Origin of the sequence: Petrotoga sp. Shatin.DS.tank11.9.2.9.3, from assembly GCF_003665005.1 — a bacterium.
GTDB classification, from domain to species: Bacteria; Thermotogota; Thermotogae; order Petrotogales; family Petrotogaceae; genus Petrotoga; species Petrotoga mobilis.
In genome coordinates this window covers 199,521-257,191 of sequence record NZ_JGVT01000005.1, presented here as the reverse complement: position 1 = coordinate 257,191, position 57,671 = coordinate 199,521, and the positions used below count along the sequence as shown (strand labels likewise).

The following is a 57,671-nucleotide window of genomic DNA, read 5'->3' as shown; positions in this document are numbered from 1 at the left end:
CTTGAAATATGGGTTAAACTCTTCATCTACCCTTCCATCTTCTTCGTTTATTGCTTTCGATAACTGATTGTACATCCTCAACAGAAGGTTTTTAAAGTTTTTTCCATCGTAAAAATAAGCCTCATCAGGTAGTAGGTTTATAACCTTTTCTATCTCATACTTTTCATACGAGGGATCTGGTTGTTCCATCGGTTTGGAAGGTTCTTCCTTTTTATCTGTAAAGATAGAATCAGAAGTTTTTTCTGTCTCTTTAGCGATTTCTATCAAATCTTTCTTTTTCATGCCGTGCATTTCGAATATCAAAAAAGGATCTTTGTCTATCTCATCGGCTATAATATAGTAAACGGCTGCCAAATGTTTACAAGGATTTGCCCAATCGGGACATGTACAATGTGCGTTTATCTCATTCCAACTTTTTGGGAACAACTTTATTCCCATATTTTTGGTGATATCTAAAAGTTCTTCTGGAAGGTTTCCACCAATTAACATCGCAGAAAGGTCCAACCTTTCACTTAGAATTTTTTTGATTTTTTCTTTCTCTTCTTCCGTAAATGAAGGTAAAGCGATTTTTTCTCTGTACGGATTTGGTCTCGTACCTTGAACCCTTGCTGATATTACAGAGTTTTTTTGAATTTTAATCTCCAAAACCGCCCCTTTTTTTGCGTAACTTCTACCGCGGGGCAACCTGTTAGTGTCCCTGTCAATATTTTCTAAGGCCTCTACCCATTTTTTGCCCCACCAACTTTTTCCAAAAATGTATTTTCCTCCCATTTTTCTTTTTTCTGCCTTCCTTCGTAATTACTTTTTAAGAAGGGATTTTGGAGAGCAATCTCCAAAATCCCTTAGTTTAGATTATGATAAATAATATTTAGGATTAGTTGGGATAAAATTAAACTTCTCAGGTGCATTTTTATGCACCAAAAGTCTGATTGGCTTTCCATGGAAATCGCATTCTACCAAATTATGAGAAGAATCGTAGATATGACTTTCTACAGCCTGAACTTCGAATCCTTCGTCTTTAATGGTTATTTCTTCTGGTCTAAAGCATAACTTGTAACTACCATCCTCTTTATCCACTTTTAATTTATTTAATACGTTTCCACCTTTGATTTCAACGTCTATTGTGTTCAATCCTAATCTGGAAGTAAGTTCCATAACTTTTAAGTTTGATGGGTTCTTGTAAATATCGAAGGTTTCCCCAAATTGCAAAAGTTCTCCATCATCCAGTATAGCAAGATAATCACTAACCGACAAAGCATCTTCAGGATCACTGAAAACCGCAATCGTTGTTTTACCTAATTCTTTTATAAACCTTTTGAGCAAAGCTCTCATTTCTACGTGAAGCTTTCTATCCAACTGACTTAGTGGTTCATCAAGGAGCAACAATCTACAATCGTGTAATTTCTCTCTCCCAAAGGCGATTAACTGCTTCATACCTTCAGGCAATTCATCGGGCTTTATTTCTAAATAATTCGGCAAACCATCTAACTCTTCTGCCGCTTTTATCGCTATCTCATACACTTCTTTTTTCTTTTTCCCACCAATGTACAAAGGAAAACCCAAATTCAATTTCGTATCTAAATGAGGAAAAATAGCGTAGTTTTGAAAGACAAAACCGACTTTCCTGTCTCTTGGGGAATACTTCTCTATCCTCTCGTCTCCAAAGATAATTGCTCCAGATTCAGTTCTATTCAAACCTGCAAGGGTTCTTAATAGCACCGTCTTACCCGAACCTGAAGGTCCTAAAATAGCTAAAACTTCTCCTATTGGTAATTCAAAAGAGATATTTTTTAGCCTGAATTCACCAACTTGGGAATTTAGATTTTCTACCTTTAAAGAAAGATCATTGGTTACTTCGACCATTTTTTCACCTCCTTTGCCAGATAATAGAGCAAAGATTGAGGTTACTTTTTCACTGAAATTATACCATATTTAATTTAGGATTAATTATAATATTTATGATTTTAGAAATTTTAATTTTAAAAAGGTAAAAGTGCTAAGCCATCTTTTCCGTTCTGGAAGCGAAATGCAATATAACCCAGTTTGACAAATTGCCGTTTATAACTTGACTTTTGCATCAGACTACAATACAATATCAATAATGAGTGTGATTTTTCAAATATAGTTTTTTGGAGGAAAACATGGAAAACGACAGTTTTAAAAGTGGCTTTGTTGCCTTGGCAGGAAAACCTAACGTTGGAAAATCAACATTGATAAACGCTTTTTTGGGTCAAAAAGTGGTTATCGTTTCTGACAAACCGCAAACCACAAGAAATAGAGTAAACTGCATATTAACGGAAGACCATTATCAAATAGTCTTTGTCGACACCCCGGGTATTCACAAACCGATAAGAAAAATTGGGGAATACATGGTCAATATTGCTATAAACGCATTGAAAGGTGTTGACCTGATACTTTTTATAATCGATGCAAAGGATGGTTTAAGAAATTCCGATTTAAGAGTTGCTGAAATAGTTGATAAATCAAAAATTCCTACCATTCTTCTTGTCAACAAAGTTGACCTAGTAAAAGACAAAGAAAAGATTAACCTGATGACTGAAAAAATACAAAGTTTGTGTTCGAATATACTTAAAACCATTGAAATTTCGGCCTTAACCGGTAAAAATCTTTTTGAATTAAAACAAAGTATTATAGATTTATTACCCGAAGGCCCTCAATACTACCCAGAAGATATGATCACTGATAAACCGTCAAGGTTCATAATTTCTGAATTAATTCGGGAAAAAATCTTTCATTTAACAAAGGAAGAAATCCCTCATTCAAGCGGTGTAGTTATAGAAGAATTGAAAGAAAGAGAAAACGGCGTTTTGTACGTAAGAGCAGAAATTTATGTTGAAAAGAAAAGTCAAAAACCTATTATAATAGGTAAAAACGGAAGTATGATTAAAAAGATCGGTCAATTGGCAAGACAAGACATTGAAGAACTTTTTGAAAGAAAAGTTTACCTCGATCTTTACGTAAAAGTCCGTGACAAATGGAGAGACGACAAAAATATTTTAAATAACATTATGGAATACAAAATAGAAGAAATAAAAGATTGAAAATAGACTGCTGTGTGCAACTCAATCAATTCTAAAAGCCTTGTCAGCTTCTATAATCTCCTTCGCTACATCAACTAACTTTTTGTTGGAATTTCTACTCTTTTTTTGCAAAAATTTCATAGATTCTTCTTCGTTCAATCGTAATCTTTCCATTATGATTCCTTTGGCTTTTTCTATTAACTTTCTTGATTCCAAAGTTTCTTTTGTTACTTCTAATTCATTTTTTAAATTTTTGATATCCTCAAATCTAGAAAGAGCGATTTCAATTTCAGCCTTCAAATCTGATTCGTCTATGGGCTTTATTAAGTACCCCAAGACTCCTAGATTTTTTGCTTTATCGATCAATTCTTCATCATCGTAGCCGCTTACAATCAATGTGGGAATAAAAACCTTCTCATTTATCCTTCTTAATGCCTCTAAACCATCCATAACAGGGAGATTGATATCGGCTATAATCATATCCGGCTTTTTTTCTAAAGCCAATTTGACTAACTCTTTACCGTTTGTAGCCTCTCCTACTACTTTACACCCTAGATTTTCTAAGTTACTTTTTAAGCCCATTAAAATTATATATTCATCCTCGGCGACCAATACTTTCAAATCCTTCATAGTTTAACCCCCAACATCTTCAAATTTTCTCCATTTCTTCAACAGAAATATTCTTACTAATCTGTTTTAACGGGATTTCAATTCGTACTTTGGCACCGTTAGCACTTTCCATCTCTATTTCCCCATTTAGTTGTTTGGTAATTATAGAATATACGATCGATAAACCAAGCCCGTGGGTTTTTTTTATATCAAAATTTTGCGGGAATCCTACTCCATTATCTGAAATCACTAGTTTTATTGATTCATTCTCAAATTTTGAAATAATAGTAATCTCACCATTTTCTTTACCAACAAAAGCATACTTTAGACTGTTAGTAACTAACTCGTTCACCACCAAAGCTATAGCGGAGGCCTTGCTATATGAAACAAAAATATCGTCCAATTCAAAGTTAAATTTTATCTCTTCTCTTGTACTGTTCATGAATTTGACTATCTTTATTATCATGTCTTTGAGATTGATAATACTTCTACTCAATTTATCTTTCGACAACAATTCATGCACAGCAGCGATGCTTTTTATCTTTGACATTAAATCATCGAGTATCTCTGTTACATCTTTCCTGGGATCTTTTTTGATGGACATTTTATACAAAGACATCAAACTAATTATGGACTGGAGATTATTCTTGATTCGATGATGACTCTCTTGTAACAATACAGAACTTCCAACTAACCTTGTATCATGAATTGCTAGGGCAGCTTGATGAGCTATAGTTTCTAAATACTTTATCTCTTCTTCTGAATAAATATATATTTCTTTGTAATATATGTGGATTATACCACTCAACCTTGATCTTATGTACAAAGGAACACATATAAAACTACATATATCTTTGTTTATTTTAAAGAATTTTTCGAATCCTCTATCTCTTTTTGAAAAATAATAAACTTTTTCATCACCGATTAAATTTAAGATTTCTGATTCATTCGGCTCAACTTCCACTTCTTTATTTCGTTTGTAGAAAACCTTGTCTATTATTGCGTTTGTGTCCTCATCCATCAGAGATATTCCACACGCATCTGCCTTCATAGCCTTTGCAGCATTTTTCGCAAGTAGATTCATAAGATCATCTAACTCATATTCTGAGGTTAAATATTCTGCTGCTTCAAAGACCGATTCAATTAGTTGACTTTCTTCAGGATTTACATTGTTGTCATCAGAGTTAAATCCCATAATTTTGTTTATCAATTTTTTAGGATTATTTTTTACTTCTTGAGAGTCCAGAATTTCGGTGATCTCACCTTCATTCAATATTGCTATCTTATCAGCGATTCTCAAAGCATCTTCCCATTGTTTAGTTATGTAGATTACACTTTTACCTTCTTTTTTGTGAGTTCTTATCATATTGTGAAGGTTCATCAGAGAACTTAAAGAAATATTCTCCGCTGGTTCGTATAAAATTACAACATCTGGATTAACAGAAAACGCTCTTACAAAAGCCAAATTTTTCTTTTCTTCTAGTGTAAGATCCCCTACTTTTACATATGGTGATAAGTTCAAATTATACTTTTTTAAGATTTCCTCCACTACGCTTTGGATTCTCCTTTTAGAATAAAAAATATATTGTTTCTTATTATAAGAAGTATCTAAAAACAAATTTTCTGAAACAGAGAGATTCCCTAATAATTTAGGTTTTTGATTAATAATTTCTATCTTATTTTTCTTTAGATCATATAGATTGAAAGAGATAAGCTGCCCAATATGAAATAATTTCCCCTCTGCAGGTAACTTACCAATCAAGCCATTGATAATGGCATTCTTACCTGAGCCTTCTTGACCAAGAATAGCTATAACTTCCCCCTTTTGTACTTCTAAGGAGAAATTTTTTAAAAGTTCAACGTCTTGATCTTTTACACGAAAATTCTGAATTTCAAACAGACTTGACATAACAATTACCTCTAAAATCAAAAAAATCTTTATCAATTAATTTTACCAAATTTATATAAATTAAGAAAATCTAAGATTTTTTAACTTAATCAAGAATAAATGACTTAGAACAACTCTAATCGGATTTAATCGCCCCTAATCGATGTTGACATAAAAATGAAAATATGATTAAATTCTTTTAGAATGTCACCCTCAAGGGTGGGGTGATAATAATTAAATAAAAAATTTAATAATATGAGGTCATGAATGCCTTAGTATATTGAGAGATATACTAAGGCATTTTTTAGTTTGATAGGTACCTATAGTCACTTTGTAACAACAAAATTTACAGGAGGTGTTTTTATGAAACGTTTTTTGGTAGTTTTGGTATTGTTAGTTAGTTTATTTGCATTCTCTGAAACCTTTTTACTCTCACCAAAGTCTATGAACAACCCTTATTGGTTCGCAGTAGAAAACGGTATGAAAGATGCAGCAAAATCCTTAGGAGTTGAAGCAATATTTGATGCTCCTATAGAAGCTGATGCAGCGGAACAAGCCCAAAAGATACAAACTTATATTATTCGTGGTGTGGACGGCATTGGGATATCTCCCAATGATCCAGAAGCTGTTAAATTTGTTATTCAACAAGCTTTGAACAGAGATATTCCAGTAGTAACTTTTGATTCTGATTCACCAGATAGTGGTAGATATGTATATTTGGGAACTAACAATTACAATGCAGGATACCCTGCTGGAGAACTTATGGGACAACTAATCGACCAATACAAACCTGATAAAACTACTTTGAATTTTGCTATTTTAACAGGTGGGTTGGCAGCAGTCAATTTGAACGAAAGAATTGCTGGATTTAAAGATGCCATGGAAGAATACTCACAAAAAACAGGAAAAGAAATAGTTTATGTTTCAGATCCTTTCCCTTGTAATGACGATACTGCTGTAGCTGTTCAAGTTTTAACAGATGTAACCAGACGTTATCCAAATTTAGATGGTTGGTTCTCTTCTGGAGGATGGCATTTGTTTGCTCCTGTGGACACAGTTGTTAAAGCCTTAGGAGGAATTGAAAAGGCAGAATCGCTATTAACAGTTGGTTTTGACACTTTACCACCAGAACTGGAACTCGTAAAAGCAGGTGCCTGGAAAGGATTAGTTGGGCAAAGACCGTATGACATGGGTTATTTGTCTCTAACTGTTTTATACAATATGTCAAAAATAGGTGTAGATAAAACACTACAATTACTACCAAAAGTTATAAATGAAGATGGTTCAGTTGATTACATTATAGATACGGGAGTTGATATTGTAACCTCAGAAAATGTCGATGAATTCTTTGAATTTGCCAACAAAGTTTACACCAAAAGATAAAATAAACTTTCTTCAGCGATGGGAATCCTTTCTTCCCATCGCTTTTAATTAATAAAAATTTTAGAAATACCAATACACTTACAAAAGGGAGGAAAAGGAATTGGAGACATTGAAAAAAATTTTTGCTATAAGAGAATTCACTATATTTTTGGTTTTAATAGCTCTGATGCTTTTCTTGGGAATAACTGCACCGGGGTTTTTATCGGTTGATAACCTCTTCAGTATCATTTTAAATGTGACATTTATTGGGGTTATGGCTTGTGGAATGACAATGGTTATTATCACTGGAGGAATAGATCTTTCAGTTGGATCTATTTTAGGTTTATCTGGCGTTGTGATGGGGTTACTCATGCATGATTTAGGTTTAAATCCTGTCCTGAGTATTTTGGTAGGCTTATTAGTTGGAATGGCTGCCGGATTAACAAACGGACTTCTCATCACCAAAGTTAAAATTCCACCATTTATAAGTACTCTTGGTATGCTCAGTATAGCAAGGGGTTTAGCATATGTGTTAAGTAAAGGCTGGCCAATATCTCCCTTTCCAAAGTCATTTACTTCTCAAGGTCAAGGAATGGTTGGACCTGTTCCTGTTCCTGTATTATACTTCGCTGGAGTTGCCATTATCGCATATATATTTCTACGATACACTATCGTTGGTAGAAGAATCTACGCAACTGGTGGTAATTTAGAAGCATCAAAATTGGTTGGAATTAAAACTGATAGAATATTGATAATGGTTTATGTAATTAATGGATTGTTGGCTGCATTTGCTGGATTTTTAATGACAGCATGGTTGGGAGTAGCTCAAGCAAATGCTGGTCAAAGTTATGAATTAGATGTTATTGCAGCAACTGTTATAGGAGGCACAAGTCTGCAAGGTGGAGAGGGAACTATCTTAGGAACCGTGATTGGTGCTATCATCATGGGTGTACTGAGAAACGGGTTAATACTTTTAGGTGTGTCCTCTTTCTGGCAACAAGTTGTCATCGGTGCAGTAATCATTATCGCCGTAGCCTTCGATCAACTTAGAGGGGGGAAAGAAGGATGAACCCTGTCTTAAAAGTAGTTGATATTTCTAAAGAATTCCCTGGAGTAAAAGCTTTAGATCAAGTAAGTATTGACTTTTATCCTGGGGAAGTTCATGCCATTGTGGGAGAAAACGGTGCAGGAAAGTCCACATTGATGAAAATTATAGCAGGAGTTTATAAACAAAACGGAGGCAAAATTATTTTTAAGGAGATAGAAAGATATTGGAAACATCCTTCAGAAGCTATCAAAGAAGGAATTGTTACCATCTTTCAAGAATTATCAGTCATGGATAATTTATCCGTTTCAGAAAATTTGTTTTTAGGATCTGAACCAAAAAGAGGACCTTTTCTTAACTTTGGTAAACTATACAAATCTGCAAAGGAGTTCCTAAAGGAATTTGATTTGAACATAAATCCTAATGATAAATTAAAAAAATTCACGATTGGTGTTCAACAAATGATTGAGATTGCAAGGGCTACTTACAAAGAATCTAAAGTTATTATAATGGATGAACCTACCTCTTCCCTTACACAAAATGAGGTTGCAAAACTGTTTGAAGTTATAAGAAATTTGAAACAAAAGGGCGTGTCAATTATATTCGTCTCCCACAGGTTAGAAGAAATATTCGAAACAGCTGATAAAGTTTCCGTTTTAAGGGATGGAAAATTAGTTGGAACAAATAATATATCCGATCTTAACCGAGATAAAATCGTTGAAATGATGGTTGGAAGAAAAATAGAAAACTTTTATATAAAAAAAGAACATCAAATTGGTAAACCGATCATGAAAGTTGAAAATCTCAGTGGCGAAGGATTCGAAAATGTTTCATTTGAGGTTCATGAAGGAGAAGTTTTAGGCTTTTCTGGCTTGATAGGTGCAGGGAGATCGGAAATAATGGAAACCATAATCGGTTTAAGGAAAAAGAAATCGGGAAATATCTATGTTGATAACAAAGAAGTGACAATAAATAATCCACTTGATGCTGTAAAATTGGGCATAGGTATGGTACCAGAAGATAGAAAAAGAAAAGGATTAATTTTGATTCATTCTGTCAAAGATAACATATCTCTTCCTAGTTTAGATAAATTGAAGAGATTTCGAATATTTGTGAATGAAAAAGCGGAAAAAGAATTGAGTAAATGGGCAATAGATTCCTTTAACATAAAAACTCCTTCTCCTACAAGAAGAGTAAAATACTTATCAGGGGGAAATCAACAGAAGGTTGTAGTAGCAAAATGGATAGCCTTAAAACCCAAAATTCTAATACTAGATGAACCAACTCGAGGAATAGATGTCGGAGCTAAAGCCGAAATATATGAATTGATATCAGATCTAGCACAACAAGGAATGGCTATTATTATGATCTCTTCAGAATTACCAGAGGTATTACAAATAAGCGATAGAATAGCTGTTATGGCTTACGGACATCTTACCGGGGTTCTTAACGCCAAAGAAGCTTCACAAGAAAAAGTTATGAAGTTAGCTACTCAAAAAGAAAAAGTATACGCATAATGGGAGCTGAAACAAATGAAAATTAGTACAAGAATAATATCTGGCTACATTATAGTCATTGCTGCTTTAATCTTAATATTAGGTGTTGTAAAATTTACCATTTCCAATTTAGAAAAACAAGGTAATGAAACTGTCATTTCAGCTGAGAATATGATCTCCAATCTGGAATCTTTCCAAGATTTTTTTCAAGGTTTTTATAATACTACCCAGGCAAATATAGCACTCATATCGTCAGGATATTTATCTGACATAAATCAAGTTAAAAGTGCTCAAGAAGACTTCAATGTCTTTCTGAGTGAAGGGAAAAAACTACTTTTACAAGAAGAAGACTTTTCTCAAGATTTTTTAGTAAAAAGTTCTACTTTATTCCAAAATATTGAAGATTTGAATCAACAAGCTTCTTCTAAAATTACAATCCTAATTCAAAAAAACCAAGAAATTAGCGATCTTAGTGAGAAACTTTCTAGCAATGAAACAAATATCCAGCAAATTGAAAATCAAATGAATGACTTGCTAACTTACAATGAAAGCAAATTAGAGGATGAAATTAATAAGATGAAATCCCTTCAGGAAAAAATACCCAATTGGGACGACTTCGAAGGTAATGAGAAAATTAAACAAGAGACAGAAAGCTCTTTAAATTTAGATGGTATAGGTATCTGGGGTTTGGAAAAATTTTGGAATAAGGATCTATTACCTCACTTTTCACAGACTGAAGAAAACATTAACTTATTAAAATTAACGGCAAGAGAGATCCTCATACAAAATACAATATCCCAAGAGCTTACACTCTCCCTAAATAACGCTGTTGAAGAGATACAGAAAGTTCTAAACTTCGTATTTGATGGTGGTTATTTTGTCATGAATCCTGTTGAGGCTGTTGTTATTGGTAAAACTGTTGATGCATACCAAAAAAACGTTAATAATTATGCGCAACTTAGGTCAGAAAGAGATGATCTAAGAAAGGAATACACTTCATTGACAAATCAACTATCAGAAAGTCAAAAAGAAATCCAAAAGATGAATGGGGAACTAAGTAAGTTATTTAGTATCGAACTTATTCCTTTGATAGAAACTTTTTCTAATTTAGTTGAAAGCGAAATGACTGAAATTCAAAAATCAGCTAATTCAAACGCACAAATAATTTCTGCTAACGCTCAGAAAGTTCTTAAAAACGTAAACTCTGTTTTCAATACGACTTTAATTACTACCCTCATTGTAATAGGTATAATTATTTTCATCACTTATCTTCTTAATCATTCAATATCTGGAACTCTAAAAATCACCAACAAATTGGCTAACAGTATTTTGAATAAAGATTTAGCACAAATTCCATCTTTTTCAAAAAAGAAAGACGAAATTGCTCAAGTTCATAACGCTTTTATTAATGTAGCTGATTCTTTAAAAAATATGCTAAACCAGCTTAAATCTTCTTCCAATATTCTAAAACAAAATGCTGAAAATACTTCTTCTGTAGTTGAAGAATATTCAGCAGTTAGTGAAGAAATTTCAGGGGAAGTAAATACCTATAGCGAAAGTTTAATTGAATCAGTAAATAAATTAAGAAACATTACTTCTTCCTTGAATGAAGTTAAAGATAACTCTGAAAAACTAGGGTATCAAGCAGAAAATTCTGTAGCAGAAGCAGAGAAATTTAAATTAGAAATAAACGAAGACATAAAAAATATTCTTCAAATTGCCGAAGAAAACAAAAATATTACTAACGATGTGGAAAATAATATTAATGATATGCAAAAGCTTTTGAATGTAACAAAAGAAGTTAGTTCTTTCGCTGAAAACATCAAAACGATAGCAGAACAAACCAATCTTTTATCTTTAAATGCAGCAATAGAAGCAGCTAGAGCGGGAGAAGCTGGAAAGGGATTTGCGGTAGTTGCGGAGGAAGTAAGAAAACTCGCTGAAAGCTCTGAAAAAATGGCTTCAGATGTACAAAACGCTATCTTAAAAATGGAAAAAACTGTAAGCTCAGTAGCTGAATCAACTTCCAACACAGGGAAAAAGGTTGAAGATAACGCAGATAAAATTGAAGAATTAAGTTTAAGAATAAAAAAGATACAAGAAAATATCGACAAGACTGTAAATACTATTGTAGCATTAAAAGATTTCATTGAAAGTGAAAACAAATTGGTGATTGAAGTTAGCAACAATACAACCGAAATCTCTGAGCAATTTGAAGAGACTTCTAAAGGCATTTTAACATTCAAAGAAAATTTAGGAGAAGTTGCAAAGGCTATGGAAAATCTCACAGAAGAATCACAAAAACTTTTGGACCTTTCAGAATCTATAAATTCGTTAGTTAAAGAATACCGACTTTAATTTATGATTTTTTACCTCTGATTGAAGAAAGTTCTAATCAAGAGTTCTTTATTTTTCCTGTTTTTCTTAAAGTCTTGTTATAACGAGTTCTAGTAAGCACATTCAGAGTACAAAGTTACACAACTATAATATTCCATATGATAGTGAAGATGCAACTGATATATTTACGGATCCAAACTTTAAAAGAATTTGAAAAGAGGTAATAGAATGGGCATAAAAGAGTTGAGACTCTCACGAATTTTGAATCCAGAAAGCGGAAAATCTGTTATCATTCCCATAGACCACGGGCTCGTTATGGGAAATGTTTCGGGATTACAAAATCCTGTTCAAACTTTGGAAAAGCTAATAAACATAGGAATAGATGGAACATTGATAAGCCCAGGTATAGCAAAGATAACAACGGATCTTTTTACTTCAAAAGATGCTCCTGGTAGAATTTTAACTATGGATGTACCCTTACCTTCGACGATTCCTGGAGGTAGTGGCGGTACGATTGGCCATAAACTAATAGTTGACATTCAATTTGCCATAAGATATGCTTTTGATGTAGTTAAAGTCTTACTGCCTTGGGGAGAAAAAGAAAATATCCAGATGGAGAGTATAGAAGTTGTGGAAAAGGTAGCCAATGAGTGCGACAAATGGAATATACCTCTCATGGTTGAACCTGTCTTATGGGGAAACAGCATACCGAAAGAGAAGAAAAATGATCCGGAGCTTATAGAACATGCCTCACGAATGGCACTAGAATTTGGAGCAGATATATTAAAGATTCCATATACTGGCGATGAAACTGAATTTAAGGAATTAGTTAATATTTTAAAAGTACCAATCTTTGTTCTTGGTGGTCCAAAGATGGATAATATAGAAAACGTTTTAAAGGTGACGAAAGAATCCATCGAGGCAGGTGCAAAAGGGATAGTATTTGGAAGAAATGTTTGGCAAAATCCCAATATGGAATCCCTCATCATGGGCTTAAAAGAAATAGTCCATAAAAACTCTAATATTGAAGAAGTAATCAAAAAATACAACTTAGCATAGTCACATGAAAAGATCCCTCTTTAACAAGAAAAAGGAGAACTCCAAATATGGAAAGAAAAGGAATCACAATTGGTGGAATAATAGTATTTGACTATATAAAAATTGTTGATACTTATCCAAAAGTAGGACGTTTAGCAAACATCTTGAACATCGAGCATTCTGTAGGAGGAGCTGTTCCCAATACTTTAATAGACTTAGCAAAAATGGATAACAGTATACCCCTTCAAGCAATTGGTGTAGTCGGAAATGATGAGTTGGGAGATTATGTTTTAAAAGTACTAAAAGAAAATAGCATAAATACAGAAATGATTTTTCAACAAAATGAGGTAAGAACTTCTTTCACCGACGATATGATCGTTGAATCAACAGGGGAAAGAACATTCTTTCACTATCGAGGTGCGAACTCTCTACTTGATATTACTCATTTTGACTTCGATAGAATCAACTCTAAAATATTACACGTTGGATATCCTTTATTACTAGATAAACTCGACTCAGCAGATCCTGAATATGGAACTGTTTTGGCAAAAACTTTAGCTATGGCTCAACAAAAAGAAATAAAAACATCGTTGGATTTGGTAAGTGAAAACTCTGATAGGTTCTCTAAAATCATACCACCTTCTTTAAAGTACACAGATTATTGTACAATCAACGAAATAGAAGCCTCTTTAACAACCAACATACCAATAAGAGACACAGAAGATAAATTGATCGTTGCTAACTTCAAACCCATATGTTTCAAATTAAAAGAAATGGGAGTTAAGCAATGGGTAATAATTCACTCTCCTGAAGGTGCTTTTGCACTAGATGAAACAAACAATTTTTATATGCAACCTTCTTTTGATCTACCGAAAGGTTATATAAAAGGAACAGTAGGAGCAGGGGATGCATTCTGTGCAGGAGTTTTATACTCTATCAATAAAGGATGGGATATATCAAAAGCTTTAAAAGTTGGAACAGCCACTGCTACAGCTTGCCTTTCAAAAAGTGGAACAACGGATGGCGTAAAGGATATAGAAAGCATGATGAAATTGTACGGAAAGAGGAAGGTAAAGTTAATCTTTTAGAAGATGCATAAACAATTTTGAACTATAAAATCAACTTCATACCCTGATTAGAGAAAAATTCTAACCAGGGTATTATTTTTTTACATTTTTTTCAAAAATTGAGAATTAAGTTGTTAATCCATTTTAATCCCTCTTAAACAGACGAGATCTACTGTAATTGCTAATAATCGGATTTTGTTTTCAAGAGATATAGGTATATAATTGGTATGTACATATTTAAAATTTACTAAGAATAATATATACATGTTGTAATATTTTGTATCATACAAGTTTACTCTAAAAATCTTATTTGTAGCAGTTTTGAAACATAAACTTTTATAACAAAAAGGAGAATCAAGAATGTACGAAGATTTGAAAAAAGAACTATACAAAGCCCACATGAATCTTGAAAAATACGGATTAGTTGCCTACACCAGTGGAAATGTCAGTGTAAAAGTGAACAATCACGTAATAATCAAACCCTCTGGAATACCATATGACGAATTAAAAACCGAAGATATGGTAGTTCTGGATATGGAAGGAAACGTGGTAGAAGGTAAACTAAAACCGTCTGTTGATTCTGCCACCCACCTTTACCTTTACAAAAACTTACCTGATGTGGGGAGTATTATTCATACTCATTCACCTTATGCTTCTGCTTTTGCATTGCTATCACAGCCAATACCTGTTTACAGTACCGCACATGCTGATGTTTTTGGTGTACAAGTACCTGTTTCAAACTATGCACCTGTAGGCTCTGAGGCAATTGGTAAAGCTGTGATTGAGGTAGTTAATCAAGCAAAAGCAGTTCTTTTAAGTAAACATGGGGTAATAGTCATGGGGAAAGATATCAAAGAAGCTATAAGAAAAGCAATCTTTTTGGAAGAAATCGCACAAACAGCATATTTTGCTAGAACTATTGGAAATCTAGAACCTTTGGATGAAAAAGAAGCAAAACGACTATATGAATTTCATCATAGTAACTACGGCCAAAAATGACAAAATTAATGGTTTAAGGGGGACAACGTATGTATTTAATAGGTACGGATATAGGAACTACTGGAACAAAAACTGTTATTTTAGATGAAAAAGGAAATCTAATTTCAAAAGCAAGCAAGACTTATAAAGTAAACACACCAAAGGCTTCTTGGGCTGAACAAAATGCAGATGTATGGGTAGAAGCTTTCATTCAAACCTTAAAAGAAAGTGTAGAAAAGGCTAATATAAACCCTGCTGAGATAGCTGGAGTATCTTTAAGTGGATTATACGGTGGTGCTGGCGTCCCTGTAAACAAAGATATGAACCCTCTGTATCCATGTCTTATTTGGATGGATCGAAGGGCATCAAAAGAAACACAGTGGGTTAAAGAGAATGTATCACAAGATAAACTATTTGAAATAACAGGAAATTATGTTGATTCTTATTTTGGTTTCACCAAGATAATGTGGATAAAAAATAACTTACCTGATGTTTGGAAAAACACTTATAAATTCGTTAGCCCTAAAGATTACGTTATATATAAGCTTACTGGAGAACTTTCAACTGATTACAGTTCAGCCGGAAACTTAGGTGGGGTTTTTGATATCAAGACAAAAAATTGGTCTGAAGAAATGGGAAAGATTCTAGAAATTCCTATAGATAAATTACCCGAAAAAATACTAAGATCCAAAGATATTGCAGGTTATTTAAAGAAGGATATGGCAGAACTTACTGGATTAAAAGAAGGCACTCCCATAATCTCAGGTGGAATAGATGCACCAATGGCACAATTAAGTGCAGGAGTATTGAACGAAGGAGAACATGTATTTATGGCTGGAACTTCCACGTGTTGGGGAACTCTGTTGTACGATAAAAAACCCACCACTCCCCAATTAGTAAATTACCCTTACGTTGTCGATGAAGATCATTTACTCTACACATTTGGCGGAAGTGCCACAACAGGTGCGTTAGTAAATTGGTTTATAGATGAATTTGGTCAAATGGAAAAAACTTTTGGTGATCAATCTGGCTACTCTCCTTATGAACTTTTAGAAATGAAAGCAAAAAAAGTACCTTTGGGGAGTGAAGGCCTCTTAGCATTACCATATTTCATGGGAGAACGCTCCCCTATATGGGACCCTGATGCAAGAGGAGTTATTTTTGGAATCACATTATATCACAAAAAACCACATATTTATAGGGCTCTCATGGAATCCGCTGCTTTCTCGCTAAGACATAACATGCAAACCGCAAAAGAATCAGGTATAAAACTAAATCCTGACTGTTGGATAGTAGGAGGAGTAGCCAATTCTGACCTTTGGACTAAGATCTTTGCGGATGTTACGGGCTACAACATGATTAAATTATCCGACAACATTGAAGCCCCATTGGGAGATGCTTTTCTCGTTGGACTTGGCACCGGAATATTCAAAAAACCTGAGGAAATTAAAAATTGGATAAAGATAGAAACAACCGTAAACACAAATAAAGACAGTTTCGATAAATACGATGAGTATTACAAATTGTTTTTAGAACTATATAACAATACTAGGGAAATAATGCATAAAATTGCCAAATTATAACTTACTAAACAAAATAATCTTTGGAGGTGCAAGATGGTAGATAAGAAAAAACCCACAATTGGAGTCTTAGGAATTATGCAGGAACTGTATGACAAAACTTATCCTAAAATAGTTGAAACTCAATCTAACTACGTTAAAGAAGTTATTAAAGAATTAGGAGATATAGCAGAATTCAAATTTATTAAGCCTGCTAGAAATAGAAAAGACATTGAAGAAATAGTTGAAACTTATAACAACGATAAAGAAATAGATGGAATTATGATTATGATGTTGACTTACAGTCCAGGTCAAAGAATTGTTCCCGCGTTAAAAAAGAATAATTTGCCAATAATGCTCGCAAATATTCAACCTTTATCTTCTGTAACAAAAGACTGGGATATGGAACTTTTAACTTACAACCAAGGAATACACGGGGCACAAGATAACATGAATGCAATAGTTAGATTAGGTATCAATTGTCCCGTGGTTACAGGAAATTGGAAAGAAGAAGAATTCAAAAACTTTCTGAAAGATTGGAGTCTGGCAGCTCAAGCGGCAAAAGCTTGTAAAAATTTAAGAATCGCAGTTGTTGGAAAAATGCCTGGGATGGGGGATATTACCTTTGATTCAGCAGCATTATTAAAAAAACTTGGAGTTGAAATAGTAGACGAAAGCATGGGGAAGGTATATTCTTACTTTGAAAAAGTAACGAAGAAAGAGATCGAAGATGTTAAAGCAGAAAACGCAAAGAACTTTGAAATTGATCCTAATCTAAAAGAAGACCAACACGACTTTGCAGCAAAATTTCAGGTTGCCATTGAAAAGTTCCTTGAAGATAACAAATACGACGGATATAGCATCTACTTCGATTCCGTAAAGGATGACGGAAGGTTCGAACAGTTACCGTTAATGGCAGCCTCTAACTTGATGGCAAAAGGATATGGATATGGAGCAGAAGGGGATGCCCTTGCAGCAACTGTTGTAAAAATAGGACATATCTTAGGCACTAACGGACATTTCACAGAGATGTATGCTATGGATTTTGAAAGAGACTCCGTTTTTATGAGCCATATGGGAGAAGGTAATTGGAAAGTAGCAAGAAAAGACAAACCAATAAAACTCATAGACAGATTTTTAGGTATAGGAGATTTAAACAATCCACCAACAGTTGTATTCAACGTGCAGCCAGGTGAAGGAACCATAACTTCCTTAGCCCCCTTAAGCGAAGGAAATTTCAGGCTAGTTGTTTCAAAAGGCGAAGTTATAGACAGTCAGAATTATCCAAATGTTGAAATGCCGTATTTTCATTTCAAACCGGATACAGGAGTAAGGAATGCAATAACAAACTGGCTCACAAACGGAGGAACTCATCACCAATGCTTTAACATCGGAGATATTACAAGGAGGTGGGAACTGTTTGCAAAAATGGTCGGTATTGAGTATGTAAGGGTATGAAGAAATTTCAAAAGCTTGATGGAGGTGGAGAAATGAAAAGAAGATTTTTTCTAATTTTAAGTTTGATCGTTTTGATAGGAATTTTTTCCTTTGCTCAAGATGAAAAGTATTATCCGGAATACACAGGTAAACCTGTAACTCTGACCATGTGGGCATGGACAAGTAACGAAAATTATTCCATTGAAGAATTTGAAAAACTTTATCCAAATATAAAGATTCAATGGGAAAATTTCGGAGTTCACTACACAAAGGCACAAACAGCGTTGTCGGCAGGTACTGGGTTGCCAGATGTTCTAATGGTTGAATATAGCTTTGCACCTCAATTCATGGATTTAGGAGCTTTTCAACCCATTAACAAATGGCTTGATGAAGAGACTTTCATAGAATTATATGGAGAAATGCCTTTGAAATGGTGCTCTATGGATGGAAATATTTACGGCACTCCTCAAGATAGTGGAGCATTAGCATTTTATTATAGGAAAGATATATTTGATAAATATGGTTTAGAGGTCCCCACAACTTGGGAAGAATTTGCTGAACAAGCAAGGAAATTACATGAACTAAACCCAGAAATAAATTTCACATCAATTCCTATAGGTGTTATTTGGTGGAAAGATCTCGTATGGCAAGCGGGAGGAAAATTGTGGGATTATAAAGACGGTAATTGGTATATAGATATGACAAATCCCACTTCAGAAAAAGTGTTTGAATTTTGGGGTGAATTAATTGATGAGGGTATAGTAAAGCTAGAGATGTGGTGGTCACCAGATTGGTATAATGCTTTAAACACAGGAAAAGATGCCTCTATATTGTTGGCTGCATGGTTTTCAGAATGGTTAAGATACAATGCTCCCGATTCTTCAGGACTTTGGAGAGTTGCACTTCCACCACAATGGGATCCTGATAATCCAACCAATGGGAATCATGGAGGTTCAGGCTTTTATGTAACAGCTCATTCTAAAAACCCTGAAGCAGCAGCAATATTTGTAAATTGGTTAAATTCACATCCTACATCTCTAAAATGCCTACATGAGTACAGTAACCTCCCTGTTATGGTTTCTAAAAGGTATGAAGAGGTTGTAGAGGATTTAGCTGGACCAGACGAATATTTTGGGGGTCAGAATAGTCTTGAAATTTTTTGGGAAGCTCATCAAATGATTGACACTTCATTTACAGACTTACCCATAATAACTAACCTTGCAGATAGTCTTGGCACATTGATGCAAGATTATGTTGATGGTAAAATAGAACACTTTAAAGATATACTTCCCCTATGGGAAGAAGAAGCTATAAGAATTATGGAAGAGTTTGGATATAGAAATGTGATCGTAGGACGATTGCCCGAGTAAACAGATTGTTTGAACGAGGAAGGAGAGGGAAGGAGAGGAGGCACCCTTTCTCTCCTTCTTCATATAAACTTCTTCACTCATATAAAAGATGGAGGTGTTTTTACTCTTGAAAAAACGAAGTTTAGATACAGTTAAAGCTTACTCTTTTTTACTTCCTTTTTTGTTTTTCTTTGCTTTTTTGGTTTTATACCCTATAATTAGAGGATTTAACCTTTCTTTAAAAGGTCAAAGGGGAGCAAGAATGTGGTTTATTGGTTTTGAGAATTATGCAAAAATTTTAACTGATCCTAAATTTTGGGAATCTTTTAAAATCCCAATTTACTTATTATTAGTTCAAGTCCCTTTAATGATATTTTTTGCCATTCTTGTTGCTTTATTGCTTGAAAAAGTCGAAGGTCGTAAAGGAGCTCCTTTTTTTAGATTTGTTTTCTATCTTCCTTCAACTGTTCCAGCAATTGTAGCATCGATAGTGTGGGGTTACATGTTTTCTGACAGCATGTCACCTTTTCTTCCAATCTTAAATTTAGTAGGATTCTCAGGGAAACTTCTTACAAGGGAAGCAGTTCCTTTCATTATGCTGGTTATTATACTTTGGCAACTTACAGGTTATACAGCAATTTTAATATATTCTTCTCTACTTTCGATACCCAAAGAATTTTCAGAAGCTGCCAAATTAGATGGAGCCACTGATTGGCAAGTAGCGTTTAAAATAAAAGTCCCTTTAATAAAAGATATTTTAATTACGCTATTTATATTCAATGCAATAGGTGCTTTACAAGTATTTAACGAACCTTGGATATTAGGCGGATTAGTAGTCTTGCCAACTAATTATACTCCTGCACTGTATATTTATAACACTGCTTTTGCTCATGGACGATTTACATATGCAGCAGCAATGGGTTTAATTTTAGCTGGTATAACTTTTCTTATTTCATTCTATTTTTTAAGGAATGCAACGAAGCAAATGTTCTCTGAAGAAATCTGAATTTGGGAGGTAACAACTAAATGAAAAAGAATAATATAAAAACTATTATAATTTTATCCATATTGGCTGCATTATTTATTTTTCCCTTTTATTGGTTAGTAATCGGCACAACCAAAAATGTAAGTCAGTTGTTTCAAAAATCCTTGCTTCCAGGAGTTCCCAACCATTTCATTGAAAATACATTGAATGTTTTTTCATATGAAGATGGGGTCTTTTTCCATTGGTTTTTAAATTCTTTATTATACGCAGGTGTGGGGGCATTTGTTGGGGTATTCTTGTCTTCTTTAGCAGGATATTCATTTCGCCGTTATTCATTTGCAGGGAAAAAAATTCTATTTATAATAATTTTAGGGTTTTCAATGGTCCCTGGGTATGCTACAACATTACCTCTCTTTATGATTTTTAGCGATTTTAATCTAATTGATACACGGTGGGCTGTTTTACTACCTTCATTTGTTAATATTTTTGGTACATATTTGATGATAGCTTATTGGAATCAAGTTCCCAGAGAACTATTTGATTCTGCTGCAATCGATGGTGCAAATGATTTCACAACTTTTTTTAGAATAGGATTACCCAATGTTTTACCGGGATTCATAACGCTCTTTATACTTGCTTTTATAGGTATTTGGAATAATTTTTTCCTCCCTTTAGTGATGCTGAACTCAAGGGCAAAAATGCCACTTGTACTAGGAATAACAACAATAACAGATCCTCAAGGATTTCCGGTTTACAATCTCACTTTAACTGCTAGCTTGTATTCCATTATCCCTTTGTTTATTCTTTTCTTTTCACTGCAAAGGTTCTTTAAACCCCAATTAGGCGGAGTAACAAGATAAGAAAAAATCGAAAATTAATAAATATTCAAGAGATAATTTGCTACTTAAATATAACTTAGATAATTAATGATAATTCAAAAAATCATCGAAAACGGAGGTATTTAAAATGAAAAAAACAAAAATGTATATAGACAAAAACTTTATGATTGATAAGGTAGATGACAGACTTTTTGGCTCTTTTATAGAACATTTGGGGAGAGCTGTTTATACAGGTATCTATGAACCTGATCATCCTAAAGCAGATGAAAAAGGATTCAGAAAAGATGTAATAGATTTGGTTAAAGAACTAAACGTTTCTATTGTTAGGTATCCTGGTGGAAACTTCGTTTCAGGGTACAACTGGGAGGATGGTGTAGGGCCAAAAGAAAAAAGGCCTAAAAAGCTTGAATTAGCCTGGCGTTCCTTAGAACCCAACGAATTTGGTACTAACGAGTTTATAGAATGGTGTAAGTTAGTTAATACAGAACCCATGGCGTCCATTAATTTAGGTACAAGAGGAATAGACGAAGCTAGAAATTTTGTTGAGTATTGCAACTTCCCTGGAGGAAGTCATTTCAGTGATTTAAGAAAACAACATGGTTACAATGATCCACACAACATAAAAGTATGGTGCTTGGGAAATGAAATGGATGGCCCATGGCAAATTGGACACAAAACCGCATTAGAGTATGCCAGACTGGCTGAAGAAACCGCTAAAGTGATGAAATTGGTTGATCCAAATCTAAGCTTGGTTGCTTCTGGAAGCTCAGGATGGCACATCCCAACTTTTGGTGAATGGGAAGCGACCATACTTGAGCATACCTACGATTATGTTGATTTTATTTCTTTGCATGCTTACTACGACAACTATGAAAATAACATAGAAAACTTCTTAGCAAAGTCTATTGATATGGATTCATATATAAAATCAGCTGTAGCTGCATGTGATTATGTAAAAGGTCGCAAGAAAACTAACAAAACCATTTATATATCATTTGATGAATGGAACGTTTGGTTTCATTCAAGAAAAGAAGATGAGAAAGTTGAACCCTGGCAAATTGCCCCTCCATTACTAGAAGATGTATACACATTTGAAGATGCTTTACTAGTAGGTTTAATGCTAATTACGCTCCTAAAACATGCTGATAGAGTTAAAATAGCTTGTTTAGCCCAGTTGGTGAATGTGATTGCACCTATTATGACAAGAAAAGGTGGAGGCGCATGGAGACAAACAATATTCTATCCATTCATGCATGCTTCTAACTTTGGAAGAGGCACAGTTTTACAACCAGTTATATCATCCGAAACATATGATACTAAAGATTTTAAAAGTGTTCCATTTGTTGATGCTGTTCCCGTTTTTAACGAAGAGAAAAACGAATTAACGATATTTGCAGTAAATAGAGCACAAGATAAGATGGAGTTTGATTGTGAATTAAAAGGTTTTGAAGATTATTCTGTGATAGAGCACATAATTTTGGAAAACAATGATCTTAAAGCTGTAAATACAGAAGATAATCCAGACAACGTTAAACCTCACAACAATGGAAATGCCAGAAATGAAGGAGGAAAAGTAAAAGCTGAATTATCACCACTTTCTTGGAACGTTATTAGATTAAAGAAGTAAATGAATAAAAAACCTCCTTGTACAATGGTAAAAAATTTTGAACCAAAAAATTTTCACGCAGGGAGGTTCATGTTTTTTAATTGTAAGGATAAAAAACAAAAAACAGTTTTTAATTAATTAAGATTGTCTCTGGAATAAACTGAAGAGGTGTGATATATGTGGAAAAAAATAATGGTTTTTTTATTGATAGGGATTTTTTTAATCACAACTGGATTAAGTGAAGAGGTGTTGAATATCGAAATGAATCCAAATAAAGATTTAAATAAACAAAATATACAAAGTAAATCTGAAAATACAGATATTAAAGAAGAGGAAATAATCATTGGTAATGATATAAAATTAATACCTGATAATCCCATTGATTATCATTTCCAAAATGTTTCTGTTCATGACCCTTCTATATTAAAAGTTGATGAGACTTTTTATATATTTGGTTCTCATCTAGCAACTGCCAAATCAAAAGATTTAATGAATTGGGAACTAATAGCCTCAGGAGTTCATCCATCTAATCCAATAATACCTGATGCAATGAACGAAATGAAAGAAGCATTTGAATGGGCTAAAACTAATACTTTTTGGGCACCAGATGTAATTCAGTTAAACGATAGAAGATATTATATGTATTATTGTACTTGTGAAGGAAGTTCACCTTTATCAGCTCTGGGTGTTGCAGTTTCAGATAATGTTGAAGGTCCCTATAAGGATATAGGCATAATTTTAAAATCCGGAATGGGCCCCAATATGCCGAGTGAAGATGGGAATGTGTATGATGCTACTGTGCACCCTAATGTTGTAGACCCTTGTGTTTTCTATGATGCAGAAGGTAAACTTTGGATGGTATATGGATCATATTCTGGAGGGATATATGTTTTAGAAATGGATCCGGAAACAGGGCTTCCTCTTCATAGTGGGTATGGAAAGAAAATCTGTGGAGGAAATCATGCACGAATAGAGGGGCCTTATGTACTATATAGCCCTGAAACTGAGTATTACTACTTGTTCTTGTCATTCGGAGGGCTTGATTCAAGGGAAGGATACAATATAAGAGTTGCACGTTCAAAAAATCCTGACGGTCCATATTATGATCCAAGTGGAAATGATATGATTAACTGTAAAGGAGCAGCTGGTACTTTTTTTGATGATGCTTCTATAGAGAAATATGGAGCAAAGTTGATGGGAGGTCACCGCTTTGCTTGGATTGAGGGAGAAATAAATCCGACTCGTTTTGGATATCTATCACCAGGTCATAATTCAGCCTATTACGACGAAGGAACAGGACAATATTTTTTGATTTTTCACACAAGATTTGAGCGTATGGGTGAATACCACGAGGTTCGAGTCCATCAAATGTATATAAACGATGACGGATGGCCTGTTGTTGCTCCTTATCGATACAGAGGTGAAACTTCACAAACTTTCAATAAAGATGATGTAACTGGAATTTATAAATATATAAATCATGGAAAATCTATCAATAAGACAGCTATAGTTTCTGAATTAATTCAATTACACAGTGATAACACAATTAGTGGTGTTGTGGAAGGAAGATGGGAATTGAAAGATGATGGTAGAACAGTCGAATTTAACATTGAAGGTGAGATTTATAAAGGCATTTTTAACGTTCAATGGGATGAATATGGAAAGAAAAATGTTATGACTTTTACAGCTCTTTCTGATAAAGGAATAGCGATATGGGGTAGTGGAATATGGGCTATAGAATAAAAGTATGATCTTTTTATACTTTTTCAAATTTTAATTACTAATATGAATTTGTATTATTATATTTTCAACTATATTTAGAAAAATCAGGTATAGATAATGGGATTCCTAGACGTTTTATGGATCAGGTATTTCCTATTAAATTCAAAGAGTATCTTGTTTTAATGAGGTGAAAATATGGGTGAAATAAAGATAATAAATTTTACAGATTCGTCAAAGAACAAATTAACGCCTTGTTCCATAAGTTCAGTAAAAATAAAGGGGTTCATGAGCGATTATTTGGAAACAATGTTGAAAGTTACTATTCCTTCGCAGTATGAATTATTAGAAAGTACTGGTAGAATAGATAACTTTAGAATAGCGTCAGGTAAAAAAGAAGGTTCTTTTGGAGGATTAGTTTTCAACGATTCAGATGTGTATAAATGGCTTGAAGCTGCTTCTTATGCTTTGCTGTTCACCAACGACGACGATTTAAAAGAAAAGATCGATAAAACAATCAAAGAAGTAAAAGACGCTCAAGAAGATGATGGCTATTTGAATACTTATTTTATGTTTGAAAGGAAAAAAGAGAGGTGGACGGATCTCGCAACAAAACATGAACTTTATTGTGCCGGGCATTTAATTCAAGCTGCAATTGCTCATAAAAGAGTTACAGGTGAGAACACATTATTTGATGTGGCTATAAAATTTGCAGACTTAATTGTAAACACCTTTGGACTAGATAAAAAACGTGGTGCACCAGGACATCCAGAAATCGAAATGGCTCTCGTTGAGTTGTATCGTGAAACAAAGGACCAAAAATATTTAAACCTTGCGAAATATTTTTTGGAAGAAAGAGGAAATGGGTATGCGAGTACTTATCGCTTTTTCAATCCAGAGTACTATATAGATCACAAGCCATTTAAAGAATTAGACGAGATGACAGGCCATGCTGTTAGAATGTTGTACCTTTGTACCTGCGCAACAGATATTTATTTAGAAACAGGAGATGGAGAAATTTTTTCTACCTTAGAAAGACTTTGGGAGAACTTAGTAACAAAAAAGATGTACATTACGGGAGGAGCTGGCTCTCGATATGAAGGTGAATCTTTCGGGGAAGATTATGAATTGCCTAATAGAAGAGCATATACAGAAACATGTGCTGCAATAGCTTCATATATGTGGAATTATAGAATGTTCCTAGCGACGGGTGAAGCCAAATATGTAGATCTAATGGAGTTGGTTCTGTACAATGGCTTACTTTCAGGAATTTCTATAGATGGCAAACATTATTTCTACGTGAATCCTTTAGAAGATAGAGGAGGAAAGAGAAGACAACCTTGGTACGAATGTGCATGTTGTCCTCCAAATATAGCAAGAACATTAACATCTTTCCCTGGTTATATTTATGCAACTTCTGATGAAGGAATATACATAAACTTGTACGAGAACAGTCAAGCAAATACAATTTACAAAGAAAAAGAAGTCAAAATCGCACAAGAAACAGATTATCCATGGGATGGGAAAATAAAGATAATTGTTTCTACAGAAGCTACTGAACCATTTGCTTTATTTTTAAGAATTCCTTCCTGGACAAACGTTTTTGATATAACTCTGGATGGAGAAAAATTAAACAAGCACTTAGAAAAAGGCTTTTTGAAAATATTCAAATCATGGAACAGTACCCATGAAATAATTTTAAATTTACCAATGGATATAAAATTTGTAGAAAGCCACCCATTCGTGAGGGAAAACTTAGACAAGGTAGCTCTGAAAAGAGGGCCTATGGTTTATTGTATTGAAAAAGCAGATAACAGAGAAGGAGATACGTGGAATTATCAAATCGATTTAAATGAAAAAATCGAACCAGAAAATTATGAAATAAGTTCAAAAAGAGTGATACAATTAAAAGCAAAAGGGTACGATGAGGATTTACAAAATTGGAAGGGAAAGTTGTACTCACAAGTTGGAAGAATAAAAGTGGCAAAAAAGAAAATCGATATTAATCTAATTCCATATTTTGCTTGGGCAAATAGAGAAGAAGGACCAATGGCAGTATGGATCAGAAAATGAAAACTTTCCAAAATTATAGCATTTCTTAAATAAAATGTATTATACTAGTTATAGCAAAAAACTACGGAGGAGTTTTGGCAGTGAAAAAAACTAAACAATCTATCATAAAAGATTACATCCTTGATCAATTAAAGAGTGGAGAATTAAAAAAAGGAGATAGAATTCTATCTGAAAATAAATTGGCTGAATTTTTTTCCGTCAGCAGGCAGACAGTTAGAAAAGCTATCTACGATCTGGAAAAAGAAGGGTATTTGGTTACTAGAAGAGGCAGCGGAACTTACGTTAAATCGATGAGAAAAGATAAAGAAAACATAGGCATTTTAACTCAATCTTTGACTGATTATATATTTCCTTTTATAGTCATGGGGGCAGAAGAGGCATTAAAAAATACTAAATGTAAATCTTTTATAGGTAACGCAAAGAACGATCCTGTTGTTGAAAGGGAGACCTTAGAAAGGTGGATAGATTTTGGATTAAAAGGTATGATAGTAGATCCAGTAGTAAGTGCCACCAAACAAGCCAATGTAACTCTTTTAAAAGAAATAAGTGAACAGATCCCAACCGTGATTATAAATAGTGATCTAAATATTCCATACGCTGGAACGTTGGTATTGAATGACTATGAATGTGGATCTTTTGCAGCGAAAAAATTTATCGAGTTAGGACATAAAAGGGTCGCTGTGATATATAAAGCTGTTCATAAAGCAGCAAATGAAAGGGCTAATGGATTTATAGATACAATAAAAGAACATAAGCAAATGATGCTATATGAATTGCCTTTTCATGGTCAAGAAACATCTGATGAAGTTTTCAATTTAATTATGTCGCTTTTGAGTCTACCAAAAAACAATTTACCCACTGCAATTTTTTGTTCAAACGATTTGGTAGCTATGCAAGTGATAATGGCCGCAAAAAAGTTGAATCTTGATATACCAAACGATATTTCATTAATAGGTTTTGACGATGCAGATTTTGCACAGGCCCTCGAAATTTCTACTTTTAGGCATCCAAAACAGCAATTTGGTGAAAAAGCTGCTCAAATGCTGCTTAAAATGATCGAGGAAAACAACAATGGAAAACCAGAAAAAATTGTCGAGAAAGCTGAGTTTATAGAAAGAAATAGCCTTATTCAAAAAAGTGGGGAAAAAAGATGATTGATCTTTTAAATCTTAAAATAGAACAAATGGCTGGTTTGAATTTCAAATGTGAATGTGGAAGAACTCATAAAGTAGATATTGAAAAAATAATTGTGGGAAGTAATATTCTGAACGATAAAAATAGTTTTATAGATATTATTGACTCTGAAAATTTATTTGTTGTGGCTGATAAAAATACCTATAAGAGTTTTGGGAAAGAACTAATTACACTCTTAAAAAGAGAAAATTACCAAATAACTGAGTTTGTTTTTCAAAATGAAGATCATTTGATTCCAAATGAAAAAAGCGTTGGAAGATTATTGATAGAAATCCCTAAGAATACATCGTTAATAATTGGCGTTGGTTCTGGGACTATAAACGATCTTTGTAGATTTTTAAGCTATAAACTCAATATCCCTTATATAATCTTTGCAACCGCTCCTTCAATGGACGGATATGCTTCAATGGTCTCTCCTTTAATTGTAGAAGGTTTTAAAAGAACGTATGAAGCAACTTATGCAAAAGCAATTGTAGCGGATACACAAGTTCTAAAAAATGCACCCTTAGAAATGATTCATGCAGGATTTGGAGACATTCTTGGAAAGTTCACTTCTTTGACCGATTGGAAACTTTCTAAATTAATCAACGATGAATATTATTGTGAAAAAACCGTTGAATTTGTGGAAAAAGCAAGGGATCTTTGCGTAAAAAACGCTGAGAAAATAAGTCAAAGGAGCGAAGAAGTCACTAAACAGATAATGGAAGCTTTAATTATCTCTGGAGTAGCCATTGGATTTGTAGGTTACTCTAGGCCAGCGTCAGGAGCAGAACATCATTTAGCTCATTATTGGGAAATGAATGCTATATCAAAAAATATACCACACCCTTTACATGGAAATTCTGTTGGAGTAGGGACCGTTGTTGTTTCGATGATCTATCAATTAATGAAAGATAAACTTCCAACAGGATTAACTCCACCAGATCCCGAGTACTTAATTTCAATTCACAAAATGGTAGGTTCGATATATAACCCAAAAGAATTAGGTATTCCAAAAGATGTCTTTCAAGATAGTATAATACATGCCCGAGAAATCAGAAATAGATACACCATTCTTCAATTAGCTCACGAGTTTAACCTTTTAGAAAAGATTTCAACGATTCTTACCGAAAAATTTTATGGCTAGTTTTTTAACTATTGCAGTTTGCTCCCCCAAGGTAGACAAATTTAACAATAAAAATCTGTCTTCTTGATAGGGGAGCTTTTTAAAGATACTTTTGGTTGCTGCGATATTTGCTATTCAGCGGAGGCAATTGCCTCAATCTCAATTTTGACATCTTTGGGCAGTCGAGCGACTTCCACAGCACTACGGGCGGGATAAGGTTCAGTAAAGAATTCCTGATAAACTTCGTTTATTGCTGCCATTTCATTCATGTCCTGGATAAAAAGGGTGCATTTAACTATTTTATCCATACTTAAACCCGCTTCTTCCAGGACTTTTTTAATGTTTGTTAAAGACTGCCTGGTTTGATCTTTAATATCACCACTTACTAGTTCGCCTTCAGCCGTAAAAGGAATTTGACCACTTGTTATAACCAGATTTCCGATTTTAATAGCCTGAGAATAGGGGCCAATTGCAGAAGGAGCATTTTTTGTCTTGATCGCTATTTTTTTACTCATTTTTTATCAACCTCCTGATGTTGTAAAATTGCTCTCTTTAGAATCTCTTCAATCATGCCACTTTATTCTACTGGTTTTAACCTGCCAGTGAAATGTCTAAGGATTTCTGGTTCATATGTGAATTCTAATCCTTTGAGTGAGTTAGATATATTTTTTACAGCTAATAATCCTTCAGCAACGTAATCAAGGTGAGTGTAAGTGTAGACTCTTCTTGGAATAGCCAATCTTAAAAATTCAAAAGGAGATTCAAGTTGTTCACCCGTCTGAGGATCACGCCCCATCATTAATGATCCAACTTCTACACCACGAACTCCAGACTCTAAATAAAGTGCGTTTGCCAATGCTTGAGCTGGAAATTGGTAATAAGGTATATGAGGAAGCATTTTTTTAGCATCCACAAAAACAGCATGTCCTCCAGTTGGATATTGAATTGGTACTCCACCCTCTTTTAACCTATCTCCCAAGTATTTTACTTGTTTTATTCTATAATCCAAATAATCAAATTGAATTCCTTCTTTTAAACCTCTTGCCATCACTTCCATATCTCGACCGGCTAAACCACCATATGTAGGAAATCCTTCTAAAGGGACAAGAGCTGCTTTTACTTGATTAAACAGGGCTTCATCTTCTTTAATCCCAATTAATCCACCTATATTTACTATGGCGTCTTTTTTTGCACTCATGGTGAACCCATCGGCATAACTGAACATCTCTTTCACTATTTCTTCTATGGATTTTTCAAAATATTCTTTTTCTCTTTGCTTTATAAAATAAGCATTTTCAGCGTAACGAGCTGCATCTAGAAATACACGAATCCCATATTTATTGGCTATTTCACTAACTTGCCTTATATTTTGCATAGAAACAGGTTGTCCACCCGAACTGTTACAAGTTATAGTTATTATGATAAAAGCAATACTATTACTTCCTTTATCTAATATAAAGGATTCCAATTTTTCCAAGTCAAAATTTCCTTTAAAGGGATGATAGGTATCTGTATCAAGAGCCTCTTCTATAACTAAGTCGACAGGTTTACCTTTAGCTAATTCGACGTGTGCCTTAGTTGTATCAAAATGCATGTTACTCAAAACGTATTGACCAGGTTTTTTAATTAAAAGGGGGAATAAAACCTGTTCTGCTCCTCTTCCTTGATGAGTTGGAACAAAATAGTTATGTCCAAAGATTTCTCTACTTGTTTCCCATAAATGGTAGAAACTTTTACTTCCTGCGTAAGATTCATCTCCCAACATCAATCCTGACCATTGATTATCGCTCATTGCGCCAGTACCGCTGTCAGTCAACAAATCAATGTAGACTTCTTCTGATTTCAAGGCAAATAAATTATAACCACCCCTCTTTAAAGCTTCTTCCCTTTCTTTTCTTGAAATTTTTTTGATAGGTTCCACCATCTTAATTTTAAAAGGTTCTGGGTTTGCTTTTATCTCCATTTTTTCTCCTCCTATTCAGTATTTGAAGCTCTTTTTATTAATTTTCTAAAAAACAACAGAATTTTTCACCCCTTTTTAGAAGTTGATTCATTGTGACACCATTTTTATTATGCCGACTCAATTCAACAAAGTCAAGTTATATTAAAATTTTTAAGGTAATACAAAAGATAAGAAAAAAGATTAAATTTTTCAAAAAAATCCCAAAACCAGAAAGAACATTTTATTTTTTTCTAGGGATATAAAATATTCCAAGGTTTTTTCACAAGAAAAACAAAAAGGTGATATAATAAATAAACGAATGAATATTGCGTCAAAAAAGTTTTTCTTTTTTTCGGCAAGGAGGTTAATCTAAGGGAGGCTCATTTAAGGTTGGAAAAAGAAACAACAGTGAACGAAAAAAATTATTATTCTAGGTTAGACACGTTTATAAGAAAAAATTATCCCGAAATAAAATTGGGAGCTATTTATGGTTTGATAAGAAAAGGTTTTGTTAAAGTCAATGAAAAGAGGGTCAAAAAGAACAATTATATCTTAGAAATAGGAGACAACGTTAAAATTATTCTGGATGAAAATAAATTAGAAGAATTATCCAGACCTACTCAACCTTCTTTAAAGGCAAGACCAGTCTCTTTTGACATTATCTATGAAGATAAAGACCTTCTAGTGATAAACAAACCTGCCAAAGTGTCTGTACATCCGGGTTCTAAAGAAGAAATGGCAACGATAATCGAAGGAGTGATGCATTACTCACGAGGTGAATTTGAGCCTCACTTGGTACATCGTTTAGATAAATTAACATCTGGGGTAATGGTTGTGGCAAAAAACAAGCAAACAGCTCGTGAGTTAACACAGTTAATAAAAAGTAGGGAAACAAAAAAATATTACGTAACTTTATTGGTAGGGAATTTAAACAAAAAAAGTGGAGAATTAGTTTCTACAGTTTATGGTAAAACAGCACAGTTAAAATTTAACCTTAAGAAAAAATTCGATTTATTTGGTGAGCTATATTCTTTGGTAGAGATTGAATTATACACAGGCAGAAAACATCAAATAAGAGTTCAATTCGCTGATTTAGGTTTTCCCATCGCTGGGGATGATAATCACGGGGATAAAAAGCAGAATAAGCTTTTAAGAAAAAATTATGGTTTAAAAAGAATTTTTCTTCATGCGAGTAAGATTTCTTTTGATTATAATAATAAGCATTACGATTTTTATGCACCGCTGAGTGAAGATCTTCAAACTGTATTGGACAAACTGGAGAAAAGCCCAAAGAGGAATTGAGGGATCTAAAATGAACAAAATAAGAAAGCCGATAATTTTTATTACTTTATTTAGCTCTTTGATTTTCTTCTTTTACGCCTTTTATATTGATTATCAAAATTCTAAAAATTATTCTATACTGCCTACAGAAGATCAATTGAATTCTGAACAAAAAAGCGGCTATAATTACTTGGTTTATAACCAATATGCCATATTAAAAGACTTTGAATCTCAAGGCTTCGAAGAAGATCAATCTTTTCTAAGAGAATTAACAAACCAATACAATTGCCTACTAGTTGTCGAGTTTTCTGATTTTGATAAGTATTTTACAGAAATAAAAGATAAAATGAATAAGGACATCCTTAATAATATGAGATATGTACATTACATCAAACCTGGAGAAATAGATAAATTTGATGATCAGATGATAGTTCAAAGATTTCATAGGGCATTGAAAGAGAGAAAGATAAGATACTTTTTGTTCCCCGATCATCCAAGGACCCCAGAGCTAATAAGATTAGTTCAAAAAGATTTAGGAACCCCAGTTACAATCGATTCAATTAAGTACTCTTCTCCCAACGTTATCGTTCCATGGGTAGGTTTTGGACTCATCACAATGAATTTATTAGTATATATACCCCTTTTTGCTATCTTATATATTTTGGCTTTTTTCTTTTTATACAATTGGTCTTTCACTTTGGCCGCAACTTTGTTTTCAGTCATCATCTTTTTTAGAATTTCTAAAAATAACCTCCTAAAAATAATTGGCTATGCTTTATTATTTGGAGTTTTAGTGTATATGAGCGCTTACAACTCTTTATTTATCTTCAAGCTTAACAACGTTAGAGGGATCAAAATTCTACTTTTAGTTTTGCCTTTGTTAGTACTGTTGAAAGCGTTTATGGATTTTACCGGTTTTAGATTTAGCAAATTTAATATCGCGGAATCTTTTAAGAAGGTTAAAGAGTTTAAATTTAACAAGTCGGATATTTTATTACTTATTTTTGTCGCATTTGCTGGGGTTATATACATAGTTAGAAGCTCAAATTGGGGTTTTGTTACAAATTTTGAAAGAAGGGCTAGGGATGCTTTAGAAAGGGCACTTATAGCCAGACCACGAACAAAAGAACTTATTTCGTATTTGTTTTATTACACAACTCCTCTTTCAGGGAGAAGGTTTATATGGGACTTTTTTAAGGCTTTACTACCGGTATCGATACTTGACACTTTTTTACATATACACACACCGTTGAACTTGAGTGTCTTACGAACGCTCAACGGTTTTTTAGTTTCTCTTTTACTTTTGTTAGTTATAATATTAATAGAAAACTTGTATAGAAAGTTTACATATTCAGCTCATGCACCGCAAGAAGAAAATATTAGCCAAGAAAATTCAACCGCCGAGGAGGGGATAGAATGAATAACTTGAAAGTTTTTTTAAGAAGCATAGCAATTATTGGAAGTATCGTGGTAGCGGGACTTTCTGTCTACTTGTTTTATCTTGAAAGTGTCAATCAAAGACTTTTCGAGTATTTTAATTTTTCGGATTTTTTAAACTTTCTTTTTATAGGTTTATTTGTCGGATTGGTAGGAGGTTTAATATTTTTTTATTTTCTGTTTCTATTTAACAAAAAATACGGTATGACATTTTCGATCATACTACTTAGTGTGCTTTCTGCTTTGTCTATTGTTGTATACTCTTCAATGATTTTAAGCGTTATTTTTATTGCCAACCTTATTGGATTATCTTTGGCAATATATTTCACAAGGCAAAAGCCGGAAAACAAAAAGTACGTTAAACCTTCATCGCCCAAAACTGCCAAAGAACAAACTGACAAAAATTCAGAAAATTAATTCAAAGGCGCCGTATATTGAAACGGCGCCTATTGATATCATTTAACTTTTATTTTTCTCTCATTGTAAACGGTCACAGCTTCTTTTAGGATATTACAAGCCTTTCTTAACTCTTCGCTGTTTAATACATAAGCGATCCTTATTTCTTGCTTGCCAGCACCTGGTGTAGCATAAAAGCCTGACAACGGTGAAACCATTACAGTTTCTCCATTCACATCGAAGTCTGTAAGCATCCACTTAATGAACTCCTCAGAATCATCGATCGGTAGTTTAACGGAGAGATAAAATGAACCATGGGGTTTCTTACAAACGGCTCCTTCGATCTTTTTTATCTCTTCGTATGCAGCGTCCCTTCTTTTTTGGTACTCTAATGCAACACCTTGATAATAATCTTTCCCCAAATCCTTTAGTAACCCTAAAACACCAAATTGAGCCAACAAAGGTGGAGATAATCGAGATTGAGCAAATTTCATAACTTGCTCTAAAAGTTTTTTGTTTTTTGTAGCAAAAACTCCAATTCTTGCGCCACAAGCACTGTATCTTTTTGACACACTGTCTATCAAGATGAATCTGTCTTTGTCTTCAAAATCCATGACGGATACATGCTTAGTTCCATCAAAAGTGAATTCTTTATATACCTCATCTGATATTACAAATATGTCTTTTTCTTTTGCAAAGTCAACGATTCTTTTTACTTCTTCGTAACTGTACACAGCTCCTGTCGGGTTTGAAGGATTTGAAAAGATTATTGCCTTAACGTTTTCGTTGTAAGCCTTTTCGAATTCTTCTATACTTGGAACAGCGTAGCCGGTTTCCGGATCCGATTTCACTGGGCAAAGTTTTACATTTAGCATCTCTGCAAAACCTTTATAATTAGCATAAAAAGGCTCTATAACCATTACTTCATCTCCTGGATCTGCAACAGATGCCAAAGCGAAAATTGCTGCCTCGCTTCCACCTGTAGTGACGATCAACTCTTGGGGGTCAAAGTCTATATCCCACAATTTATAATAATCGGAAAAAGCCTCACGTAACTCTAATAGCCCTGCAGAATGACTGTAATAAATTACTTTGGATGAGTACTTTTTTATCCCTTCGAAGAATGCTTTAGGTGTTTCAATATCAGGTTGCCCTATGTTTAAAAGGTAAACTTTTTTACCTTCTTCCTTTGCCCTTTCTGCATATGGAACTAATTTTCTAATAGGAGAAAATTGTGTATTTAAAACTCTTTGAGATATTTTCATATCTTGCCCTCCTCATTCTCATTTTTATTATCTCTTCTGAGACTTGCTCCCCTTTGCCCCGCTCCCCACCCAGTTTCTTTCCCCATTCCGTAGGGATAAAGTATAAATTTATTTTCTAACAGTACTTATTATAATTTAAATAAGCTAAAAAGTCAAAGGACGCCAGAGCTGATTATAAGTGATTATAGCTTTTTACAGGCAATTATTCAAGCAATGAAAAAAATTTCATAGAAAATATTTTCTCATTAACGAAAGATATATTTGAACTGTTGTATTCAAAGAGTGGATGTTGTATAATTAAGTGAAAAATAAGGCTTTTAGTTTATTATTGGATTTCTACTTAGAGGAGGAATTTATATTGAAAACGAAAGATGTTGCAATTTCTGGTATAATGATTGCCTTAGTTTTTGTTTTAACCTTTGCTATAAAAATTCCTGTCCCGTTCACAAGGGGCTACGTACATTTGGGAGACAGCATGATATTCATTTCAGCAATTTTGTTTGGCAGGAGGGTTGGAGCTTTAGCCGGAGGATTAGGTTCGGCTTTGGCAGATTTGGTTGGAGGTTATGCTTATTGGGCTATACCTACTTTAATTATAAAGTCCGTTATGGGGGCTTTAGTCGGTTGGATTTCCGATAGTTATAGAAACAAATATTCGGGCAAAAAAGAACTTACAATTTTTCTCTCAAGTATAGGTATATGGTTGGCTTTTTCCTTAACTCTTTCCTTATTCTTAAAAAACTTGATAGCGAATTTAGCTACTTCTCCTTTCACTAACAATTTAATGAATGAATTGGGATATGAAAATATAGAAGAGTTAGAAAATTTTTTATTAAACGCTAGGGGATTAATCAACATTATTCTTTTAGCAATACCAATAGCCATAATACTAATTTCGTTGTTTCTTAGGGGGAAGGATTCAAAAATCTTCAGATTAGGTAATTTGATGGGAAGTATGATAGCCGGTCTATGGATGGTTATAGGATACTTTTTTACAGGTAGAATCATAGTTGGTAATTGGGTGATGCCTATTTTTGAGGTACCTTGGAATGTTTTACAATTCACCGTAGGAATTATCGTTGCATACATAGTGTTATTTGGGTTACAAAATACAAAGCTTTTTGAAAATTCCCAAAAGTAAAATAAGTAATCTCGGTTGCATAAGCAACCGAGATCTTTTTGTTTTACTATTATTTATTTTAGCAACATTTCATACCTTTTAGTAACTGCTTCCCAATTAACTATGTTCCACCAAGCTTGTATATATTCGGGTCTCTTGTTTTGATATTTTAAATAATAGGCGTGTTCCCAAACATCTAAGCCTAACACAGGTTTTAAACTGTATGTAATAGGATTATCTTGATTTGGTGTGGATAGAATCGAAAGATGCCCGTAGTTATCTAAAACCAACCAAGCCCATCCGCTCCCAAATCTTGTTGCTGCAGCATTTGAAAATTCCTCTTTAAATTTGTCGAAACTTCCGAAAGTCTTATCAATACTTTCAGCTAACTTTCCAGAAGGTTCGCCACCACCGTTGGGTCCCATTATTGTCCAAAATATGGAATGATTGTAATGTCCGCCTCCGTTATTCCTTACTGTTGTTCTAATATCTGCCGGTATATTGTCTAAATCCTTGAGAATGTCTTCTATACTTTTGCTTGCCCATTCAGGATATTTTTCTAAGGCAGCATTTAAATTTTTAACGTAACCTCCATGATGCTTAGTGTGGTGAATCTCCATTGTTGTAGCATCTATGTAAGGTTCTAGAGCATCGTAGGGATAACTCAATTTTGGTAATTCAAAAGCCATAATTACACCTCCATAATTTGATTTAATTTCCGATAATTTTTGTCGTAATTAAATTATACCACACATTTTGTTATTATGCAAGTCGAATTTGAGGTTCATATATTTTTAATAAATCTTATAAAAAGTGGAAAATGTTTGTGTTATAATTACCTTCAGAATTTCGAAAAAATCTGCTGGAGGAAACCAAATGAAGGTTTTTCTGAGTGATTTGCACATCGGTTTAGGTAATGAATCAGATGACTTTATATACGATGACAGACTAATCAAGTTACTACGTGATCTTGATGATGAAAACAATGAGTTATTTATCGTTGGAGATTTTTTCGAGTTATCTAATTTAATCAATGATGGTCTCATGATGGATACAGCTTCTGAATATGCAGAAAAATTTGATCCCTCTTTAATAGATACAATATTTGCTAGCCATGAAAAGATGATCGAAGAGCTCCGAAAATTTTCAAAAAAACATAACATTTATTATATCGCAGGTAACCACGATTATTACATTCTTTTGAATCAAAAAATAAACGAAAAGATCAAAGAAGCATTCGAGAATTGTGAAATTTTACCCTATTATTATGATCCAAACTTAAGATTATTTGTTATACATGGTAATCAGTTCGATATAGTCAACAGATTGAGCAAAGATAAAGATGGAAACCTTATTCCGCCATTTGCAGAGTACATGAACAAATACATGAATTATAATTTTGGAAAAGTCGCCGGGAAAATTCTACCTGCTGAGCTTTTTTCAGATTATCAAAATATTTATCCTCAGTTGGATGTTTTCAAGTGGTTGGATATCGTAAAAGAAAAATATGATCTTAATTACAATTTAAAAAACAAATGGATCGAAACCTTCACACAACTAATTAAAACTCCTCAGGTAAAGAAATGGATGAAAATCAATTTTCCGGGTGTAAATATTCTATCCAATATATTCGTGAATAACTTAGGGGGCATGAAATTAGGTGAAGCTATAGTTAGAGTAGGAATGTTCTTTAGAAGTATGAGAAATTCGAATTCTCTTTTAATGAAGGCAGAAGAACTTTTAAACGATAAATTCTATATACCGAAAGAATATCTTATTGGGTTTTATGATCAGGATATCTCTTTTGCTAAGGGAGAAATACAGGGAATAGTTATGGGCCATAACCATAGAGCGTCCTTTAATATCATAAAAAACGGAGGCTTAAAAGAAGTTTATATTAATACTGGAACATGGAAATTCATGGTAAATAGAAATTTTGGAATAAATAGAAATGAGTTCGTCAAAAAAAAATTAATTTCCTATCTATTGATAGACGACTCGAATAAATCTATGAATTTTAAATTAGTTAGGGAAGAAGCATTTTAAATTATTAAAATTGTATGTTAAATTTTACCCAAATGAGAAATAGAAAAAAAGTAATTAGAATATAATTAAATAAAGTGTGATGATTTAATCACATTGGTTTTTTTGTAATTATAATTTTTTCATAAAAATAGCTAGGAGGGAAACAGATGGGAAAAAAGTACGTATTCGTGTGGAATAAAAACCGAGTAGAAGGTAACTCGAAAATGAAAGACATTCTTGGTGGAAAAGGTGCTAACTTAGCAGAGATGGCATCTTTAGGTTTGCCAGTACCTCCAGGTTTCACTATTTCAACGGAAGTATGTAAATATTATTGGGATAATGGCAGAAAATTCCCAGAAGATCTCCAATCGGTTGTTGAAGAAGCCATGAGGGAGCTTGAAAACGTTACGGGCAAAAAATTCGGTGACAACGCAAATCCTCTTTTGGTTTCAGTCAGGTCAGGTGCTGCTGTTTCTATGCCTGGAATGATGGATACTATATTGAATTTAGGTCTTAACGATGAATCAGTAGAGGGATTAGCCAAGCTAACTAACAACGAAAGATTTGCTTGGGATTCTTATAGAAGATTTATCCAAATGTTTGGTGATGTTGCTTTAGGTATCGCCCATGAAAAATTCGAAGAAGCCCTTAATGAAGTCAAAAAAGAAAAAGGCGTAAAACAAGATTTAGAATTAGATGCGAACGATCTCAAAAAAGTTGTTGAATTATACAAAAAATTGTACAAAGAAGAAGGGAAAGAGTTCCCACAAGATCCTATGAAACAGCTTTGGATTGCTATTGAAGCAGTTTTTGGAAGTTGGAACAATCCAAGGGCTATAAAGTATAGACAAATTAATGAAATGGATAAACAAGGGCTTTTAGGAACCGCTGTGAATGTAGTTGCTATGGTTTTTGGTAACATGGGAGAAGACAGCGGTACAGGTGTTGCTTTCACAAGAGATCCAAATACTGGTGAAAAGAAATATTATGGTGAATTTCTTACCAACGCACAAGGGGAAGATGTCGTTGCTGGTATAAGAACTCCAAAAAGTTTGGATGAGTTAAAGAATATCAATCCTCAAACGTATAACCAATTGCTTGAGGTTATGGATAAATTAGAGAAACATTTTAGGGATATGCAAGACATAGAATTTACAGTTGAAAAAGGACAATTATATATGCTTCAAACAAGAAGCGGAAAAAGAACTGCTGCTGCGGCTGTTAAAATTGCGGTAGATATGGTAAAAGAAGGTCTCATAAGCAAACAAGAAGCAGTTATGAGAGTTAAACCGGCAGATATAGAAAAATTATTACATCCTATTTTCGATTCTAAAGAATTAAAAGATGCCCAATACATTGGAAAAGGATTACCCGCATCTCCTGGTGCTGCTACAGGAAAAATTGTTTTTAGCGCAGACGATGCCGAAAAGCTGGCAAAAGATGGTGAAAAAGTAATTCTCGCTAGACCCGAAACATCCCCCGAAGATGTTGGCGGTATGAACGTTGCAGAAGGAATATTAACATCACGTGGAGGCATGACTTCTCATGCTGCCGTAGTTGCAAGAGGAATGGGTAAGACAGCTGTTGTTGGAGCAGAAGATATAGTAATTGATTTAAAAAACAAAGTTATAAAATCTAATGGAGTAGAATTAAAGGAAGGCGATTGGATTTCCATCGATGGAAATGAAGGAAAAGTTTACGCTGGAAAGATCAAAACAGTTAGACCAGAAGGGTTAGCAGGGGATATTTCAGTATTGCTTGAGTACGCAGATGAGGTTTCAGTTTTAGGGGTCAGAGCAAACGCAGATATCCCAAGAGATGCAAAAGTTGCAAGGGAGTTCGGAGCTCAAGGAATTGGACTTTGTAGGACAGAACACATGTTCTTTGGACCAGAAAGAATAAACAAGATGAGAACTATGATCGTCTCAAAAACAGAAGAACAAAGAAAAGCAGCTTTAGAACAACTGTTACCATTTCAAAGATCAGACTTCAAAGGATTATTTGAAGAGATGGAAGGATTTTCTGTTACAATAAGGCTTTTGGATCCACCTCTTCATGAATTTGTTCCAGAGAGCGATGAACAAATAAAAGAAGTAGCAAAAATGATTGGAATCAGTGAAGAAGAATTAAGAAGTACAGTTAAAGATCTAGAAGAATTTAACCCAATGATGGGTCACAGAGGTGTGAGATTAGCTATCACTTACCCAGAAATAGCAGAAATGCAAACAAAAGCAATAATTTTAGCCGCTATAGATATGATAAAAGAAGGTAAAAAGGTACAACCAGAAATAATGATCCCATTAGTTGGAAACGTAAAAGAACTCACCATCCTTAAAGAATCTGTCAAAAGGATAGCTGACGAATTAATAAAAGAAAACAACGTAGACTTAGAATACAAAATCGGAACAATGATCGAAGTCCCCAGGGCCTGTGTTGTTGCTGATCAAATTGGTGCTGAGGCTGATTTCTTCAGCTTTGGAACCAACGATCTTACACAACTTGGCTTAGGTTTTTCAAGAGATGATTATGGAAAATTCATTGGAGATTACATTGAAAAAGGTATCTACGAAAAAGACCCATTCCAACAAATCGATAGAGAAGGCGTTGGAAGATTAATAAAACTTGCTTTGGACGGTGGAAGATCAACAAACCCAAAATTGAAGGTAGGAATTTGTGGTGAACACGGTGGAGACCCCGATTCTATTGAGTTTGCACACTTGGTAGGGTTGGATTATGTAAGCTGTTCTCCATACAGAGTACCAGTCGCTAGATTAGCAGCTGCACAAGCAGCGGTAAATTATAAAAGAGGCAAAACAGTTAATTATTAATCAACAGGTAAGAAATTCAGAAACAATCAGAGTTTTAAAAATAAGATATTGATCTTATTATAGTTACAGGGTGGAGACCTCTCCACCCTTTTTGTTATTTAGCCCATTAACTGTTGACTATTTTTTGCTAGTATGTTAAAATTGAAAAAATGTTTTATTATATCTTTTCCGGGGTGATCCATAATGAAGATAGTAGATTTGATTAAACAATCAAACAAACCTGTTCTTTCCTTTGAAATTATCCCACCTAATGTTGGAGAAAGTATTGATTCAATATTTAATGTTGTGGATAATTTAATCGAATTTTATCCTAAATTTATCAATGTCACTAAGCATGCCAACGAAATAGAATATGTTGAAGAAAATGGGAAGATCATGAAAATCATCCAAAAGAAGAGGCCTGGGACCGTCGGGGTAAGTGCTTCAATAAAACATAGATATAATATCGAAGTTGTTCCTCACTTAATATGTACAGGCTTTAACAAATATCAACTAGAAGACATTCTAATAGACCTAAACTATCTAAGGATAGAAAACATATTCGTCGTAAGAGGAGATAAGAAAAGGTATACATGGAAAGAAACCGATGAATACGAACATGCAAGTCAATTAGTTGAGCAAATAGCAAATATGAACAGAGGAATATACACGTTCCCAACAAAAGAACATAATTCTACAAATTTCTGCGTGGGCGTTGCAGGATACCCAGAAAAACATTTTGAATCCCCAAACTTTGAAAAAGATTTGGACTATTTGAAATTAAAGGTCGATATGGGGGCAACATTCATAATAACTCAGATGTTTTTTGACATCGAGTATTACAAAAACTTCGTTAATAAAGTTCGAGATCTCGGCATAGAAGTGCCAATAATTGCAGGCATCAAACCGTTGGGAAGCAAAAAAACACTATACAACATCCCTAAAACTTTTCATGTTAATATACCTAAATCCATTGTGGAAGAGTTTGAAGACGCAAAATCATCTCAAGATGAATATATTATAGGAGTAAGGCACGCAATAAAACTAATTGAGCAACTTTTAGAACTGGGAGTTCCAGGAGTACATCTTTTTACGATGGGGAAAGGAAAGATAGTAAAAGACGTTTTAAGTGCATTTAAGGGAATTTTTTAGAATTTCGATGGGTGGGGAGCAAAGGAGAAATAAAAATGGCACGCCCGGAGGGAATCGAACCCCCAACCTGCGGTTTTGGAGACCGCCGCTCTGCCAGTTGAGCTACAGGCGTATTGCTACAATATTATAACATAAAAGTAGAGATCTATCAAGCATTTTTTTCTTTAAATTAGAGTGAATTGATTTGTTAACAATAATGTGATAAGCTTATGAATAGAGAAATACAACGCGTATTTTAAAATAAGTGTTCTTCTATTTATATTATAAAAAATTTAATGTAATAGTAACTTTAAATTATACCTCGTCTTCTACTTTTTTCATACTTTTTACCAAATTTCTTTCTTTTTATAGTATACTAAGGAAGGATTATTTTAAGTCATGGGGTGAGCAAATAATGTTTGAAAACTTACAAAAAAAGCTGACAGGAGTCTTCAAGAACCTATCGGGTAAAGGAAAATTATCCGAAAAAAATATAAAAGATGCTGTTAGAGAAGTGAAACTTTCTCTCTTGGAAGCAGACGTTCACTATAAAGTGGTAAAAGAACTGATTGACAGAGTCAAAGAAGAAGCAATTGGATCTAAGGTTCTCGAAAGTTTAACCCCTGATCAAGAATTTATCAGAATAGTTAGAGACGATTTAATAGAATTGATGGGTGGTAAAGAAAACAATAAAATTACCATTTCTCGTAATCCAGGTTTTATAATGCTTACGGGTTTGCAAGGAAGCGGTAAAACAACAACCGCCGCTAAGTTAGCAAATTTTTATAAGAAAAAAGGAAAAAACCCTTTGTTAGTTGCTGCCGATACTTACAGACCAGCGGCTATCGATCAACTTGTACAGTTGGGTGAGGATATTGGCATTCCCGTTTTTACTGGTGACAGAGTAAACGCTTTGAAAATTGTAGAAGAAAGTAAAAAATATGCAGAAAAGCTTTTGCATGATATTGTTATTGTAGATACCGCAGGGCGTTTACACATCGATGAAAAGATGATGGAAGAGCTAGAAAATATAAAAAAATTAATCAATCCTGATGAAATTTTGATGGTTGTCGATTCAATGGTTGGTCAAGATGCAGTTAATTCAGCAAAAGAATTTAACGATAAATTGGATCTTTCTGGTTTTGTTGTTTCAAAACTCGACGGTGATTCTCGAGGCGGGGTCATCATCTCTATTAGGTACATAACTGGAAAACCCGTCAAATTAGTTGGTGTTGGTGAGAAGATAGATGATTTGGAAGAGTTTTACCCAGATAGATATGTTGGAAGAATTTTGGGAATGGGAGACGTACTTTCTTTCATAGAAAAAGTAGAACAAGATATAGATAAAAAGAAAGCAGAAGAAGATGCCGAAAGGTTTATGGATGGAAAGTTTGATTTAAAAGACTTTCTCGAGCAAATTCGACAAATAAGAAAATTAGGGCCTCTAAGTAGTCTTTTAGAAATGGTTCCCGGTGTCCCAAAGGAGCAAGTAGATGTAACAAAAGGTGAGCAAGAATTAAAAAAATTCGAGGCAATAATAAATTCAATGACCCCTAAGGAACGTAAAAACCCAGGAATACTTACTTATTCAAGAAAACAGCGGATAGCCAAGGGAAGTGGGACAACTCTGCAAGATATTAACAGACTATTGAAATCATACGATCAACTGAAAAAAACTATGAAGCAAATGAAGAAACTAAAGGGCAGAAAACTAATGAACAATCTACCGTTTTGAAATACCAATAATAATTAAAAATATATGGAGGTGTATTAATGGTAAAAATCAGATTGAACAGGATGGGAAGGAGACATCAACCGTTTTACAGAATAGTTATCGTAGACTCAAGAAACAAAAGGAGCGGAAAATATATAGAATCAATAGGATACTATGATCCTCTAAATAACTCAAACCAGTACAAAGTCGATGAAGACAAGGCTTTAGATTGGCTTTTAAAAGGTGCTCAACCCACAGACACAGCAAGAAGAATTCTTAGAAAAATGGGTGTTATGAAAAGATATGATGAAATAAAATTTCAAGCTAGAAAAGAAAAGGGTGTCAAAGAATCTAATGAAATTGTTGAACCAGAAGGAGAAGAAGTTAAAGAATGAAAAATCTGCTTTTAGACATTTTGAATAACATCGTTAAACATCCAGATGAAATAAAGATAGTAGAGTCCAACGAGGAACAAAACGTAATATTTGAAATATATGCAAATTCTGAAGATGTTGGACAAATAATTGGAAAAGACGGTAGAACTATTAAATCCATAAACATTCTTTTAAACGCAGCAAAAAAAGATCCTGATAAGAAATTTATCTTAAAAGTAATTAGGTGAGTGAATTGAACAGTTTATCCAATCTTTTGGACAACAAAATCTCTGTGGCAAAAATTGTTAATAGCCATGGAGTGCACGGAGAAGTAAAAATAGTACCTTTTACCAACGTAAAAGATGTGATAACGAACTTAGAAGAAGTTCTTTTATACAACACCTCAACCAGAAATTTCTTCTTTAGTAAGGTACTACAAGTTAAACCATTAAATAAATTTTTTGTATTGAACTTACGTGGAATAAAGGACATGGACGAAGCTAAAAAAATGATAGGGTATGAAGTTTTTATCGATAAGAAAGATCTTCCTTCTCTTAATAGTGAGGAATATTACTGGTATGAGATTTTAGATTCTGAGGTGTACTATGAAGATGGGGAATACGTTGGAAAAGTAGAAGAAATAATTCAAACAGGTGCAAACGACGTTATTTCTATAAAAAACCTTGAAGATGATAAAGAAGTTCTCATACCAATGACAGATCATTACATTGTTGAGTTAAAAAAAGAGGATAAAAGTATTATAGTAAAAAAGATAGAGTGGTACGAAAATGGAACAAATCAAGCGGATTAAAATTAGTGTTTTGACTATTTTCCCTGGTATGTTTGATATAATCAGAAACTATGGAGTAATCAAAAAAGCTATAGAAAAAAAATTAGTTGAAATAGATATACTCAATTTAAGAGATTACACAACCGATAAACACAAAGTAACTGATAAACCTGGTTACGGTGGAGAAAATGGAATGGTTATGCTGGCAGAACCTTTTTATCGTTTTTACGATGAATACATACTATCTAAGAACCACAAACCTTATGTAGTTTTACCTTCTCCCCAAGGCGAAGTATTTAATAACGATTTAGCTTTTGAGTTAGCAAAAAAAGAGGAATTAGTTTTTTTCTGTGGAAGATACGAAGGAATAGATGAAAGGGTTAGAAAGATCGTTGACAAAGAAGTTTCAATAGGAGATTATGTTTTAACCGGCGGTGAAATCCCTACCATGGTTATTATTGAAACTCTTTTAAGATTTTTGCCCGGAGTAATAGGTTCAAAAACAAGCGTGGAAAACGATTCCTTTTACAATGGGCTTTTAGATTATTCACACTACACCAAACCTCAGAATTTTAGAGGGATGCAAGTGCCAGAAATTCTGTTAAGCGGAGATCATGAACGTATTAGAATCTTTAGAAAAAAAGACAGTTTGTTAAAAACGATATTGAAGAGGCCAGATCTATTTATAAAGAAAGAATTAGATGAAGAAGAAAAAAAGATTTTAGTAGAGATTATTCAAGAAATGTTTAACAAAAACCCTGATAATTTTAAGGAGTCCAAAGATGTTTGATAAACTATATGTGGCCTTAATTCACTATCCTATTCTAAAAAAAGACGGAAGCATTGTTTCAACAGCCGTTACAAATTTTGATGTTCACGATATTTCAAGAACCTGTAAAACTTATAATGTTAAAAACTATTTCTTAGTTACTAACTTGCCTGCTCAAAGAAAGATTGTAGAAAAAGTTTTAGATTACTGGCTCAACGGATATGGAGGAGAATTTAATCCCAACAGAAAAGAAGCGCTTGAAATATTTAAAATAAAAAATTACCTGGAGGACGTTATCGAAGAAATAGAAAAAAATGAAGGAGAACGACCAAAGATAGTTTTCACTTCTGCTAAAGCAAGAAATAATGTAGTTTCTTTCGAGGAACTAAAGAACCAGATAAAAGATTCCGATCATCCATTTTTAATTCTTTTTGGAACCGGTTGGGGAATGCCAGAAGAAATTAGGGAAATTTCTGATTACGATTTAGAACCTATTAGAGCTAAAGGAAAGTTCAACCATCTCTCTGTAAGGGCGGCGGTTGCAATAACATTGGATAGATTAATAGGTGAAATTGTTTGATTTCTAGACTCTTCTGTTGGATAGATTGTGGTTTTGCAGCTTTGTGCAAAATGGTTCTTTATAATGCTTTAGAAACAATTTCCATATTCACATTTGGGCAGCAAATGATGTTACGTGAATTTGGGTTTCTTAAGGGGTTTACCCTAGACACTACGAAAAATAATATTTGGGAGGTTTTAAAAATGGACAAAATCATAAATGCAGTAGAAACAAATTATAAAAAAGAAGATATCCCTGAAATTAGGCCGGGAGATACTGTAAGAGTCAACGTGAAAGTTGTTGAAGGGGAAGGTGAAAAGAAAAGAGAAAGAATCCAACCCTTTGAAGGACTAGTAATAAAAATAAGAGGCGCTGGCCTAGGACGTTCTTTCACTGTTAGGAAAATGGGAGCAGATAGAGTAGGTGTTGAAAGAATCTTTCCATTTCATTCCCCATCAATAAGCAGCATAGAAGTACTGAAAAAAGGTAAAGTTAGAAGGGCTAAACTTTATTACCTGAGGGATGTTAAAGGGAAGATAAGGATCAAAGAGAGGAAGGATTGAGCCTTTTGAAAGAGGCTACTAAGAAGAAAATTAAAGATGAGACCTTAGATTGGATTTACGCCATAATATATGCATTGATATTTGGAACAATTATCAGACTGTACGTATTTGAAACAATGATGGTTCCAACACCTTCTATGGTTCCAACAATTCAAGTATACGACAGGTTGTTTGTAGAAAAAGTTACTTATGAATTTGCCGAACCAAATAGAGGCTCGATAGTGGTCTTTTGGACACCTTTTGTGGACATTAGGGCCCAACAACAGTTACGTACTTTTGATAGGTTTATGGATTTTTTTGCTCCAGCACAATTTGAGGGCCATGTAAAATACGTTAAGAGATTGGTGGGCAAACCGGGGGATACCTTAAAACTGGTACCGGTTGAAGAAACGTTTTGGGAAGATATTAAAAATGGAGAAATTCAAAGTACTCCCGAATGGTTAGATTTTATTATTGATTATTATGAAAGTGTAGATTATATCCCAACCCAGATAAAAAACAAGGTTTCAAAACTAGAAATAAACGGAGAAATACTACCTGAATTTGAAAATATTTATTATTTAAGAGATGCAATATTTGAGGATCCTAAATTTTTTGATTATATAGCCTATCCCGATCAATACCGTTATGAAATTGCTACATCTGATTTATTTTTTATGTATAAGGATAACTTCACGGGTAGGTTGATACCAGCTAAACCCACTATTGAATGGTACAGAGAAATGAGAGATACACTCTTATTTACCGATTTTTATGAAAATGAACTTTCAAAATTGGATTTACCTTCCTTAATATTCAAAGATGAAGAAGGCCTTGTAAATATAAAAATTCCAGAAGGATACTATTTCTTCATGGGTGATAATACATTGGAAAGTCAAGATAGCCGCTTTTTTGGATTTGTTCCTGTTGAGAATGTTATTGGAACAACTTTTTTAAGAATTTACCCGTTTGACAGGTTCGGTAAGATATAGATAAGTATATTAAAAACCGCCAAAAGGCGGTTTTTTAAGTTTAAGAATGGCGGAGACGGTGGGACTCGAACCCACACGGGGTGTAACCCCATCGGTTTTCAAGACCGACGCCTTAGCCAATTAGGCTACGTCTCCAAAACAATATGAACAAAATGTCCAACCCACAGGAATTATAACATATAAGGAGCTCTTTGTCAATGAAAGAATCGGATGAAAAGGTCCAAAAAATTAATAAATACATTGATATGCTGATTAACTATCCAGTAAATTTGACTGCCTATGAAAACGAAAAGGATGCCTTTGAAAACCTAATTTTAGACAGTATAATTCCTATTGAAGCAGAAGACAGCTTTTTAAATTCAAAAAAAATTGTAGATATAGGAACCGGAGGAGGTATACCTGGTTTAGTATGGGCTATATACTTCCCAGAAAAAGAGTTTTATCTAGTAGATAGCGTATCAAAAAAGGTAGAAGCTTTGAAAACTTTTATAAAAGAGTTAAAATTAACTAACGTTTATTTGTTCTGTGAAAGAGCAGAAGATTTTGCAAAAACTCACAGAGAATATTTTGACTTTGCAACGTGTAAAGCGTTAGCCAGAAGTGATATCGCATTAGAATATTTGGCACCACTCGTGAAAGTAAATAGCTATATATCTCTATTCAAAGGCCCATCATACTACACAAATGAAATGAAATATACACAAAATGTGTTGAAAAAGTTGAACATAGCTGAATTTAAAGAAATTGAATACGAAATAGGAGAAGACAAAAAGAAAAGGTATTTTATACTTTTTAAAAAAATTGGAATCACCCCCCAAAACTTTCCAAGGCAAGTAGGAATTCCAAAAAAATTCCCTTTAGGAGAAACCAAATGATAAAAATTATTGTTGATGAGCCTTATGAGGGTTCTATGAATATGGCACTGGATATATCCATAGCCAAACTAAGTGCAATTAGAAAAATTTCAACATTAAGGATCTACCAATGGAAATACCCTACCTTATCCCTTGGGAAACATCAAAAAACAGATAACCTAAACTGGGAGTTTATAAAAAGTAAAAATATCTCTGTTGTAAGAAGACCCTCAGGTGGGAGAGCGGTTTTACATAAGGATGAAATAACCTATTCCTTTTCAACTTTCGTTAACAACGAAAACTTACCAAATAATCTACTTGCCAGCTACATGAAAATCTCCCAAGCGCTAATAAGATCATTAAACGAATTAGGAATAGAAGCAGATCTTGAAAGGTCAAAAAAAGAAGGAGTAACCAAAGACCTTTGCTACGATGCCCCTTCATTTTATGAGGTGAAAGTCAACGGAAAGAAACTAATTGGAAGTGCCCAATACAGAACAGCGAATTTCATTCTACAACATGGTTCAATTCCAATTAAACATGACTATGAAACCTATATTAATTCTTTTAAATATTCTCATACTGATTGGATAAAACATCATTTAACTAGTTCTACCATCGATTTAGAAACAATTTTAAAAAAACCTATTTCAAAGATGGATATAGTCAAAGCTTTTGAAATAGGTTTTAAATCGGTCTTCAAAGAAGAAATATCAGAAGGCTTTTTAGAACAAGACGAAATAATTCTTGCACAAGAAATAAAAAATAATTTCACCGTTCTGGAGGAAAAGATTTAACAATTTGATTTACCAAGGGTTTTAAGCTTTTTTGAGTCAATAGATTAGCATACTCAACATTTATCCATTCTTTAATCCATTTTTCTGCGTTTGATTCGGGAATTAATTTATCCTCTTTAAACAATTCATCATCTTGGGCAGAGTTCAATATCTTTGCAAAGATGTCTGATACAAAAGCTTCTGTTGCGTCTCTTACACTCACTTCATTATAATTTATACCAGTTACATTAAATGCGGGACCAATTATGTTCGCCATCTACATCACCACCAAATCAGCATATAGGTAAGCTTGGGCGCTTTGAATAATTGCAATTATATCTTGAGGAGTTGCTCCAGCTGTTTTCAGAGCTGTAATCAAATTTGAAATCGTTGCAGGTTTCCCACTTATTTTTCCGTTTTCAACACTTACACTGAAGTTACCATAACTAACAGTGAAATCTGCTATTTCAACATCTCCTCCCAAAACTATCGTTCCCGTTTTTTCGTTAATTACTATCTTGGCTTTTACATCGGGAGTTATCTCTATTTCTTCAATTAAAGCTAAAAAAGATATAATATCATCTTCAAAATATTTAGGCACTTCTATCCTAATTGACGATGGATCAAGAGCTTTTGCAATTTTTAATGAAAAAGTTGAGTTTATTGCGTTGGCAACCCTCGCCGATGTTGTTATATCCGGTTGTTTCAAGTTGATAGTCACAGTGTTTTCATTTACAATCTGTGCAGGAATTTCTTTTTCTATAATTGCCCCTTCAGGAATGTACCCGACAACTTTGTATCTTTCTTGCAGGTTAGATGATGAACGAATATTTGCTCCTCCTGTTAAGACATTCCCTTGTGCAACGGCATAAACTTTATTATCAGCACCATAGAGGGGTGTTTGCATTAAAACTCCATTTTCAATCGAGTCAGAATCTCCTATAGCAGCTACGGTGACGTCTAATCTCATACCTTCCTTGTAAAAAGAAGGTATATCAGCAAAGACCATAACAAGTGCTGTATTTTCTGTTTCTACATAAGAGGTAAGATTGATGTTAAAGTTGGCTAGCATATTGTTTATCATTTCAGAGGGTACGTCCCCTGAATCACCACTACCATTTAACCCTGTAACTAAACCTATTCCAAATAATTGATTGTCCCTTGCACCTCTGAAATCAGATATATCTTTTATTCTAACACCGGCAAAGACATATACGTTTATAATTAAAATTAATAAAAAGGTGACAAATAAATTTTTCCTCATTTTGACTCCCTTCTAAAAGAATATATTTGCTATTCCTGAAAGTATAGAGGTTAACCATGACGGTTCATTAGGATCCTGTTGGAAAACTATATCTCCATCGTACCAAATTTTTGCATTAGCTAAACTGGAAGAATAAATAGTTCCATCTCTTGCTATATTTTTTGGAGAAACGTAACCTTCAACAATCATAGTATTTCTGTTGTTACCCACTTTAATTTCCTTTTCTCCTCTAATTTTTAAAAGTCCGTTTTGGTCTTCTTCTTGTATTATTGCGGATACAAATAGCTGAACCTCTGCAGAAGAAGAAGCGCTTTTTTGATCGTTTTGTACACTAACCTGCGCAGGATCTCCAGCCCCAATGGGCAAAAAATTGGATAAATCTACCCCTCCTATATTTGTAACTACTGAGTTAACCGTATCAACGGACGCCTTTTTATAATCAGGCATATTTTCCGATAAAGAGAGGGAAGGATTTTCTGAAACAACGATGGTTACAACATCTCCTACTCCAAAATCCTGGTTATAGTTGTAAATAGAATTACCTTCTTCATCATTTTTATTCCACAATGACTCAGAGAAACCAAAACTAGTTAAAAATAAAAAAATCAAGAAAAAAATAAAAACTTTTGAAAACTTTTTATTAGTCATTCTTACAAACCTCCTAAACTAACAAGAAGTATAGGACCTTCCTTTAGTTTACCAGTTATTATGTTTCCGCTTTCAACATTCCTAACGCTCAAAGTATCTCCAAAATTCGCATTTGTCATAGCCCTTGCCAAAGTAGAAACCTTTATGCCCTCAAATTCTACCAAAACCGTTACAATGTCTCCAGCTTTAACATCAGGTATACGCTTCAAATAAGTTGAATCTACTATTTCACCTTTTTTTACATCTTTTGTTAATTCATAACTTCCAGATCTTAACAATTCTACATCTACAGGTTTATTGTTGATGGTTAGAACGTTTTTAGTAGCTGGTTCTGTTAATTCTTCATTCAACATTGTTCCTCTGGTTAAATCTTTGGAATATACAAGCACTTCTTCATATTTTGATACATTGGCAATAACTGTAAGTACCTTTTGATTGTTTTTATCGTCTTTAATGTTCAAGCTTAAATACAACTTATCGTAGCTTTGAAAGATCTTTATCACTTCTGCTGATAAAACCTTTTCAGGAAGAACCTTTAGATCAATACTATTCACAGTCAAAGAATTGTCGTACTCTTTTATCTTTTGCTGTAAAAAACTTTCTAAATCAATGTAATTAACATCTAGGTCTTTTTGATCGTTTTTGTATACAACCGTAACCGTACTTTCTTCAAAAACTAGTTCAAAATCGCTGTAATAACTACTCATTAAACCGTACAAAATTTTTGAAAGCTCTATTTCAGAATAAATTATCTTATCATTAACTATATAAGAGATAGTCCTATCTGACTTCATTTCTGGGAATATATCTTTGAGAGAAAAAATCCAATCTTCACTGAATATAACTGCCGGAATTGTAAAAACTATGCTCGAAAAAACAATTGATGATGCAAACAACATCACAGAAAAAAATATAATTTTGATTAATCGTGTCAAAGTCATCAACTCCCTGTCATTTAACAACTACCATCAAAAATACTCAAGGGAGATTACGGTTTATCTCTTAACATTTGAAACTGTTCTCAACATTTCATCAGCGGTTGTGATAGTTTTAGAATTAATATCGTAAGCTCTTTGTGCAACTATCATATCTACCATTTCTTTAACGACATCGACGTTAGACTTTTCTAAATAACCTTGTTGTAAAGCTCCAAATCCATCCTGCCCAGGTATCCCTTCCGTTGGATTACCGGAAGCAGGCGTTTCAGAATATAAGTTATTACCTATGGGTTTTAACCCTCCAGGGTTTAAAAATCTAACAGTGGTGAGATTCCCTACATTTTGAATCGTTCCATCTCCCAAAGAAACACTCACTATTCCATCCGGAGAAACGTTTATTCCCACAGAATTTTGAGGAATCACTATATTTGGAATAACCATCAATCCATCACTGGTAGTAAGTCTACCGTTGGCATCCAATTTAAAAGAACCATCTCTAGTATAGGCTATACTTCCATCTTGCATCTGAACCTGAAAAAATCCATCTCCCATGATCGCTATATCGGTAGAATTGTCTGTTGGCTCTATGTTTCCTAATGTGAAGATCCGTGTTGTTGCAGCCAAACGTGTGCCGTGACCTACATAAAGACCTGTTGGTAAGGTTGAACCTTGAGCAGTTGGAGTACCTGCTTCTTTTACAGAGGAATATAACAAATCTTGAAATTCAGCTCTTTGTTTTTTATATCCTGTTGTATCCACATTCGCTAAATTGTTTGAAATGATATCTAACTTTCTTTGTTCCGCATTCATACCAGTTGCAGCATTATACAAAGACACTAACATAATTTACCCCTCCATTTAAAAATCTTTATAATTATCTAAATTAGCTAAAAGTTTGAAGTTATTTCAATGAGCTTTGCGTTGAGTGAATCCCCTGTTGATACTGCTTTTTGTAGTATATCAAACTTCCTATTTGCTTCGATCATCTTAATCATCTCATTTAAAGCATCAACGTTTGAACCCTCTAGAAACCCTTGTCTCATATAGAAGTTATCTGCTTGTCCTATCTCTTCTCCTGTGAAATAATTTTCACCATATTTATTCAAATTCTCTACATTTAGGACGTTTAATCTTGTGTTTGTCCCTGATATATTACCCTCTTCATCCACAAAAAAATTATCCGGATTTACAACTATGGGGTTATTTTCTTCATCTAATACGTAATCACCACTTTTTGTGACAAGGTAATTTTCAGGACTTAGAGAAAATTCGCCATTTCGTGTGTAAAAGTAGTTACCGTTTCTCTCTATTTTAAAAAATCCATCGCCTTCTATTGCAAAATCTAACTTTCCGTTTGTTTCAAGTAAAGATCCTTGTTCGAGATTTGGAATTACATCGTCCAAAACAACCGAACTATAAATGTTTCCTATCGGTTCGCCTTTTCCCTGTGCATTTTGATATGATCTAATCTCTTTTTCGTATACACTTTTAAATAGGTTAAAATCCTTTTTGTAACCTACTGTGTTAAGATTAGCCAAATTGTTGGAAATAGAGTTCAATTCAGCAAAAGAGTTGAGCATACCAGCCGTTGCATTGTATATTCCTCTCATTTTATTTCCCCCTGTGGTGGATGTTTCTAATTTACTTGTACTTTGTTTAATAATTCTATGTCTTCTAACAAAATTCCTGTACCTTTTGCACAAACAAGATGAGGATCTTCCGGAATGTACGTTCTTACGCCAGTTTGCTCTGATATTAATTTATCCAATCCTCTTAGTCTTGCTACTCCTCCTACTACTATAAGTCCATTTTGCATTATATCCGCAGCTAATTCTGGAGGAGTTTTTTCTAAAATATTTTTTATTTTATTAATTATTTCATTCAATATTGGTTTGATTGCATAGAAAATATCGTCCGAAGTTAGTTTTAAATTAGAAGGAAGTCCTGTTTTGATATTCTGACCTTTAACTTCCATTTCAAGATTTTCTTCTTGAGAAAAAGCCTTGCCTATGTCGATTTTTAACCTTTCAGCGGTAGTTTCACCGATCAAGAATTTATATCTTCTTTTAGTATATTTAATTATTTCTTGATCCATGGCTTCACCTGCAACTTTTATCGTTTCACTTATGACACAACCTCCTAAACTCAAAATTGCTAAGTCGGTTGTACCCCCTCCTATATCAATGACCATGTGTCCGTTAGGTTCTGTTATATCTATTCCACTGCCTATAGCGGCGGCTAAAGGTTCGCTTATAAGAAATACTTTAGAAGCTCCAATCCTACTCCCCGCCTCTTTAACCGCCCTTCTTTCAACGTCTGTAGTTAAAGCAGGTATCCCTATGATTAATCGTGGTTTGTACATATTAAAGCCTTTAGATTTGGCTTTTTTGACGAAATATCTCAACACTTCCTCTATGATGCTGGGATCCGTAATAACCCCATCCTGTACAGGCCTAATAATTTGTATTTGACTGGGAGTTTTCCCAACCATATCTTTTGCTTCTTTTCCTATTGCTAACAACTTTTTTTTACTTTTATCAACTGCTACCACTGAAGGTTCTTCAAGGATAATCCCTTGACCACGTTGATATACTACAAAGGTTGCAGTTCCTAAATCTATTCCTAAATCGGATTTTGCCATAATTTACCTCCTGTTTTTTCTTTAAAGGGATTTTAGAAACTCTTTCGTCATTATACATTAAGGGGCTACGCCCCTTAAAAACCCCCGAATTCAAAAATCAAAGCTTATTATAAAACCGTTTTGCACAAATCTGCAAAATGTGCCTGGCGGGAGTCGAACCCGCATCTTTGGATCCGGAGTCCAACGCTTTATCCGTTAGGCTACAGGCACATCAATTCATTACAATTAATATTTACCTGAATTTTTTCTCTGTTTTCTTTATTTGTTATGATTAAATCATAATAATCTTTTAGGTCTGTCATCAAAGTGGTACTTTCGAATCCTTTTTTGTAGTAGTACCAAAATACCCAAGGGTCTTTTGCAAAGATAGAAAAATTTTCAAACTCATTATTAATAGGAACATCCCAGATCAAAATATCTTTGTAACTTGAAAAGTCTTTTTTTAGATTATAAACTTCTTTTTCTACTAAGGCAATTGCGTTTCCTGGACTTTGAATAAAATTGGATAGAATGAGTACACTACTATTTTGGTCTTTGGTCCTTTTTACTTTTTTATAACTAACTTGTCCTCTAACCTCACTGTACAAAGAGGAAGTGGTCAATCTTTCATCTACAAAGTAAATTTTGCAGCCTATCTTTTCTTTTATCTTTATAGCTTCATCTATACTCAAAAAACTCTGTTTTGAATATCTCCCAGACATGGAAATTGGTAAACCAAACACGATTAAATCATCATGGCTTAAATCCAACGAAACCAAATATTCTAATAGTTTTTCAGACTTTATCGTCTCTTTTGGTAAGGGAATATTTATATCTTGTTTTAAAAAAGCTATTCCACAATTACTCGTCCCATAATCGATTCCATATATTTTTAAGTTTTTAAAAGTTCCCATACGATATCTTTCTCCAATTTGACTAAATCATATTTAACTCTATTTTCATCTAATATATAAATGGCTTTTTCCTTATCTTTAGAGGAAAAACAAATAACCGGTGCACAAGCTTGTAAAACGGACTTTGGCGGAGGAAAGATCTTACAAAAAACGCCGTTCTTCGTTAACATCTCTTTTATTTCTAATATTTGATAATTTTCATTTATCAAAACCAAATCTAGATCTAACGTTGTTCTCAAATCTTTACTCATCTTATAAACTACTTGCTCCTTCTTTGGGATTACCTTTCAAGAACTCAATTAATTCTCTTGTATCTAAATTTTCATAGAAATTGATGGAATTTTTCAATATCCAGTTATCTAATATATTTTCTTTGAAATTGGAACTTTCACGTAAATCCTTTAGGTTAAAATTATTCAATATTTCTACTTCTTCTTCATTTACCTTTATCAACCCAGCATCTTCCATCACGTTTAAAACGGTCTCTGATAACGATTTATCACCCTTCAAGAGAGAATCTTGTATCTCCTCTACTTTGTAATGACCGTCGGCTATAAAATCATAGACTAGTTTTAATACTTTAAAAGACGGGTACTTTCTTGAATATTCGTAAAGTAATTTAACTTTGAACCGATTACTGTAAGCCAATATGATAGTTGTTCTTTGAGTTTTTTTCATCCATGTAGAAACCAGGTCTAAAAGCTCTATGTCCGTCTTTGGAACATCAACGATTATCAAAATTGGAGAGAATTGTTTCACTTCAAACGCTATACCGTTGTTAGAAAACGAGGTTATATAAAAATTAGCTTTCTCATTTTTAAATTTTTCTCTAGAAATAAGTTTTTCCCTAAAACTCATTGAGTGGTTGAAAAGTCTTATATCGTTCTCATCAACTTGTAATTTTTCGTCTAACAGTCTCACTAAAGATTTTTGCCTCTCATAATCGTTCAAAACCAATATTTTGCCATTTCTTTCATTTGTATAATCCTTCAAAAGTCCCAGAATATTGTTCCTTTCTCTAACCACTTCAAAACTATTATTATTAGAGAAAGATATAAGGATTTTAAATCCTGCTCTTTTTAATAATTCTTTTAGCTCTTCGCTGTAAATAGAACTAAAAATACTAATTTTAGACTTTTGAAGAGCATATTTTCTAAATTGCTGATATTCAGGAACTTTTCTCACTACCGGATGAAATAATGAATAGAAGGGTTCGTCAATAATAATTTCAGCTTGCATAGAATCAAGTAATTCACGATTTTTAATAAATTTGGGTACTGTAACGAATATCACACTATAATTAGATATAAGTTCTGGTGTAAGGATGTATTGATTGTTAAAATATAATAAATTCTCAGGAAAATAAGTGTTTATTATCTTATATATATGTTCCAATAAACTATTTGTTGCAGAAACAATTATCAACTTTTGATGCTCTTCTAATGATAACTGAACTTTTTTCAGTAAAGAATCGTTTTTGATCTTACTCGGAAGAAACATCGCTACCTTATTTCTAGTTAAATTATCGTTTAATATTTCTATATTCATGATCTTGTTCAGCTCATCATGAAGAACATTAGATGCAAAGTTCAATTTTGCAGTTTCACCTTGTTGTATTTCCTTATTAACCATCAAATCTTGCAAGTAAAATTTAACGTAACTATTTTTTAAATTATAAGAGTTCTCTATTCTAAAGGTACCCACAAGATCTGTAAATAGGTCTCTTTTACTATTCTCTGTTAGCTCGCTTAATCTGTAACCCAAATCGTAACCTAAAATATCTATG

Annotated in this window: 53 protein-coding genes and 3 tRNA genes (2 of these 56 cut by a window edge); 35 read left to right on the top strand and 21 right to left on the bottom strand. The window is 33.7% G+C overall.

What is annotated here, in order from left to right; translation table 11 throughout:
- Nucleotides 1-771, bottom strand: the 5' portion of a protein-coding gene (locus BZ25_RS06180; protein ID WP_121514474.1) for a DEAD/DEAH box helicase. It extends 2,688 nt beyond the left edge of the window; only the first 771 of its 3,459 coding nucleotides appear in the window; it begins with the start codon at nt 769-771; its stop codon lies off the left edge, out of view.
- Nucleotides 772-852: 81 nt separating this feature from the next.
- Complete coding sequence (locus BZ25_RS06175) at nt 853-1,863, bottom strand: ABC transporter ATP-binding protein (protein WP_121514475.1); 1,011 nt, start codon at nt 1,861-1,863, stop codon at nt 853-855.
- A 278-nt stretch (nt 1,864-2,141) separates the two neighbouring features.
- Between BZ25_RS06175 and era the strand changes: the two genes are divergently transcribed.
- Nucleotides 2,142-3,062, top strand: a complete 921-nt coding sequence (gene era / locus BZ25_RS06170) for a GTPase Era (protein ID WP_121514476.1) — start codon at nt 2,142-2,144, stop codon at nt 3,060-3,062.
- Between the two features lie 21 nt (nt 3,063-3,083).
- Here era and BZ25_RS06165 read toward each other — a convergent pair whose 3' ends face one another.
- Together BZ25_RS06165 and BZ25_RS06160 are read right to left on the bottom strand one after the other, a co-directional pair.
- Nucleotides 3,084-3,671 carry an ANTAR domain-containing response regulator gene (locus tag BZ25_RS06165; protein WP_121514477.1) on the bottom strand — a complete coding sequence of 196 codons (588 nt, stop codon included), beginning with the start codon at nt 3,669-3,671 and terminating at the stop codon, nt 3,084-3,086.
- Nucleotides 3,672-3,690: 19 nt separating this feature from the next.
- Complete coding sequence (locus BZ25_RS06160) at nt 3,691-5,559, bottom strand: ATP-binding cassette domain-containing protein (protein ID WP_121514478.1); 1,869 nt, start codon at nt 5,557-5,559, stop codon at nt 3,691-3,693.
- Between the two features lie 342 nt (nt 5,560-5,901).
- On the opposite strand from BZ25_RS06160, the gene BZ25_RS06155 reads away from it, so the two are divergent.
- The 17 genes from BZ25_RS06155 (at nt 5,902) to BZ25_RS06075 (ending at nt 28,748) form a co-directional block, all read left to right on the top strand.
- Nucleotides 5,902-6,921, top strand: a complete 1,020-nt coding sequence (locus BZ25_RS06155; RefSeq protein WP_121514479.1) for a sugar-binding protein — start codon at nt 5,902-5,904, stop codon at nt 6,919-6,921.
- A gap of 100 nt (nt 6,922-7,021) precedes the next feature.
- The gene (locus BZ25_RS06150) at nt 7,022-7,969 is read left to right on the top strand and encodes an ABC transporter permease (RefSeq protein ID WP_199676866.1); all 948 of its coding nucleotides are present in this window, start codon (nt 7,022-7,024) and stop codon (nt 7,967-7,969) included.
- Entirely contained in the window at nt 7,966-9,462 is a 1,497-nt protein-coding gene (locus BZ25_RS06145) for a sugar ABC transporter ATP-binding protein (RefSeq protein ID WP_121514480.1), read from the top strand. Before BZ25_RS06150 ends, BZ25_RS06145 begins: the two co-directional genes overlap by 4 nt.
- A 15-nt stretch (nt 9,463-9,477) precedes the next feature.
- Nucleotides 9,478-11,799 (top strand): methyl-accepting chemotaxis protein, encoded by a 2,322-nt coding sequence (locus BZ25_RS06140; protein WP_121514481.1) that lies wholly within the window; start codon nt 9,478-9,480, stop codon nt 11,797-11,799.
- A gap of 207 nt (nt 11,800-12,006) precedes the next feature.
- A complete protein-coding gene (locus BZ25_RS06135) occupies nt 12,007-12,837 on the top strand; it encodes a class I fructose-bisphosphate aldolase (protein ID WP_121514482.1) in 831 nt (276 codons plus the stop codon).
- A 47-nt stretch (nt 12,838-12,884) separates the two neighbouring features.
- Nucleotides 12,885-13,904: a carbohydrate kinase family protein gene (locus BZ25_RS06130; RefSeq protein ID WP_121514483.1), complete on the top strand. Its 1,020-nt coding sequence runs from the start codon at nt 12,885-12,887 to the stop codon at nt 13,902-13,904.
- A 339-nt stretch (nt 13,905-14,243) separates the two neighbouring features.
- Nucleotides 14,244-14,882, top strand: coding sequence for an L-ribulose-5-phosphate 4-epimerase (locus tag BZ25_RS06125; protein WP_121514484.1), 639 nt, complete (start codon nt 14,244-14,246; stop codon nt 14,880-14,882).
- A 29-nt stretch (nt 14,883-14,911) separates the two neighbouring features.
- Nucleotides 14,912-16,444: an FGGY-family carbohydrate kinase gene (locus BZ25_RS06120; RefSeq protein ID WP_121514485.1), complete on the top strand. Its 1,533-nt coding sequence runs from the start codon at nt 14,912-14,914 to the stop codon at nt 16,442-16,444.
- 33 nt (nt 16,445-16,477) lie between these two features.
- Nucleotides 16,478-17,878 (top strand): L-fucose/L-arabinose isomerase family protein, encoded by a 1,401-nt coding sequence (locus tag BZ25_RS06115; protein WP_121514486.1) that lies wholly within the window; start codon nt 16,478-16,480, stop codon nt 17,876-17,878.
- A gap of 32 nt (nt 17,879-17,910) precedes the next feature.
- On the top strand, nt 17,911-19,227 hold the full coding sequence (locus tag BZ25_RS06110) for an ABC transporter substrate-binding protein (protein ID WP_121514504.1): 1,317 nt from the start codon (nt 17,911-17,913) through the stop codon (nt 19,225-19,227).
- A 106-nt stretch (nt 19,228-19,333) separates the two neighbouring features.
- Entirely contained in the window at nt 19,334-20,212 is an 879-nt protein-coding gene (locus BZ25_RS06105) for a carbohydrate ABC transporter permease (RefSeq protein WP_199676865.1), read from the top strand.
- 20 nt (nt 20,213-20,232) lie between these two features.
- Nucleotides 20,233-21,051, top strand: coding sequence for a carbohydrate ABC transporter permease (locus tag BZ25_RS06100; RefSeq protein ID WP_121514488.1), 819 nt, complete (start codon nt 20,233-20,235; stop codon nt 21,049-21,051).
- Nucleotides 21,052-21,157: 106 nt separating this feature from the next.
- Nucleotides 21,158-22,657, top strand: coding sequence for an alpha-N-arabinofuranosidase (locus BZ25_RS06095; RefSeq protein ID WP_121514489.1), 1,500 nt, complete (start codon nt 21,158-21,160; stop codon nt 22,655-22,657).
- Nucleotides 22,658-22,813: 156 nt separating this feature from the next.
- Nucleotides 22,814-24,379, top strand: a complete 1,566-nt coding sequence (locus tag BZ25_RS06090; protein WP_121514490.1) for a glycoside hydrolase family 43 protein — start codon at nt 22,814-22,816, stop codon at nt 24,377-24,379.
- Between the two features lie 174 nt (nt 24,380-24,553).
- Nucleotides 24,554-26,428, top strand: coding sequence for a glycoside hydrolase family 127 protein (locus BZ25_RS06085; protein WP_121514491.1), 1,875 nt, complete (start codon nt 24,554-24,556; stop codon nt 26,426-26,428).
- An 80-nt stretch (nt 26,429-26,508) separates the two neighbouring features.
- Entirely contained in the window at nt 26,509-27,582 is a 1,074-nt protein-coding gene (locus tag BZ25_RS06080) for a substrate-binding domain-containing protein (RefSeq protein ID WP_147429938.1), read from the top strand.
- The gene (locus BZ25_RS06075) at nt 27,579-28,748 is read left to right on the top strand and encodes a sn-glycerol-1-phosphate dehydrogenase (protein WP_121514493.1); all 1,170 of its coding nucleotides are present in this window, start codon (nt 27,579-27,581) and stop codon (nt 28,746-28,748) included. The genes BZ25_RS06080 and BZ25_RS06075 overlap by 4 nt, the downstream gene beginning before the upstream one ends.
- A gap of 110 nt (nt 28,749-28,858) precedes the next feature.
- On the opposite strand, the gene BZ25_RS06070 is transcribed toward BZ25_RS06075, so the two are convergent.
- Both BZ25_RS06070 and BZ25_RS06065 read right to left on the bottom strand, forming a co-directional pair.
- Nucleotides 28,859-29,242: a RidA family protein gene (locus tag BZ25_RS06070; protein ID WP_121514494.1), complete on the bottom strand. Its 384-nt coding sequence runs from the start codon at nt 29,240-29,242 to the stop codon at nt 28,859-28,861.
- A gap of 62 nt (nt 29,243-29,304) precedes the next feature.
- Nucleotides 29,305-30,690: a tryptophanase gene (locus tag BZ25_RS06065; protein ID WP_012208158.1), complete on the bottom strand. Its 1,386-nt coding sequence runs from the start codon at nt 30,688-30,690 to the stop codon at nt 29,305-29,307.
- A 369-nt stretch (nt 30,691-31,059) separates the two neighbouring features.
- Here BZ25_RS06065 and BZ25_RS06060 point away from each other — a divergent pair, with 369 nt between their 5' ends.
- From BZ25_RS06060 to BZ25_RS06050, 3 genes are read left to right on the top strand one after another with little or no spacing between them, the layout of a single operon-like run.
- Complete coding sequence (locus tag BZ25_RS06060; protein WP_121514495.1) at nt 31,060-31,971, top strand: RluA family pseudouridine synthase; 912 nt, start codon at nt 31,060-31,062, stop codon at nt 31,969-31,971.
- Between the two features lie 10 nt (nt 31,972-31,981).
- Nucleotides 31,982-33,370: a DUF5693 family protein gene (locus BZ25_RS06055; protein ID WP_121514496.1), complete on the top strand. Its 1,389-nt coding sequence runs from the start codon at nt 31,982-31,984 to the stop codon at nt 33,368-33,370.
- Entirely contained in the window at nt 33,367-33,804 is a 438-nt protein-coding gene (locus BZ25_RS06050; RefSeq protein ID WP_012208161.1) for a hypothetical protein, read from the top strand. Before BZ25_RS06055 ends, BZ25_RS06050 begins: the two co-directional genes overlap by 4 nt.
- Nucleotides 33,805-33,842: 38 nt before the next feature.
- Here the strand turns inward: BZ25_RS06050 and BZ25_RS06045 are convergent, their stop codons facing one another.
- Nucleotides 33,843-35,048 (bottom strand): pyridoxal phosphate-dependent aminotransferase, encoded by a 1,206-nt coding sequence (locus BZ25_RS06045; protein WP_121514505.1) that lies wholly within the window; start codon nt 35,046-35,048, stop codon nt 33,843-33,845.
- A 358-nt stretch (nt 35,049-35,406) separates the two neighbouring features.
- Here BZ25_RS06045 and BZ25_RS06040 point away from each other — a divergent pair, with 358 nt between their 5' ends.
- Nucleotides 35,407-36,189: an ECF transporter S component gene (locus BZ25_RS06040; RefSeq protein ID WP_199676864.1), complete on the top strand. Its 783-nt coding sequence runs from the start codon at nt 35,407-35,409 to the stop codon at nt 36,187-36,189.
- A gap of 53 nt (nt 36,190-36,242) precedes the next feature.
- On the opposite strand, the gene BZ25_RS06035 is transcribed toward BZ25_RS06040, so the two are convergent.
- A complete protein-coding gene (locus BZ25_RS06035) occupies nt 36,243-36,857 on the bottom strand; it encodes a superoxide dismutase (protein ID WP_121514506.1) in 615 nt (204 codons plus the stop codon).
- A 187-nt stretch (nt 36,858-37,044) separates the two neighbouring features.
- Here BZ25_RS06035 and BZ25_RS06030 point away from each other — a divergent pair, with 187 nt between their 5' ends.
- The 3 genes from BZ25_RS06030 to BZ25_RS06020 all read left to right on the top strand — a co-directional run bounded on the left by BZ25_RS06030 (nt 37,045) and on the right by BZ25_RS06020 (nt 42,152).
- Nucleotides 37,045-38,214 carry a metallophosphoesterase gene (locus BZ25_RS06030; protein WP_121514507.1) on the top strand — a complete coding sequence of 390 codons (1,170 nt, stop codon included), beginning with the start codon at nt 37,045-37,047 and terminating at the stop codon, nt 38,212-38,214.
- Between the two features lie 146 nt (nt 38,215-38,360).
- Nucleotides 38,361-41,021 carry a pyruvate, phosphate dikinase gene (gene ppdK / locus BZ25_RS06025; RefSeq protein ID WP_121514508.1) on the top strand — a complete coding sequence of 887 codons (2,661 nt, stop codon included), beginning with the start codon at nt 38,361-38,363 and terminating at the stop codon, nt 41,019-41,021.
- Nucleotides 41,022-41,204: 183 nt separating this feature from the next.
- Entirely contained in the window at nt 41,205-42,152 is a 948-nt protein-coding gene (locus BZ25_RS06020) for a methylenetetrahydrofolate reductase (RefSeq protein WP_103065968.1), read from the top strand.
- A gap of 36 nt (nt 42,153-42,188) precedes the next feature.
- On the opposite strand, the gene BZ25_RS06015 is transcribed toward BZ25_RS06020, so the two are convergent.
- A tRNA-Trp gene (locus BZ25_RS06015) sits at nt 42,189-42,264 on the bottom strand.
- A gap of 282 nt (nt 42,265-42,546) precedes the next feature.
- Between BZ25_RS06015 and ffh the strand changes: the two genes are divergently transcribed.
- The 8 genes from ffh (at nt 42,547) to lepB (ending at nt 47,871) form a co-directional block, all read left to right on the top strand.
- Nucleotides 42,547-43,866: a signal recognition particle protein gene (gene ffh / locus BZ25_RS06010; protein WP_121514509.1), complete on the top strand. Its 1,320-nt coding sequence runs from the start codon at nt 42,547-42,549 to the stop codon at nt 43,864-43,866.
- A gap of 38 nt (nt 43,867-43,904) precedes the next feature.
- Nucleotides 43,905-44,240 carry a 30S ribosomal protein S16 gene (rpsP, locus tag BZ25_RS06005; protein WP_012208169.1) on the top strand — a complete coding sequence of 112 codons (336 nt, stop codon included), beginning with the start codon at nt 43,905-43,907 and terminating at the stop codon, nt 44,238-44,240.
- Entirely contained in the window at nt 44,237-44,467 is a 231-nt protein-coding gene (locus BZ25_RS06000; RefSeq protein ID WP_012208170.1) for a KH domain-containing protein, read from the top strand. The genes rpsP and BZ25_RS06000 overlap by 4 nt, the downstream gene beginning before the upstream one ends.
- Nucleotides 44,464-45,030, top strand: coding sequence for a ribosome maturation factor RimM (rimM, locus tag BZ25_RS05995; RefSeq protein ID WP_103078466.1), 567 nt, complete (start codon nt 44,464-44,466; stop codon nt 45,028-45,030). Before BZ25_RS06000 ends, rimM begins: the two co-directional genes overlap by 4 nt.
- On the top strand, nt 45,008-45,799 hold the full coding sequence (trmD, locus tag BZ25_RS05990; protein ID WP_012208172.1) for a tRNA (guanosine(37)-N1)-methyltransferase TrmD: 792 nt from the start codon (nt 45,008-45,010) through the stop codon (nt 45,797-45,799). The genes rimM and trmD overlap by 23 nt, the downstream gene beginning before the upstream one ends.
- Nucleotides 45,792-46,358 carry an RNA methyltransferase gene (locus BZ25_RS05985; protein WP_121514510.1) on the top strand — a complete coding sequence of 189 codons (567 nt, stop codon included), beginning with the start codon at nt 45,792-45,794 and terminating at the stop codon, nt 46,356-46,358. Before trmD ends, BZ25_RS05985 begins: the two co-directional genes overlap by 8 nt.
- Nucleotides 46,359-46,540: 182 nt before the next feature.
- On the top strand, nt 46,541-46,900 hold the full coding sequence (gene rplS / locus BZ25_RS05980) for a 50S ribosomal protein L19 (RefSeq protein ID WP_103065975.1): 360 nt from the start codon (nt 46,541-46,543) through the stop codon (nt 46,898-46,900).
- 5 nt (nt 46,901-46,905) lie between these two features.
- Entirely contained in the window at nt 46,906-47,871 is a 966-nt protein-coding gene (gene lepB, locus BZ25_RS05975) for a signal peptidase I (RefSeq protein WP_121514605.1), read from the top strand.
- A gap of 47 nt (nt 47,872-47,918) precedes the next feature.
- On the opposite strand, the gene BZ25_RS05970 is transcribed toward lepB, so the two are convergent.
- A tRNA-Ser gene (locus tag BZ25_RS05970) sits at nt 47,919-48,006 on the bottom strand.
- 62 nt (nt 48,007-48,068) lie between these two features.
- Here BZ25_RS05970 and rsmG point away from each other — a divergent pair.
- Both rsmG and BZ25_RS05960 read left to right on the top strand, forming a co-directional pair.
- Complete coding sequence (gene rsmG / locus BZ25_RS05965) at nt 48,069-48,746, top strand: 16S rRNA (guanine(527)-N(7))-methyltransferase RsmG (RefSeq protein ID WP_121514511.1); 678 nt, start codon at nt 48,069-48,071, stop codon at nt 48,744-48,746.
- Nucleotides 48,743-49,522, top strand: a complete 780-nt coding sequence (locus tag BZ25_RS05960; RefSeq protein ID WP_121514512.1) for a lipoate--protein ligase family protein — start codon at nt 48,743-48,745, stop codon at nt 49,520-49,522. Before rsmG ends, BZ25_RS05960 begins: the two co-directional genes overlap by 4 nt.
- Here the strand turns inward: BZ25_RS05960 and BZ25_RS05955 are convergent.
- From BZ25_RS05955 to recJ, 11 genes are all read right to left on the bottom strand, one after another.
- Entirely contained in the window at nt 49,497-49,778 is a 282-nt protein-coding gene (locus BZ25_RS05955) for a hypothetical protein (protein WP_121514513.1), read from the bottom strand. The genes BZ25_RS05960 and BZ25_RS05955 overlap by 26 nt on opposite strands.
- Nucleotides 49,779-50,765, bottom strand: coding sequence for a flagellar basal body P-ring protein FlgI (locus BZ25_RS05950; protein ID WP_121514514.1), 987 nt, complete (start codon nt 50,763-50,765; stop codon nt 49,779-49,781).
- Between the two features lie 12 nt (nt 50,766-50,777).
- Nucleotides 50,778-51,413, bottom strand: a complete 636-nt coding sequence (locus BZ25_RS05945; protein ID WP_121514515.1) for a flagellar basal body L-ring protein FlgH — start codon at nt 51,411-51,413, stop codon at nt 50,778-50,780.
- A 2-nt stretch (nt 51,414-51,415) separates the two neighbouring features.
- Nucleotides 51,416-52,348, bottom strand: a complete 933-nt coding sequence (gene flgA / locus BZ25_RS05940) for a flagellar basal body P-ring formation chaperone FlgA (RefSeq protein ID WP_158245249.1) — start codon at nt 52,346-52,348, stop codon at nt 51,416-51,418.
- A gap of 60 nt (nt 52,349-52,408) precedes the next feature.
- Nucleotides 52,409-53,194: a flagellar basal-body rod protein FlgG gene (gene flgG, locus BZ25_RS05935; protein ID WP_012208182.1), complete on the bottom strand. Its 786-nt coding sequence runs from the start codon at nt 53,192-53,194 to the stop codon at nt 52,409-52,411.
- A 44-nt stretch (nt 53,195-53,238) separates the two neighbouring features.
- Complete coding sequence (locus BZ25_RS05930) at nt 53,239-53,961, bottom strand: flagellar hook-basal body protein (protein ID WP_103065982.1); 723 nt, start codon at nt 53,959-53,961, stop codon at nt 53,239-53,241.
- 26 nt (nt 53,962-53,987) lie between these two features.
- Nucleotides 53,988-54,992 (bottom strand): rod shape-determining protein, encoded by a 1,005-nt coding sequence (locus BZ25_RS05925; protein ID WP_121514516.1) that lies wholly within the window; start codon nt 54,990-54,992, stop codon nt 53,988-53,990.
- A 138-nt stretch (nt 54,993-55,130) separates the two neighbouring features.
- Nucleotides 55,131-55,202 (bottom strand) — tRNA-Arg (locus BZ25_RS05920).
- Nucleotides 55,193-55,885, bottom strand: a complete 693-nt coding sequence (locus tag BZ25_RS05915) for a RuvX/YqgF family protein (RefSeq protein ID WP_121514517.1) — start codon at nt 55,883-55,885, stop codon at nt 55,193-55,195. Before BZ25_RS05915 ends, BZ25_RS05920 begins: the two co-directional genes overlap by 10 nt.
- Nucleotides 55,864-56,136: a putative Se/S carrier-like protein gene (locus tag BZ25_RS05910; RefSeq protein ID WP_121514518.1), complete on the bottom strand. Its 273-nt coding sequence runs from the start codon at nt 56,134-56,136 to the stop codon at nt 55,864-55,866. The genes BZ25_RS05915 and BZ25_RS05910 overlap by 22 nt, the downstream gene beginning before the upstream one ends.
- A gap of 1 nt (nt 56,137) precedes the next feature.
- On the bottom strand, nt 56,138-57,671 hold the end of the coding sequence (gene recJ / locus BZ25_RS05905; RefSeq protein ID WP_158584868.1) for a single-stranded-DNA-specific exonuclease RecJ. The gene runs 1,574 nt beyond the window's last position; 1,534 of the gene's 3,108 nt are visible here — the last part of the coding sequence; the start codon falls outside the window, past its right edge; it ends in the stop codon at nt 56,138-56,140.

Excerpts from the sequence above, each read along its gene's own strand:
- BZ25_RS05985 (WP_121514510.1), top strand. The coding sequence starts at position 45,792 with ATGTTTGATAAACTATATGTGGCCTTAATTCACTATCCTATTCTAAAA.
- BZ25_RS06095 (WP_121514489.1), top strand. The coding sequence starts at position 21,158 with ATGAAAAAAACAAAAATGTATATAGACAAAAACTTTATGATTGATAAG.
- BZ25_RS06075 (WP_121514493.1), top strand. The coding sequence starts at position 27,579 with ATGATTGATCTTTTAAATCTTAAAATAGAACAAATGGCTGGTTTGAAT.
- BZ25_RS05960 (WP_121514512.1), top strand. The coding sequence starts at position 48,743 with ATGATAAAAATTATTGTTGATGAGCCTTATGAGGGTTCTATGAATATG.
- BZ25_RS06000 (WP_012208170.1), top strand. The coding sequence starts at position 44,237 with ATGAAAAATCTGCTTTTAGACATTTTGAATAACATCGTTAAACATCCA.
- ppdK (WP_121514508.1), top strand. The coding sequence starts at position 38,361 with ATGGGAAAAAAGTACGTATTCGTGTGGAATAAAAACCGAGTAGAAGGT.
- BZ25_RS06045 (WP_121514505.1), bottom strand. The coding sequence starts at position 35,048 with ATGAAAATATCTCAAAGAGTTTTAAATACACAATTTTCTCCTATTAGA.
- BZ25_RS06030 (WP_121514507.1), top strand. The coding sequence starts at position 37,045 with ATGAAGGTTTTTCTGAGTGATTTGCACATCGGTTTAGGTAATGAATCA.
- BZ25_RS06115 (WP_121514486.1), top strand. The coding sequence starts at position 16,478 with ATGGTAGATAAGAAAAAACCCACAATTGGAGTCTTAGGAATTATGCAG.
- BZ25_RS06145 (WP_121514480.1), top strand. The coding sequence starts at position 7,966 with ATGAACCCTGTCTTAAAAGTAGTTGATATTTCTAAAGAATTCCCTGGA.
- flgG (WP_012208182.1), bottom strand. The coding sequence starts at position 53,194 with ATGTTAGTGTCTTTGTATAATGCTGCAACTGGTATGAATGCGGAACAA.
- rpsP (WP_012208169.1), top strand. The coding sequence starts at position 43,905 with ATGGTAAAAATCAGATTGAACAGGATGGGAAGGAGACATCAACCGTTT.
- BZ25_RS05910 (WP_121514518.1), bottom strand. The coding sequence starts at position 56,136 with ATGAGTAAAGATTTGAGAACAACGTTAGATCTAGATTTGGTTTTGATA.
- BZ25_RS06120 (WP_121514485.1), top strand. The coding sequence starts at position 14,912 with ATGTATTTAATAGGTACGGATATAGGAACTACTGGAACAAAAACTGTT.
- BZ25_RS06110 (WP_121514504.1), top strand. The coding sequence starts at position 17,911 with ATGAAAAGAAGATTTTTTCTAATTTTAAGTTTGATCGTTTTGATAGGA.
- BZ25_RS06165 (WP_121514477.1), bottom strand. The coding sequence starts at position 3,671 with ATGAAGGATTTGAAAGTATTGGTCGCCGAGGATGAATATATAATTTTA.
- BZ25_RS06090 (WP_121514490.1), top strand. The coding sequence starts at position 22,814 with ATGTGGAAAAAAATAATGGTTTTTTTATTGATAGGGATTTTTTTAATC.
- BZ25_RS06065 (WP_012208158.1), bottom strand. The coding sequence starts at position 30,690 with ATGGAGATAAAAGCAAACCCAGAACCTTTTAAAATTAAGATGGTGGAA.
- BZ25_RS05950 (WP_121514514.1), bottom strand. The coding sequence starts at position 50,765 with ATGAGGAAAAATTTATTTGTCACCTTTTTATTAATTTTAATTATAAAC.
- BZ25_RS06140 (WP_121514481.1), top strand. The coding sequence starts at position 9,478 with ATGAAAATTAGTACAAGAATAATATCTGGCTACATTATAGTCATTGCT.
- BZ25_RS06035 (WP_121514506.1), bottom strand. The coding sequence starts at position 36,857 with ATGGCTTTTGAATTACCAAAATTGAGTTATCCCTACGATGCTCTAGAA.
- BZ25_RS06100 (WP_121514488.1), top strand. The coding sequence starts at position 20,233 with ATGAAAAAGAATAATATAAAAACTATTATAATTTTATCCATATTGGCT.
- trmD (WP_012208172.1), top strand. The coding sequence starts at position 45,008 with ATGGAACAAATCAAGCGGATTAAAATTAGTGTTTTGACTATTTTCCCT.
- BZ25_RS06160 (WP_121514478.1), bottom strand. The coding sequence starts at position 5,559 with ATGTCAAGTCTGTTTGAAATTCAGAATTTTCGTGTAAAAGATCAAGAC.
- ffh (WP_121514509.1), top strand. The coding sequence starts at position 42,547 with ATGTTTGAAAACTTACAAAAAAAGCTGACAGGAGTCTTCAAGAACCTA.
- BZ25_RS05945 (WP_121514515.1), bottom strand. The coding sequence starts at position 51,413 with ATGACTAATAAAAAGTTTTCAAAAGTTTTTATTTTTTTCTTGATTTTT.
- rsmG (WP_121514511.1), top strand. The coding sequence starts at position 48,069 with ATGAAAGAATCGGATGAAAAGGTCCAAAAAATTAATAAATACATTGAT.
- BZ25_RS05955 (WP_121514513.1), bottom strand. The coding sequence starts at position 49,778 with ATGGCGAACATAATTGGTCCCGCATTTAATGTAACTGGTATAAATTAT.
- BZ25_RS06070 (WP_121514494.1), bottom strand. The coding sequence starts at position 29,242 with ATGAGTAAAAAAATAGCGATCAAGACAAAAAATGCTCCTTCTGCAATT.
- BZ25_RS05930 (WP_103065982.1), bottom strand. The coding sequence starts at position 53,961 with ATGAGAGGAATATACAATGCAACGGCTGGTATGCTCAACTCTTTTGCT.
- BZ25_RS06055 (WP_121514496.1), top strand. The coding sequence starts at position 31,982 with ATGAACAAAATAAGAAAGCCGATAATTTTTATTACTTTATTTAGCTCT.
- rplS (WP_103065975.1), top strand. The coding sequence starts at position 46,541 with ATGGACAAAATCATAAATGCAGTAGAAACAAATTATAAAAAAGAAGAT.
- BZ25_RS06050 (WP_012208161.1), top strand. The coding sequence starts at position 33,367 with ATGAATAACTTGAAAGTTTTTTTAAGAAGCATAGCAATTATTGGAAGT.
- era (WP_121514476.1), top strand. The coding sequence starts at position 2,142 with ATGGAAAACGACAGTTTTAAAAGTGGCTTTGTTGCCTTGGCAGGAAAA.
- BZ25_RS06175 (WP_121514475.1), bottom strand. The coding sequence starts at position 1,863 with ATGGTCGAAGTAACCAATGATCTTTCTTTAAAGGTAGAAAATCTAAAT.
- BZ25_RS05925 (WP_121514516.1), bottom strand. The coding sequence starts at position 54,992 with ATGGCAAAATCCGATTTAGGAATAGATTTAGGAACTGCAACCTTTGTA.
- BZ25_RS05915 (WP_121514517.1), bottom strand. The coding sequence starts at position 55,885 with ATGGGAACTTTTAAAAACTTAAAAATATATGGAATCGATTATGGGACG.
- BZ25_RS06155 (WP_121514479.1), top strand. The coding sequence starts at position 5,902 with ATGAAACGTTTTTTGGTAGTTTTGGTATTGTTAGTTAGTTTATTTGCA.
- BZ25_RS06020 (WP_103065968.1), top strand. The coding sequence starts at position 41,205 with ATGAAGATAGTAGATTTGATTAAACAATCAAACAAACCTGTTCTTTCC.
- BZ25_RS06135 (WP_121514482.1), top strand. The coding sequence starts at position 12,007 with ATGGGCATAAAAGAGTTGAGACTCTCACGAATTTTGAATCCAGAAAGC.
- BZ25_RS06130 (WP_121514483.1), top strand. The coding sequence starts at position 12,885 with ATGGAAAGAAAAGGAATCACAATTGGTGGAATAATAGTATTTGACTAT.
- BZ25_RS06085 (WP_121514491.1), top strand. The coding sequence starts at position 24,554 with ATGGGTGAAATAAAGATAATAAATTTTACAGATTCGTCAAAGAACAAA.
- BZ25_RS06125 (WP_121514484.1), top strand. The coding sequence starts at position 14,244 with ATGTACGAAGATTTGAAAAAAGAACTATACAAAGCCCACATGAATCTT.